This window comes from Mycobacterium colombiense (assembly GCF_001672755.1).
GTDB classification, from domain to species: domain Bacteria; phylum Actinomycetota; class Actinomycetes; order Mycobacteriales; family Mycobacteriaceae; genus Mycobacterium; species Mycobacterium colombiense_C.
Genome location: NZ_LZKI01000076.1, coordinates 1 through 55972, shown reverse-complemented (window position 1 = coordinate 55972; position 55972 = coordinate 1). Strand labels below are relative to the sequence as shown.

Below are 55972 nucleotides of genomic sequence, written 5' to 3'. Positions count from 1 at the left end.
GGTGTGGATCGGTGGCCAGTTGAACGGCACGATGCCGGCGATCACGCCGTAGGGCTCGAGCGTGGTCACGTCGAAAACCGGGCCGTAGTCGCGCGCCTGGCTCGGCAGCACCTCGACCATGCCGGCGAAGTATTCGAAGATTCCGATCGCGGCTTCGACGTCGAAGCCGCGCGCCTGGCTGATCGGCTTGCCCATCTCCCGCGACTCGAGGGCGGCGATCTCGTCGGCGTGCGCGCGAATGACGTCGGCGATCCGCCGCAGGTAGCGGCCGCGTTCGCGGGCCGGGCGCTGCTTCCAGGCCAGGTGGGCGGCGTGCGCCGCCCGCACGGCCTGGTCGACCTGCTCGGTACCGGCTCCTTGCACGACGGTGACGACCTGGCCGGTGGCGGGGTCTTCCACGACGAATCTGTCGTCGGCGGACGCCGACGACCAGCGGGTGCTGATCTCGGTGGGGGCGTGCTGGTCCATGGGCATTGTCACGGTATGCCCGGCGGTGTGATCAGCACCAACGATATCTTCTGATGGTTGCCATCATCTCCGGTGATAATCGCGGGTGTGGAGCTTCGCCATCTCGAGTACTTTCTGGCCGTCGCGGACAGCCGAAGCTTCACGGCGGCGGCCAAGCGCCTACATGTCGTGCAGTCCGGGGTGTCGGCCACCATCAAGGCGCTCGAACGCGAACTGGGCGCCGAGCTGTTCGTCCGGGGTGCGGCCGGCGTGGCACTGAGCCCCGCCGGCGAGGCGCTGCGACCCCACGCCCGGGCCACCCTCGACGCCGTCGGCGCGGCCAAGGACGCGGTCGGTGCCGCCCGGGGCACCGTGCGCGGCACCGTCACGGTCGGGACGCTGACGTCGGTCAGCGTCATCGACGTGCCGACCGTGCTCGCCGAGCTGCACGCCCGCCATCCCGACGTCGTGGTTCACCTGCGCGCGGCCAGCGCCGGGTCGGCCGGCCTGGCCGATCAGCTGCGCGACGGCGACCTCGACGTCGCCTTCCTGGTCTTCACCGGTCCGCCGCCGGCTGACCTGCGCGTCCGGCTCGTCGCCTCGGTGCCCCTGCTGCTGGTCGTGCCCGCCGAACACCCACTGGCCCGGCGCAAGGCGGTTTCGCTGGCCGACCTGGCGGGCATGTCCTTCGTCGACGGGCCGCCGGGATACGGCAACCGCGCCGTGGTCGACAACGCGTTTGCGGCCGCGGGTGTCGAGCGGACCGTCGCGGTGGAGGTCGCCGACATCGGCACCGCGGCGACCTGCATTCGCAAGGGGCTGGGGATCGGTTTTCTGAGCTGGTCCATCCTGGAGGGCATCGACAGCTCGGGCCTGGTCAGCGTCCGGATCACCGGTCCTGACCTGCAGTGGCGGCTTTACGTCGCGACCTCGGCGACCCGGCAGGCCAGCGCGGCCACCCGGGCGCTGCTCGCGCTGATCGAGGAAGTTGCCGGCGAGGCCCGAGTATTTAGCCACCCCCGGGAACAAGGCGGGACCAACCGCCGTTAACATGATCGACAAGTTGAGCGAACCACACTCAATACTGGGTTGACAGCCCACCGGCCCTAGGGGCAGGCTTGAGCCTGGTTCACTCAGCATAGTGGCACCAAACAAGCTCTACACATTCAGGAGGAATCACTATGGCTCGTGCGGTCGGTATCGACCTCGGGACCACCAACTCCGTCGTCGCAGTCCTCGAGGGCGGTGACCCGGTCGTCGTCGCCAACTCCGAGGGTTCGCGGACCACGCCGTCCATCGTCGCGTTCGCGCGCAACGGCGAGGTGCTCGTCGGCCAGCCCGCCAAGAACCAGGCGGTCACCAACGTCGACCGCACCATCCGTTCGGTCAAGCGGCACATGGGCAGCGACTGGTCCATCGAGATCGACGACAAGAAATACACCGCTCAGGAGATCAGCGCCCGCGTGCTGATGAAGCTGAAGCGCGACGCCGAGGCGTATCTGGGTGAGGACGTCACCGACGCGGTCGTCACCGTGCCGGCGTACTTCAACGACGCCCAGCGCCAGGCGACCAAGGAAGCCGGGCAGATCGCCGGGCTGAACGTGCTGCGCATCGTCAACGAGCCGACCGCGGCCGCGCTGGCGTACGGCCTGGACAAGGGCGAGAAGGAACAGACCATCCTGGTCTTCGACCTCGGTGGCGGTACGTTCGACGTGTCGCTGCTCGAGATCGGCGAGGGTGTGGTCGAGGTCCGCGCCACCAGTGGCGACAACCACCTCGGTGGGGACGACTGGGATGACCGCGTTGTCGAGTGGCTGGTCGATAAGTTCAAGGGCACCAGCGGAATTGACCTGACCAAGGACAAGATGGCGATGCAGCGGCTGCGTGAGGCCGCCGAGAAGGCCAAGATCGAGCTCTCGAGTTCGCAGAGCACCTCGATCAACCTGCCCTACATCACCGTCGACGCGGACAAGAACCCGCTGTTCCTCGACGAGCAGCTGACCCGCGCCGAATTCCAGCGCATCACACAGGATCTGCTGGACCGCACCCGCAAGCCCTTCCAGTCCGTGATCAAGGACGCCGGTATCTCGGTCTCCGAAATCGACCACGTGGTTCTGGTGGGTGGTTCCACCCGCATGCCCGCGGTGTCGGAACTGGTCAAGGAGATGACCGGTGGCAAGGAGCCCAACAAGGGCGTCAACCCCGATGAAGTCGTAGCGGTCGGAGCGGCTCTTCAGGCTGGAGTGTTGAAGGGCGAGGTGAAAGACGTTCTGCTGCTTGACGTTACGCCGCTGAGCCTGGGTATCGAGACCAAGGGTGGCGTGATGACCAAGCTCATCGAGCGCAACACCACCATCCCCACCAAGCGGTCGGAGACCTTCACCACGGCCGACGACAACCAGCCGTCGGTACAGATCCAGGTGTTCCAGGGTGAGCGCGAAATCGCTTCGCACAACAAGCTGCTCGGCTCCTTCGAGCTGACCGGCATCCCGCCGGCTCCGCGCGGCGTCCCGCAGATCGAGGTCACGTTCGACATCGACGCCAACGGCATCGTGCACGTCACGGCCAAGGACAAGGGCACCGGCAAGGAGAACACGATCAAAATCCAGGAGGGCTCCGGCCTGTCCAAGGAGGAGATCGACCGGATGATCAAGGACGCCGAGGCGCACGCCGAGGAGGACCGTCAGCGTCGTGAAGAGGCCGACGTCCGCAACCAGGCCGAATCGCTGGTCTACCAGACGGAGAAGTTCGTCAAGGATCAGCGCGAGGCCGAGGGCGGCTCGAAGGTCCCCGAGGACACGCTGTCCAAGGTCGACGCCGCGATCGCCGAGGCCAAGACGGCCCTGGGCGGCACCGACATCACCGCCATCAAGGCGGCGATGGAGAAGCTGGGCCAGGAGTCCCAGGCGCTCGGACAGGCGATCTACGAGGCCACCCAGGCTGCCGGTGAGCAGGCCGGTGGCGGCGCGGCCGGCGGCCCGGCTGGGTCCGCTGACGACGTCGTGGACGCGGAGGTGGTCGACGATGACCGGGAGTCCAAGTGACGGAAAGCAACCCACAGGAACAGGTGACGGTCACCGACAAGCGGCGAATCGATCCTGAGACCGGTGAAGTACGGCAGGTCCCCCCTCCCGGCGATACGCCGGGAGGGGCGCCGGCCGGCGAGACGGCGGCCCAACCCGAGGGCAAAGTCGCCGAGCTCACCGCCGATCTGCAACGGGTGCAGGCCGACTTCGCCAACTACCGCAAGCGGGCGCTCCGCGACCAGCAGGCCGCGGCGGACCGGGCGAAGGCCGCCGTCGTCAACCAATTGCTGGGCGTGCTCGACGATCTCGACCGGGCACGCAAGCACGGTGATCTGGAATCCGGACCGCTGAAGTCGGTCGCCGACAAGCTGGAGACCGCGCTGACCGGCCTCGGCCTGACGGCGTTCGGCGAGGAAGGCGAGGACTTCGACCCGGTGCTGCACGAAGCCGTTCAGCACGAAGGCGATGGCTCCCGACCGGTGATCGGCACCGTCATGCGACAGGGCTACAAACTGGGTGAGCAGGTGCTGCGCCACGCTCTGGTCGGCGTCGTCGACACGGTCGACGACGACGGCGACGCGGCGACAGTCGACGGTGAGTCCGCCGCGGCGGCCGGGGAAACCGAGCCGGCCGAATCGGACGATAACGCCGGCACACCCGGTGACTAGCCCACACAATCAGCACATTGGAAGAGAGACCAGAAGGAAGTGGTGAGGGGGTGACGCGACATGGCCCAGCGTGAATGGGTCGAAAAGGACTTCTATAAGGAGCTGGGCGTCTCCTCTGACGCCAGTCCCGAAGAGATCAAACGCGCCTACCGCAAGTTGGCGCGCGATCTGCACCCGGACGCCAACCCCGACAACCCCGCCGCCGGCGAACGTTTCAAAGCGGTCTCCGAGGCGCACAACGTCTTGTCGGATCCGGCCAAGCGCAAGGAATACGACGAAACCCGAAGGCTGTTCGCCGGCGGTGGTTTTGGCGGGCGCCGGTTCGACAGCGGCGGGTTCGGGGGCTTCAACGTCGGCGGTGACGGCGCTGAGTTCAACCTCAACGATTTGTTCGATGCCGCCGGCCGAAGCGGCGGCACCAACATCGGTGACCTGTTCGGCGGCTTGTTCGGGCGCGGTTCAGGCGCCCGGCCCAGCCGGCCGCGCCGCGGCAACGACCTCGAGACCGAAACCCAGCTGGATTTCGTCGAGGCCGCCAAGGGCGTGGCGATGCCGCTGCGGCTGACCAGCCCGGCGCCGTGCACCAACTGCCATGGCAGTGGCGCGCGGCCGGGCACCAGCCCAAAGGTGTGTCCCACCTGCAACGGTTCCGGCGTGATCAACCGCAACCAGGGCGCGTTCGGCTTCTCCGAACCGTGCACCGATTGCCGGGGCAGCGGCTCGATCATCGAGCACCCCTGCGACGAGTGCAAGGGCACCGGCGTCACCACCCGCACCCGCACCATCAACGTGCGGATCCCACCGGGCGTCGAGGACGGACAGCGCATCCGGCTGCCCGGCCAGGGCGAGGCGGGGTTGCGCGGGGCGCCGTCGGGTGACCTGTACGTCACGGTGCATGTGCGCCCGGACAACGTGTTCGGACGCGACGGCGACGACCTCACGGTGACGGTTCCCGTCAGCTTCACCGAGTTGGCTTTGGGCTCAACCATTTCGGTGCCCACGCTGGACGGCAAGGTCGGCGTCCGGGTGCCCAAGGGCACCGCCGACGGCCGCATCCTGCGGGTGCGCGGGCGTGGCGTGCCCAAGCGCAGCGGCGGCAACGGTGACCTGCTGGTGACCGTAAAGGTCGCCGTGCCACCCAATTTGGAGGGCGCGGCCCAGGAGGCGCTGGAGGCGTACGCCGCCGCCGAGCGTTCCAGCGGCTTCGACCCGCGGGCGGGATGGGCGGGTAATCGCTGATGGCCAAGAACCGCAAAGAGGATGCCCGGACCTTCCTGATCTCGGTGGCCGCCGAGCTGGCCGGCATGCACGCCCAGACGCTGCGCACCTACGACCGCCTCGGCCTGGTCAGCCCCCGCCGGACTTCCGGTGGGGGACGGCGTTATTCGGAGCACGACGTCGACCTGCTGCGGGAGGTGCAACGGCTCTCGCAGGACGAGGGTGTCAACCTCGCCGGCATCAAGCGCATCATCGAGTTGACCAATCAGGTCGAGGCGCTGCAGGCCCGGGTCAAGGAGTTGACCGAGGAGCTGGCGCAGACCCGGGCCAGCCAGCGCCGCGATGTGGCGGTGGTGCCCAAGAGCACCGCGCTGGTGGTGTGGCAGCCCCGCCGGGGACGCTGATTCTCGCTCGGATTCACTTTCGCCCCAAGGGTTCCGGTCTCCGAAGACATACAAAGTTCGCCGAAAAAGCTAGCGCATGTGCTAGCGCTTTTCGCATTCACCTGGTGACCACCAGGCAGCGACTGCAGGGATACAAGTGGTCAGTGTGATCACACCCGGATCGAAAACTGCGTGACGGCCGGCTCGCCCGGCCGCGCGCAGCGGTAGCCGCCCCGGCGCAGCGCATCGGTCGGTGCGGTCATGGGCTCGAAGCACACGATGGCCTTCGCGGGGTCGTCGACCGGCGGCGCGAAGATCTGCGCCGCCGGATAGCCGTGTTCGAAGTGCACCTCGATGCGGCGCCCGCCGCCGGACACCGCGAACACCGACCCCTCGGCCACCTGGTCGTAGGCGTCGTCGAAAGCCTGGTCGCGCAACGCCTTTTCGCGCGCCGGCTGCGGCTCGGAATCGCCCGTCGGCAGCCCCTTGTCGTCGAGGCTCAGATGCCGCAACGGCGGCGTCTCGATGATCCAGTCGGCCCGTGGCGCATCGGGCAGCTGCAGATAGGGATGGAACCCGAAGCACAGCGGCACCGCCCGGTCGCCGATCGCGGTGACCGTGGTCCGGACCGTCAGCCTCCGGTCGGCCAGCTCGGCCGTCACCGTCAGCACATGCGCATACGGGAAGCCGGCCAGCAATCGGGGATCGGCTCCGAAATCCAGTTCGGCGGTCAGCTCGTTGGCCTTCTCGGCCGTCACCCGCCACCCGGGGTAGGCGGCCAGGACGCCGTGGATGGGCAGCCCGTTGGGGTCGGCGCGCACACCGTTTTCTCCCGGCATCAGGGTCACGGTGACGTCCTGCGCGGTATAGGTGTTCTCGCCCAATCGATTCGCCCACGGATACAGAATCGGGATGCCCATCGTCTTGCCGTCCGAGATGTACGCGTCCAGGCCGCGGCGCTGGCCCAGCAGCTCGACACCGGCGTCGCGCAGCGACGTGCCGATCATTCCCGCCTCGGGGACGAACTGCGCGATCACCGGCGACGAGGGATCGTGCAGGGTGACGACGTGCATGGCTACCTCCATAGCGGGTCATGCTGAATGTGTTCGGGCGGAGCCCCTTTGGCGATCAGGGCGGCCTTGGTGGCGCTGACCATCGCCGGACCGCCGCAGACCAGGATCTGCCGATCGCCCCAGCCGCCGTACTTGGTCACCACGTCGGGCAGGCGCCCGATCTGGTGCACGTGCAGGCCCCGCGGCGGGGTGACGTCGGGATAGTCTGCGGCCCAAGAGGGGTCGCTGTTGTATTCCGAGACGGGCGAGACGGACAGCCATGGATTGTGGGAGGCGACCTGCCACAGGGTCGGCAGATCGTAGAGTTCGCACCGGTAGCGGGCGCCGAAGAAGAGATGTATCCGCGGGTTCACCGCGAACCGCGCCAGGTCCATGATCAGCGCCCGCAGCGGCGCGAGGCCGGTGCTGCCGGCGACCATCAGCACGTCGCCGCCCTCGCGGTCGACCCGCAGGCCGCCGTGCGGGCTGGACAGCCGCCACCGGTCGCCGGTGCGGGTTTCGTTGACGATCGCGGGGCTGACCAGGCCGCCGGGAACCAGGCGGACGTGGAACTCGATGCCGCCGCCGGGGTCGGGCGGAATCGCGGGGCTCAAATAGCGCCAGCGGTGCGGGCATTGGGGTACGTGGACGTTGACGTACTGGCCGGGGTGGTAGTCCATCGGCTGATCGAGCTGCAGCCGGACCACCACCAGATCCCGCGACACCCGGAGGTGCTCGATGACGGTGCCGTCCCACCAGGCGGGCCCTTCTTCGGCGTCCGCGGCGCCGCTCATCACCCCGGTGATCAGGTTCAGCGACTGCCTGGCCGCCTCGTCGACGGCATCGGTCCAGGCCGCGCCCAAGTGAGTACGCAGCGTCGCCAGCAGCGCGCGCCGCAGGGTGTCGTAATGCGGCGGCAGCACACCGTATTTGCGGTGATCGCGGCCGAGCTGGGCGAGGAACGCCACCGGCTCCTGGGCGCGGCGCGCGACCAGCTCGCCGTACACCCAGTGCAGCGCGTGGCCGAAAGCGAGCCGCTGGGCGGCCATTTCGGGCGGGAACAGGTCGCGCACCGAGCCGTCGAGGGCGAACCAATGGGTGTAGAAGCGGTGGACGAGCTCACCGGGATCGCCGACCGACGCCGGTTCGCTTGGTGCGAAGGCATCGCGCAGCACGCGTAGTGCGTCGACGTCCTCCAGGCTCACGGGCCCCGATTCTAGGCTCGGCCGGCGGTGATTCAGCCCTGTCGGACGATGTTGGCGGTCCCGACGTTGTCGACCTTGGGCGAACCCCAGTGATAGAGAACGACGTTGCCGGTCCCCGACGCGCTGACGGCATCGGTGCTGTCGACCGCGACATGGTTGCCGCTGCCGGACACGCTGACGCTGGTGCAGTGCCCGGTGAGGGTGATGGTGTTCTTCTGCCCGCTCACCGACAGGTAGCCGGCGTGACAGGGGATCGTCTTCGTCATGCCGGAGCCGCTGACCTGCAGTGTGCCGGCCTCCGGGACCGTCGTCGCGGGAGTGCCACCGGCCAGATCGGTGTGCAACCCGACCGCGACGAGCCCGGCGAGCGCCAGCCCGGCGGCCAGGGCGAGCAAGAAGGTCAGGGGAACGCGGCGCGGGGTTCTGACGAGCTCGGCGCCGGCCCGGTGGGGATGCTGCGTCGTCTGTGTCATCGGTACGGGGGTACCCCGTCGGTGGTATCCCCCAAAACTCGATAGAGTTGAGCGGAACAGACTCAACCTTGACGGCGTTGAACAAGCGGACAAGCATTTTTGCAAACCTTTTTGTACCTGAACGGAGCTCGTCGTGGACTCTTTCAACCCGACCACCAAGACCCAAGCGGCGCTGACCTCGGCGCTGCAGGCGGCCTCGGCCGCCGGTAACCCCGAGATCCGGCCCGCGCACCTACTGATGGCGCTGCTGACGCAGGCGGACGGCATCGCCGCGCCGCTGCTCGAGGCCGTGGGCGTCGACCCGGCCGCCATTCGCGCCGAGACCGAGCGGGTGCTGGAGCGGCTGCCGCAGGCCAGCGGCGCCAGCTCGCAACCGCAGCTGTCCCGCGAATCGCTGGCCGCCGTCACCACCGCGCAGCAGTTGGCCACGGAGATGAACGACGAGTACGTCTCCACCGAGCATCTGATGGTGGGGCTGGCCACCGGCGACTCCGACGTCGCCAAGCTGCTGACCGGCCACGGCGCCTCGCCCCAGGCGTTGCGCGACGGGTTCGTCAAGGTGCGCGGCAGCGGGCGGGTCACCAGCCCGGAGCCGGAGGCGACCTATCAGGCGCTGGAGAAGTACTCGACCGACCTGACCGAGCGGGCCCGCGAAGGCAAACTCGACCCGGTCATCGGGCGGGACAACGAGATTCGCCGCGTCGTGCAGGTCCTGTCCCGGCGCACCAAGAACAACCCGGTGCTGATCGGCGAGCCCGGCGTCGGCAAGACCGCGATCGTGGAGGGCCTGGCCCAGCGCATCGTGGCGGGCGACGTGCCCGAGAGCCTGCGCGACAAGACGGTCATCAGCCTGGACCTGGGCTCGATGGTGGCCGGCGCGAAGTACCGCGGCGAGTTCGAGGAGCGCCTCAAGGCCGTGCTCGACGACATCAAGAACTCCGCCGGACAGATCATCACCTTCATCGACGAGTTGCACACCATCGTCGGGGCCGGCGCGACCGGTGAGGGCGCGATGGACGCCGGCAACATGATCAAGCCGATGCTGGCCCGCGGCGAGCTGCGGCTGGTCGGCGCCACCACGCTCGACGAGTACCGCAAGTACATCGAGAAGGACGCCGCGCTGGAGCGCCGCTTCCAGCAGGTGCTGGTGGGTGAGCCGTCGGTGGAGGACACCGTCGGCATCCTGCGCGGGCTGAAGGACCGCTACGAGGTGCACCACGGGGTGCGCATCACAGACTCGGCCCTGGTGGCCGCGGCGACGCTGTCCGACCGCTACATCACCGCACGCTTCCTGCCGGACAAGGCCATCGACCTGGTCGACGAGGCCGCCAGCCGGCTGAAGATGGAGATCGACTCGCGGCCCGTCGAGATCGACGAGGTCGAGCGGCTGGTGCGCCGCCTCGAGATCGAAGAGATGGCGCTGGCCAAGGAAGAGGACGACGCGTCCAAGGAGCGCCTCGAAAAGCTGCGCTCCGAGCTGGCCGACCAGAAGGAGAAGCTGTCCGAGCTCACCACCCGCTGGCAGAACGAGAAGAACGCCATCGACGTCGTGCGCGAGCTCAAGGAGCAACTGGACACGCTGCGCGGGGAGTCCGAGCGCGCCGAGCGCGACGGCGACCTGGCCAAGGCCGCCGAGCTGCGCTACGGGCGCATCCCCGAGGTGGAGAAGAAACTCGACGCCGCGCTGCCGCAGGCCGAGGCCCGCGAGAACGTGATGCTCAAGGAGGAGGTCGGTCCCGACGACATCGCCGAGGTGGTCTCGGCGTGGACCGGAATCCCGGCCGGGCGGATGCTCGAGGGCGAGACCGCCAAGCTGCTGCGCATGGAAGACGAGCTGGGTCAGCGCGTCATCGGCCAGCGCAAGGCGGTGACGGCGGTCTCGGACGCCGTGCGGCGTTCCCGCGCCGGCGTCGCCGACCCCAACCGACCCACCGGATCGTTCATGTTCCTCGGGCCGACCGGCGTCGGGAAGACCGAGCTGGCCAAGGCGCTGGCGGAATTCCTGTTCGACGACGAACGCGCGATGGTCCGCATCGACATGAGCGAATACGGCGAGAAGCACTCGGTGGCCCGGCTGGTCGGCGCCCCGCCCGGATACATCGGCTACGACCAGGGCGGTCAGCTGACCGAGGCGGTGCGGCGGCGGCCGTACACGGTGATCCTGTTCGACGAGATCGAAAAGGCGCACCCGGACGTGTTCGACGTGCTGCTGCAGGTGCTCGACGAGGGCCGGCTGACCGACGGGCAGGGCCGCACCGTCGACTTCCGCAACACGATCCTGATCCTGACGTCCAACCTGGGATCGGGGGGCAGCGAGGAGCAGGTGATGGCCGCGGTGCGCTCGGCGTTCAAGCCGGAGTTCATCAACCGGCTCGACGACGTGATCATCTTCCACGGCCTGGAGCCCGGTGAGCTGGTGCAGATCGTGGACATCCAGCTGGCTCAGCTGCAGAAGCGGCTGGCCCAGCGCCGCCTCACGCTGGAGGTGTCGCTGCCGGCCAAGCAGTGGCTGGCGCAGCGCGGGTTCGACCCGGTCTACGGCGCGCGGCCGTTGCGCCGCCTGGTGCAGCAGGCCATCGGCGACCAGCTGGCGAAGATGTTGCTGGCCGGCGACGTGCACGACGGCGACACGGTTCCGGTGAACGTCAGCCCGGACGGCGACTCGCTGATCCTGGGCTGACCGCTGGAGGGGGACCATCGGCGGTCCGGCGACACGCAGCTGTTGCCAGCTGTGATTGGGTTGTGACCTGGTCGCCTTCTGTGTTCCGGGCCAATAGCAGATACCCTGTTTTGGATGGTCCCCCTCTGGTTCACGCTCTCCGCGCTGTGCTTTGTCGGCGCGGGGGTGCTGCTGTACGTCGACATCGATCGGCGACGCGGGCGCAGCAGGCGCCGTAAGTCGTGGGCGCGATCGCACGGGTTCGACTACGAGAGTGAATCGGCCGACATCCTCAAGCGCTGGAAGCGCGGGGTGATGTCGACCGTGGGAGACGTCGCCGCCCAGAACGTGGTGCTGGGTCAGATCCGCGGCGAGGCCGTCTACATCTTCGACCTGGAAGAGGTCGCCACCGTCATCGCGCTGCACCGCAAGGTGGGCACCAACGTCGTCGTCGACCTGCGGCTCAAGGGACTGAAAGAGCCACGGGAGAGCGACATTTGGTTGTTGGGTGCCATCGGGCCGCGGATGGTCTACTCCACCAATCTGGACGCCGCCCGGCGGGCCTGCGACCGCCGCATGGTCACCTTCGCGCACACCGCACCGGACAGCGCCGAGATCATGTGGAACGAGCAGAACTGGACGCTGGTCGCCCTGCCGATCACCAGCACCCGCAACGAGTGGGACGAGGGGCTGCGCACCGTGCGCCAGTTCAACGACCTGTTGCGGGTGCTGCCGCCGCTGCCCGAAGAGACCCCACAGGAGACCGGCGCGCCCTCGGGTCTGCGCAACGCCTCACCCAGCCGGCCGCTGGCCCCGGCGGGCCGCGCCGAGCTGCCGCCCCGGCGCGCGCAGCAGGACGTGGCGGGGCTGCTCGGCCCGGATCTTGCGCCCGGTCGTCGCGCCGCCGAGCCGCTGCGCCGCGACCAGCCTCGACCCGATGGGCGTTCGGAGACCATCCGCCGCCCACCCCCCTCCGGGCGCAACGGCCACCAGGCCAGCAACTATCAGCGCTGACGGCGGGCCCCGGGTACCTCAGGGCCCGGTGGTGCCGCCGTCATTAGGATGTCGCTCATGCCCCGCCCCGTAGCCCTGATCACCGGGCCTACGTCCGGAATCGGCGCCGGGTTCGCGCGACGCTACGCCGGCGACGGCTACGACGTGGTCTTGGTCGCCCGCGACGTCGGCCGGTTGACCAGGCTGTCGGACGAACTGCAGGAGCACTCCGGCAGTGTCGAGATCCTGCCCGCCGACCTCGCCGATGCCGCTGGCCGGCAACGGGTCTGCGACCGGCTCGCGGCCGGGGGAGTGCGCGTCCTGGTGAACAACGCCGGCTTCGGCACCTCCGGCGACTTCTGGTCCGCCGATCCCGCGCTGCTGCAGTCCCAGCTCGACGTCAACGTCACCGCGGTCATGCACCTGACCCGCGCCGCGCTGCCGGCCATGCTGGAGGCCGGCGCCGGCACCGTCATCAACATCGCCAGCGTCGCCGGGCTGGTGCCCGGGCGCGGGTCGACGTACTCGGCGTCGAAGGCGTGGGTGATCTCGTTCAGCGAGGGCCTGTCCGTCGGCCTGCAGGGCACCGGCGTTTCGGTGCACGCCGTGTGCCCGGGCTACGTGCACACCGAATTTCACGACCGTGCCGGGATAGACATGGCCAAGTCGCCGTCGTTCATGTGGCTCGAGGTCGACGATGTGGTCAACCAGAGCCTGGCCGATATCGCCCGCGGCAAGGTGATCAGCATTCCCGGCCTGCAGTACAAGGCGATCATCGCCGCCGAGCGCCTGATGCCGCGCACCCTGATGCGCGCGGTCACCAAACGAATCGGGAGTGGGCGTGGCCGGACCTGACCTCAAGGAGTTGGCGGAGCTGGTGTCGCGCCTGTCGGTGGTGCACGGGCGGGTCACGCTGTCCTCCGGCAAGGAGGCCGACTACTACGTCGACCTGCGCCGGGCCACGCTGCACCATCGCGCCTCGGCGTTGATCGGCACGCTGATGCGCGAACTGACCAGCGACTGGGACTACGACGTGGTCGGCGGCCTGACCCTGGGCGCCGACCCGGTGGCCACCGCCGTCATGCACGCATCGGGCCGCCCGATCGACGCCTTCGTCGTGCGCAAGTCAGCGAAAACCCATGGGCTGCAACGCCTTATCGAAGGCTCCGAGGTTTCCGGCAAGCGGGTGCTTGTCGTCGAGGACACCAGCACCACCGGCAACTCGGCGCTCACCGCGGTGCGCGCCGTCCGGGAGGCCGGCGGCGAAGTGGTGGGGGTGGCCACCGTGGTGGACCGCGCCACCGGAGCCGCCGAGGCCATCGAGGCCGAGGGGTTGCCGTACCGAAGCGTGCTGGGCCTCGCCGATCTGGGGCTGAGCTAGGCCGGCTTCACCGTGCGCACATTCCTTGCGATAGCGGCCTGCCTGGCGCTGTGTCTGGCCGGCTGCTCGTCCTCCGGCCAGCCCGTGCGCCCCTACGGCGCCCAGGGCGCGCGGCTCGGGGAATCGCTGGCCCTGCTCGGCTGGAACATGTCGGTGTCGAATCTGCGCTGGGACGGCGACTACGTGCTGGTCGATGTCGACGCGAGCCCCACCTCGGCCAAGGATCCGCACGCCAAGCCCGAGGACGTCCGGTTCGGGCTGTACGGCGCCCTGGCCCATCCCATGGAGGTCGCCGGCCTGGGCAGCTGCGACACCGCGAAGACCGGCGTGCGTGACATTCCCTCGCCGCTCTCGGCGCCGCACGACCGGCTCACCGGCACGGTTTGCCTTGGGCCGCTGAAGGATCGAAGCCAGGTGCGCGGTGTCTACGGCTATTCGCCGCGCGACCGGATCCCGGACAGCTCGTCGGCCTATCCGGTCGCGTTTCCGGTCGGGCTGCTGCCGACGAACGCCAACGACAGCGGCGGCCTGGCGGTCAAGACGGCCAGCCTGTCGGCATGGCGGGCCGACGGCACCCCGGTCACCAAGATGCAGCTGGGCGACCCGGGGGCGTTCACCGGCAACGGTTACATGCTGCTGGGGCTGGAGGCGACGGCCATCGCGGCGCGCTATCGCGACGAGTCCGCCAAGCGCGGCGGCCCGATGATGCTCCTGGCATCGCCGACCCTGCCCGCACCGGGACTGAATCCGGCCTGCGCGACGTACGGCTCCTCGGTGCTGATCCTGCCCGACGCCTCATTGGACGCGGTGCACGTCAACGCGTCGCTGTGCACGCAGGGCGAGATCAACGACGCGCTGCTCTACGCCACCCTGGCCATCGACGGCACGCACGCCGGTGTGTGGACGCAGCGATGAGCGAACCACCCGGGCCCACCGAATGGGCGGTGACCCCGCCCGCCGGCGTCGGGCCGTGGCCGGGCGAGCCGCCCGACGACCCGCGGTATGACCCGGTCCTGTTGCGCGAGGGCGACACTCGCAACGTCGTCGACGCCTACCGGTACTGGTCCCGGGAAGCGATCATCGCCGACATCGACCGGCGCCGGCACCCGCTGCACGTGGCGATCGAGAACTTCGGCCATGACGCCAACATCGGTTCGGTGGTGCGCACCGCCAACGCCTTCGCGGTGCACACCGTGCACATCGTGGGGCGGCGACGGTGGAATCGCCGCGGCGCCATGGTGACCGATCGCTATCAGCGGCTGTGCCACCACGACAGCGCCGCCGAGCTGCTGGCCTTCGCGGCCGACGCCGGGCTGAGCGTGGTCGCGGTGGACAACGTGCCGGGCGCGGCGCGGCTGGAGGAGGCCGCGCTGCCGCGCGAGTGCCTGCTGGTGTTCGGGCAGGAGGGGCCGGGGATCACCGACGACACCCGCACGGGCGCGGAGCTGACGGTGTCGATCGCGCAGTTCGGCTCGACGCGCAGCATCAACGCCGGTGTCGCCGCCGGGATCGCCATGCACACCTGGGTCGAGCAGCACGCCGACCTGACCCGCGCCTGGTGATTGAGTGTGAGCCCACGGCTTTGACCGTGCACCGACGGCGGTCTCGCACGGTGTGTCGCCACCCTGAGTGCACACTCGCAGGCATCGAGGCCATCCGTGTGGGGCAGGATCGACAGGTATGGATCAGCTCTGGGCCAACCGCGCGGCCAGCAGCGAAGCCGCTGTCACCCGACGACACCTGAAACGCCTGTGGGGGCTGCCCGCCACCCAGCTGGGGGTGGTGGCCTGGCCGGCGACGCGGCGCGACCGCTGGTTCGGCACCTGGCACTACTGGTGGCAGGCGCATCTGCTGGATTGCCTGGTCGACGCCCAGGCGCGCGATCCGCAGCCCCACCGGCACACCGAGATCAACCGGCAGGTGCGCTCGCACCGGCTGCGCAACAACTTCTCGTGGACCAACAGCTACTACGACGACATGGCCTGGCTGGCGCTGGCGCTCGAGCGCGCCGCCCGGATCGCCGGTGTCGAGCGCAGCCGCGCACTGCCCAAGCTTGCCGCCCAATTCCTCAAGGCCTGGGTGCCCGAGGACGGCGGTGGCATCCCGTGGCGCAAGCAGGACCAGTTCTTCAACGCCCCGGCCAACGGCCCCGCGGGAATCTTCCTCGCGCGCTACGGGGGAAATCTGAAACGTGCTGAGCAGATGGGCAATTGGATTGACCAGACGCTGATCGACCCGGAGACGCACCTGGTGTTCGACGGCATCAAGGCCGGCTCGCTGGTGCGCGCGCAGTACACCTACTGCCAGGGCGTGGTGCTGGGGCTGGAGACCGAGCTGGCCGCCCGCACCGCCGTCGAGATCAGACAGCGCCACGCCGCCCGGGTGCACCGGCTGGTCGCGGCCGTGCACGAACACATGGCGCCGGCGGGGGTGCTGGCCGGCGCCGGCGGCGGCGACGGCGGCCTGTTCGCCGGGGTGACCGCCCGATACCTGGCGCTGGTGGCCACCGAGCTGCCGGGGGAGGCGGCCGACGACGTGCTGGCCCGCGACACCGCCCGGCAGATCGTGCTGGCCAGCGCGAAGTCGGCCTGGGACAACCGGCAGACGGTGGACGGACTGCCGGTGTTCGGCCCGTTCTGGGACCGCGACGCCCAGCTGCCCACGGCAGGCGGCAGAGAGGCGGAGTTCGTCGAGGGCGCGGTGATGGCGTCCGAGGTGGCCGAGCGGGACCTGTCGGTGCAGCTGTCGGGGTGGATGCTCATGGAGGCCGCCTGTAACGTCTCCGCCGAGTCGAAGAACAGGAGCACCCTGTGAGAAATAAGGTCCATCACGACGCGGAGTCGGCGCTGCACGGCCTGCTGAAGGACGGCATCACCATCGCCGCGGGCGGTTTCGGCCTGTGCGGCATCCCCGAGAAGCTGATCCAGGCTCTGGTCGACAGCGGCATCAAGGACCTCACCATCGTCGGAAACAACGCCGGCGTAGACGATTTCGGCATGGGGCTGCTGCTCAAGGGCCGGCAGGTGAACAAGGTGATCGCCTCCTACGTCGGCGAGAACAAGGAATTCGAGCGCCAGGTGCTGGCCGGCGAGCTGGACCTGGTGCTGACGCCGCAGGGCACCCTCGCGGAGAAGCTGCGCGCCGGCGGTGCCGGCATCCCGGGCTTCTACACCCGCACGGCGTTCGGCACCAACCTCGCCGAGGGCAAGGACACCAGGGTCTTCGACGGCACCGAATACGTTCTGGAAGAAAGCATTCGGGCCGATGTGGCGATCGTCAAGGCGTGGAAGGGCGACACCGCCGGCAATCTCATCTATCGCAAGACGGCGCGCAACTTCAACCCGATGATCGCGACCTGCGGCGCAATCACCGTCGCCGAGGTGGAGGAGCTGGTCGAGGTCGGCGAGCTGGACCCCGACCTGATCCACACCCCGGGAATCTACGTGGACCGCATCATCGAGGGCACCGGCTACGAGAAGCGCATCGAGTTCCGCACCACGAGCGGCGGCGCCGCCCTGAAGAACGACAGCCCCGTGCGCGAGCGGATGGCCCAGCGCGCCGCCCGGGAATTGCGCGACGGCTTCTACGTGAACCTGGGCATCGGCATTCCGACGTTGGTGGCCAACTTCATTCCCGACGGCATCAAGGTCACGCTGCAGTCGGAGAACGGCCTGCTCGGCATCGGGGCCTACCCGAGCGAGGACACGGTCGACCCCGATCTGATCAACGCGGGCAAGCAGACCATCACCAGCCTGCCCGGGTCCAGCTTCTTCAGCAGCGCCGATTCCTTCGCGATGATCCGCGGCGGCCACATCGACCTGTCCATCCTGGGTGCCCTGGAGGTCGCGGAGAACGGCGACCTGGCCAACTGGATGGTGCCGGGCAAGATGGTCAAAGGGCCAGGCGGCGCAATGGATTTGGTGTCCGGCGTCAAGCGGGTGATCGTGCTGATGGATCACACCGCGAAAGACGGCAGCCCCAAGGTTCTCAGCCAGTGCTCGCTGCCGCTGACCGGCAAGAACGTCGTCGACATGATCATCACCAACCTGTGCGTCTTCGACGTCGAGCCGGGCCAGGGACTGGTGCTCACCGAGCTGCAGCCCGGCGTCACGGTCGAGGAAGTTCGCGCCAAGACGGGCTGCGACTTCAAAGTCGCGGTCTGAGCGCGCGGCCGGCTACTCGGCCGCCGGCAGCCGCTCGGATTCCCGGTCGTCTGTGCTCGGCGCGTGCTTGCGCCCCCGGTGGCTGCGCCAGGCGGCGATGAACGCGGGCATCAGCGACACGATCAGAATGGCCAGCAGGATCTTCTGCAGGTTGTGGTGCACGAACGGCACGTTGCCCATGAAGTAGCCCGCCAGCGTCACACCGCCGCCCCAGAGGATGCCGCCGACGATGTCGAAGCCCAGGAACACCGGGTAGCGCATGTAGGACACCCCGGCGACGGGCGGGACGAACGTCCGCACGAACGGCGCGAATCGGGCCAGGATGATCGCCCAGGGCCCGTACTTCTCGAAGAAGGCGTGTGACTCGGTCACGTAGTGCTTCTTGAAGAACCGGGAGTCTTCCTTCTTGAACAGCGCCGGGCCGATCCGCCGGCCGATCCAATACCCGGTCTGATCGCCCAGTATCGCCACGGTCGCGACGGCGGGGGCCAGCACCCAGATGCTGGCCGGTGGGTTCGGGTGCGCGGCCAGCAGGCCTCCGGTGAACAGCAGCGACTCGCCGGGCAGCAGCGGAAACAGCAGCCCGGTTTCGATGAAGACGATGACCAGGATCCCGGGCAGCACCGCGGACCCGAAGACGCCGTCGGCGCCCAACCAATACATCGGGTCGAAGATGTGGGGCAGGGCCGTCACGGCGGTGCTCATGATTCCTCAACATACCGGCGAAACGTCCCTGGCCCGCACAAAGGCCGGACTAACCCGCACGCCGGTCTGCCGGGTAGCCGCCGACCAGGCATCCGTGGTTGGGTAGGAGCAGCCGTCAGGAGGTGTCTGATGCCCATCGCCACGCCCGAGGTCTACGCCGAGATGCTGCGACGCGCCAAGGACGACTCGTATGCCTTCCCTGCGATCAACTGCACCTCGTCGGAGACCGTGAACGCGGCCATCAAAGGCTTCGCCGATGCGGGCAGCGACGGGATCATCCAGTTCTCCACCGGTGGTGCAGAATTCGCGTCCGGGCTGGGCGTCAAGGACATGGTCACCGGTGCGGTGGCACTGGCCGAGTTCACACGTTGCATTGCGGACAGATACCCGATCAACGTTGCGCTACACACCGACCACTGCCCCAAGGACAAGCTGGACGCCTATGTCCGCCCGCTGCTGGCGATTTCGGCCGAGCGGGTGGCGGCGGGTGAAGATCCGCTGTTCGGGTCGCACATGTGGGACGGCTCGGCCGTGCCCATCGACGAGAACCTGACGATCGCCCAGGAGCTCCTCAAGGAGGCGGCGGCCGCCAAGATCATCCTCGAGATCGAGATCGGCGTGGTCGGCGGCGAAGAGGACGGCGTCGCCCACGAGATCAACGACAAGCTGTACACCACGCCGGACGACTTCGAGAAGACCATCGACGCGCTGGGCCACGGCGAGCACGGCACGTACCTGCTCGCCGCCACCTTCGGCAACGTGCACGGCGTCTACAAGCCCGGCAACGTCAAGCTGCGGCCCGACATCCTGGCTCAGGGCCAACAGGTGGCGGCGGCCAAGCTGGGCCTGCCCGAGGGCGCCAAGCCGTTCGACTTCGTCTTTCACGGCGGTTCCGGTTCGCTGACGTCGGAGATCGAGGAGTCGCTGCGCTACGGCGTGGTGAAGATGAACGTGGACACCGACAGCCAGTACGCGTTCACCCGCCCGATCGCCGGGCACATGTTCGCCAACTACGACGGCGTGCTCAAGGTCGACGGCGAGGTCGGCGTCAAGAAGGTCTACGACCCGCGCAGCTACCTCAAGAAGGCCGAGGCGTCGATGTCCGAGCGGGTGGTCCAGGCCTGCACCGACCTGCACTGTGCCGGAAGGTCACTCGGCGCGGGCTAGCCGCTGTCGGACTGGCAGACCTTCCACTGGTCGTCGCGGTACTGCAGATCCATGCTGCGGGTGGACCGCAACTGCGGGTCGTAGGCCATGAACGTGGTGACGTTCGCCTCGGCGTGCTGGCCGTTGACCACTACCTGATCGATGCTGGCGATCACCGGATACTGCTTGGCCGCCGACACCCGCCGGTAGGTCTCGTCCCAGGCGTGCTCGTCGTAGTCGGCGTAGCCGTCGCGGGTGGTGCCGCAGGTGATGGTGCGCAGCGTGGTCAGATCACCGCGCTGGATCGCGACGTCGAAGTTCTGGATGGTGTGCCGAACCCGGTCTTCCTGCGACACGTTGGTGTGTTTGCCCCGGGTCAGCAGCACCGTGCCCAGGATCGCGATCGCCGCCAGCGCCAGCACGATCACGACGATCGCCAGGACCCAGCCCCAGTTGATCTGGCGGGAAGTGCGCAGCTTCCCGCCGAGCCGGGGCGGGATCGATTGCGGGACAGCGGGTTTCGGTGGGATCCCGAACTGCGCCGTGCCGTCCTGTCCGGGCGGCGACGCGAAGACCTCGGTGGCGGGCTCCGCCGTCGTGGAGATGATCGCGGTTTCCTTGGCGTCGAAGCCCGGCGCGGTGAAGCGGCGTTCGCGCTGCGGGCCGTCCGGTACTTCCTGCGGGCCGCTGTGCGGGTCGGGTCTGTTGATCACCACGGTCTCGGTCTCGGAGTCGCTCGGGACCATGGGGACGCTCTCGGTGGCGTCGTCTCCGGTTTCGAAGCCGGACTCGGCCCCCCACTCGTCGGCGGGTTCGTTGCGAGACTCGCGTGGGTCGAACCCGGGCCGTTGCGGCGTGCCGCCGCGGTCGGGTTCGGATGGGTTGGGCATGAGTACTACTGTCCTCCCGCTTCGTGGGGTAGTTGCAGAGCTTAGCGACCGAGTACCCGGCACGGGACGATGGCCGAGGTGCGTCACGCGGGCAAAAGGGGCGAGCTGCAGAATGGAGCCATGACGCCGATGGGAGATCTTCTCGGGCCCGACCCGATCCTGCTGCCCGGAGATGCCGATGCCGAGGCGGAACTGCTGGCCGGTGAGCAGCCCGGCATCGTCGCGGCCGCGCATCCGACGGCGTCCGTGGCCTGGGCGGAGCTGGCTGAGCAGGCCCTGGCCGACGACCAGGCCATCACCGCCTACGCCTACGCCCGCACCGGCTATCACCGCGGCCTGGACCAGCTGCGCCGCAACGGTTGGAAGGGCTTCGGACCGGTGCCGTATGCGCACGAACCCAACCGCGGCTTCCTCCGGTGTGTGGCGGCCCTGGCGCGCGCCGCCGACACGATCGGCGAAACCGACGAGTACTCGCGCTGCCTGGACCTGCTCGACGATTGCGACCCCGAGGCGCGCAAGGCGCTAGGGCTTTAAAAGCTGTCTGAGCAGTCGGTGTCATCGGGGCAGTCGATCTGAACGGTGGCGTGCTCCAGCCCGCGCGTCGATAACACCGCGCGCGCGTCGTGCAGCACCCGCGCGGAGTCGCCGGCGCTGATCAGGTGCGCGGTGCACATGTCCTTGCCGGGGGAGAGCGTCCACACGTGCAGGTCGTGCACGTCGATGACCCCGTCGACGGCGCCGAGCGCGGTGCGCAGTTCCTCGACGTCGATGTGGGTCGGCGACGATTCGGACAGGATCCGCAGCGCGTCGCGGGCGAGTGCGACGGCCCGCGGCAACACCCAGAGCGCGACCAGCACGGCCACCACCACGTCGGCGTAGGGCCAGTGCGTGGTCACGGTGACCACACCGGCGATCAGTACGCCCAGGCTGCCCACGGTGTCGGCGACGACCTCCATGTAGGCGCCCTTGACCGCCAGGCTGCCCGACGAGTGGGAACGCAATAGCAGCGCGACGACGAAGTTGGCGGCCAGCCCGGCCAGCGCGACCACGATCATCGGCACGCCGGGGACGGCGGGAGCCTCGCTGAGGCGCTGGACGGCCTCGTAGAGGATGAACGCCGCCACGCCGATCAGCAGCCCGGCGTTGGCGACGGCGGTGAACACCTCGGCGCGATGCCAGCCGTAGGTGCGGGCGGGCGACGCGCTGCCGCGGCGGGCCAGCGTGACGGCGGCCAGCCCCATGAAGACCGCGACCACGTCCGTCAGCATGTGGCCGGCGTCGGCCAGCAGGGCGATCGAGTTGATCAGCAACGAGGTGACCAGCTCCACCACGAAGAACGCCGCCAGAATCGCCGCGGCCATGATCATGCGCGGGATCAGCCGAGCGTCGTCAGTCACGGCGGGGGTGTGGTTGTGGCCTGCGCCCATGGCGCGAAATATATGCGCAATAGCGCATATATGGCAAGGGTCAGAACCAGCGGCTCCAGAAGCGGGTCAGCGCGTTGCCCCAACCCACCAGGACGTCGGGCACGCCGGACACGTCGAACAACGACAGCACGACCCCGAAGAACCATTGATTGAGCACGGGTGCCAGGAGCAAGAACAGCAGGATCACGAAGCCCCACTGCTTGGCCGGAGCCAGCGCGCGCTGGGTCTCGGGACTCAGATGCGGTTCCAGGGCGTCGTATCCGTCCAGGCCCGGGATGGGCAGCAGATTCAGCAACACCGCGGTGAGCTGAAGGAACGCGAGGAACGCCACCCCAGACCACAGCACCACGTGCGCCGGGTCGAAGAACAACCGCGTCACGGCCAGCAGCAGCGCCGCCAGCACCAGATTGGCCGCCGGGCCCGCCAGGCTGACCATGGTGCGCCGGGCGGGCGTCATGAACCAGGTGCGCACGTAGACCGCCGCGCCAGGCAGGCCGATTCCGCCCAGCAGGATGATCACCATCGGCAGCACCAGCGAGAGCGCCGGATGGGCGTAGCGGCGTGGGTCCAGCGTCAGATACCCGCGCACGGCGTCGTCGTGATCGCCGAACCGCCAGGCGGTCAACGCATGCCCGAATTCGTGCAGGCACAGCGACACCAGCCAGCCGGCGATCACGAAGACGAACACCCCGGCATAGGCCAGTGGCCGCGTGCTGATCCCGGCCGACCAGGCCAGCGCGGCGCCGACACCCGTGAGCGCGATCAGGCCCAGGAAGATCGGGCTGGGCCGTACCGACTCGTGCTGGGAGGAGGGGAAGCTCACCGATCGAAACTAGCCGACCAGCAGCCAGCCCTCGATGTTGCGGTAGAACGCCGAGCGGCGCGCGGCGCGCGGCGCGGCGACGCCGTCACGCACCACGGCGACGCCCGTGCTGCCCAGTTGGGCGGCGCGCCCGGTGACCCAGCGGGGCAACGGGCGGCCCGCGACCGCGGCCCGCAGGCCCGGCGCGGCGGGCAGCGGCTCGATCCACACGCGTTCGACGTCGCCGTCGAACAACGTCGTGTCGTCGACCACCGCCTCGCCGTGGATCGACCGCGCGTCATCCGCGGGCACCCAGCCGGCCCGCCCCACGACCACCGACCCGGTCTCGTCGCGGATCAGGGTCACCCGGCGCGCCGCACCGCGCCGGGCCCGCCGCGCCGCCCGGTACCCGGCCGGCAGGCGGTAGATCCGGGTGGCCCTGGTGCGGCGGCGCGGCACGTAGGCCACCTCGACGTCGAGCCGCTCGGCGCGCAGCAGCCGGGTGAGCACCGCGGCCAGGTCGGGGTCGCCGCCCAGCACTATCAGCCGCTGGTATGGACCGATCGCGGCATCGATGTCGGTTTCACCGGCGACGCGGTGGGTTTGGATGCCCCGCAACGGTCGGTAGGTGCGCCGTTGGCCGAACAGCAGGATCGCGGCGCCTCGATCTCCTTGCGTCACAGTCCATCCAATCAAGAAGCGGCCAATGCCGTTGTCGTCCAACATCTCTGGCGAGACATGACCCTCGATGTCGAAGGGCACTCGCCATAACGACACAGTCACAACATGGTGTCGGACTGCGAAAGTTGTTGCAACGCCGCCGGGAAACAAGCGGATACTTTACTCCTGCCACAGGGCTGACGTTGCGCGGAATCCCGCCACGAGTGGTTGAGGGAACGGAGAATTACCATTCGCCGACTTACCGCCATCTTGTCAACCGCGCGAACCGCATTGCTCGTGTCGGGTGCCGGCCCCGCGCGCGTCCGTTGCTGACGAAGCCGCTGTGCCCCGTTGGCGCCGTGCTGCTTTCGATTGTCCTGCTGTGCAGTGCATCTGCGACAGCCTCGGCGGACGAATCGATCGTGATCGACCTGGTGCGACACGGGCAGTCGACAGCCAACGCGGCGAGCCTGATCGACACGGCGCCGCCGGGCGCCTCGCTCACCGCGCTCGGTCAGCAACAGGCGCAGACCGTCGCCGGCGTTCTCGCGGCGAAGGGCCCCGTCGCCGCGATCTTCGCGTCGCAGCTGATCAGGACACAGCAGACCGCGGCGCCGTTGGCCTCCGCGTTGGGCATGAACGTGCAGGCACTGCCGGGGCTCAACGAGATCGACGCCGGCGCTTTCAACGGCCAGCCGCAGGTCAGCCTCGGAGGGCTCGCGTACCTGCTGGCCCCGGTCGCGTGGATGCTCGGGCTACGCATCGTGCCGATGCTGGCTCCCGGCTCCACCGATTCCAACGGGTTCGAGTTCCGCAGGCGTTTCGACGGCGCGCTCCAAACCGTGTACGGCAACGCCGCGACCAACGCCGGCCGGTTCAATGACGTGCTCCAGACGATGTATTCCAGTGCCCTCGCCAACCCGGTCCGCGCCGCGAACGGCAGGATCACCGAGGTGGCGTTCTCCAGCGAATTCGCCATCGGCGTCGGGACGATGATGAGCGTGAAGAACCCCGATCCGTTGCTCCTGCTCTTCGACCCGCTGCCCAATACGGGCATCGTCGTGATCCAGGGCAGCCCCCACGATGGCTGGACGTTGATCAGCTGGAACGGGAAGCCGGTGCATCCAAGCTGGTCGGGCCCGAAGAGCGGTCGTGGCGCCAACGGCCTGTGCCTCATGTTGGACGCGTCCACCCGGACCGGCGTATGCGCGGCCAAGCCGCCGGCGGCGGCCGGCGCTCCGGTCGCGGCACCGTACGGGTGAGCTCGCCGCACCCGATGGCCGCCTTTACCGGCTCTGTCACCCCGGTCTCGCCACGTCCTGGCTTAAGCTGATTTGCCCGGCTCCTCAGCTGGCCGTCGGCGGCCCGCACGGTCGCCAGGCTAGGGTGGGTCACCGGCTGGACCACAATACGCAGGCGAGATCAGTTTGGAGCGTGTCATGCCGGCAATCGTCCTCATCGGCGCCCAATGGGGCGACGAGGGCAAAGGTAAGGCCACCGATTTGCTCGGTGGGCGCGTTCAGTGGGTGGTGCGATACCAGGGCGGCAACAACGCGGGGCACACCGTCGTCTTGCCCACCGGGGAGAACTTCGCGCTGCACCTGATCCCGTCGGGGGTGCTCACGCCCGGTGTCACCAACGTCATCGGCAACGGTGTGGTGGTGGACCCCGGCGTACTGCTGGACGAGCTCAAGGGACTCGAAGACCGCGGCGTCGACACCTCCAAGCTGCTCATCTCCGCCGACGCGCACCTGCTGTTGCCCTATCACGTGGCCATCGACAAGGTCACCGAGCGCTACATGGGGAACAAGAAGATCGGCACCACCGGCCGCGGCATCGGCCCGTGCTACCAGGACAAGATCGCGCGCATCGGCATCCGGGTCGCCGACGTGCTGGATCGGGAAGTGTTGACGCACAAGGTCGAAGCCGCGCTGGAGCTGAAGAACCAGATCCTGGTCAAGATCTACAACCGCAAGGCGCTGGATCCCCACCAGGTGGTCGAGGCTTTGCTGGAGGAGGCCGAGGGCTTCAGGCACCGCATCGCCGACACCCGGCTGCTGCTCAACCAAGCGCTCGAGGCCGGCGAGACCGTGCTGCTGGAAGGCTCGCAGGGCACCCTGCTCGACGTCGACCACGGCACGTATCCCTATGTGACGTCGTCGAATCCGACGGCGGGCGGCGCGGCCGTGGGTTCGGGCATCGGCCCCACCCGGATCACCGCGGTGCTGGGAATCCTCAAGGCCTACACCACCCGCGTCGGCTCGGGCCCGTTCCCCACCGAGCTGTTCGACGAGAGCGGCGAATACCTGTCCAAGACGGGCGGCGAATTCGGCGTCACCACCGGCCGGCGCCGCCGCTGCGGCTGGTTCGACGCCGTCATCGCCCGCTACGCCACCCGGGTCAACGGCATCACCGATTTCTTCCTGACCAAGCTCGACGTGCTGTCCAGCCTGGAGACGGTTCCGGTATGCGTGGGCTACCGGATCGACGGGGCCCGCATCCACGAGATGCCGATGACGCAAAGCGATCTGGGGCGCGCCGAACCGATTTATGAGGAACTGCCCGGCTGGTGGGAGGACATCTCGCACGCCCGGGAGTTCGACGACCTGCCCGCCAAGGCGCGCGACTACGTGTTGCGGCTGGAAGAGCTTGCCGGAGCACATATTTCGTGCATCGGCGTGGGGCCCGGGCGCGAACAGACCATCGTGCGCCGCGACGTCCTGGCGGCCCGTCCGTGACGGATGCCGCCCAGGATCCCAAAGACCTCGACCCCGAATACGAACACCACGGCGGCTTTCCCGAATACGGGGTGGCCAACCCCGGGCCCGGCTTCGGGCGGTTCGTGGCGGCCATGCGCCGGCTGCAGGATCTCGCCGTGTCGGCCGACCCCGACGACGCCATGTGGGACGACGCGGCCGACCGCGTCGCGGCGCTGACGGAGCTGCTCGGCCCGTTTCAGGCCGCCGTGGAGGGCCGGGCCCCGGCCGGGCGGACGCCGGACCTGCCCGGCATGGGCAGTCTGCTGCTGCCGCCGTGGACGTTGACGCGCTATGAGCCCGACGGCTGCGAAATGCAGGGCCATTTCACCCGGTTTCACGTCGGCGGCAACTACGCGGTGCACGGCGGCGTGCTGCCGCTGCTGTTCGACCACATGTTCGGGATGGTGTCGCACGCCTCGAACCGGCCGATCAGCCGCACGGCGTTCCTGCACGTCGACTACCGCAAGATCACCCCGATCGACGCGCCGTTGGTGGTGCGCGGAAGGGTCACCAGCACCGAGGGGCGCAAAGCGTTCGTGTCCGCGGAACTGGTCGACGCCGACGGCGCGCTGCTGGCGGAGGCCAACGGCCTGATGGTGCAGTTACTCCCAGGCCAGCCCTAGCGCGACGGCGCACCGCGGGAACCGACCTATCCTTGAGCCGTGACTGACGGCGTGACGGACGGACGAGACGACGAAACCACGGCACTCGTGGTACCCCAGCAACCCGCCGCGCGCGCCGAAACCCAGCCGGACACCTCCGCCGACGGCAGGCCGACGGTGGTGCTGCTGGGTGCCGGCGAGATCAGCCGGGAGCTGGCGATCGACCTGGGGCGCCTCGGGGCCCGGGTGATCGCCGTCGACGCGCACCCGCACGCACCCGCGCACGGTGTGGCCGATCAGGCCCTGGTGCTCCCGCTGACCGACGCCGCGCAGCTGTCCGCAGCGCTGCAGCGGCTGCAACCCGACTTCGTGGTGACCGCGGCCGACAGCGTCGCCGCCGGGGCCCTCGACGCCCTGGCCAGCGGATCCGGCGCCAACCACACCGAGCTGGTGCCCAGCGCCCGCGCCGTGCGACTCACAGCGGACCGCGAGGGCCTGCGCCGGCTCGCCGCCGACGAGTTGGGTCTGCCCACCGCGCCGTTCTGGTTCGCCGGGTCGCTGGGCGAACTCGAGGCGGTGGGCGCGCACGCCGGATATCCGTTGTTGGTCAAGCCGGTGGCCGGGCCGCTCGGGCCGGGGCAGTCGGTGGCCGCGCGGCGCGAAGACCTCGGGCCGGCGTGGCAACGCGCGATCGGCGCCCACGCGGGCCCCGGGCAGCCGCGGGTGCTGGCCGAAACCGTGGTCGAGGTCGAGTTCCACGTGACGCTGCTGGCGGTACGCAGCGAAGGCCCGGCCGGTCCGGCGATCGAATTCTGTTCGCCCATCGGTCATCGCGGCTCCGCGGGACAGGTGCTGGAATCCTGGCAACCCCAGAAGATGAGCGCGGCGGCCACGGACGCCGCGAAGTCGATCGCCGCGCGGATCGTCAAGGCGCTGGGCGGGCGCGGCGTCTTCGCGGTCGAATTGATGGTCAACGGCGACGAAGTGTATTTCGCCGACGTGACGTCACGCCCGACCGACAGCGCCTGGGTGACGCTGCGCAGTCAGCGGCTCTCGGCGTTCGAATTGCAGGCCCGCACCATCCTCGGCCTGCCGGTGGACACCATGATGGTGTCGCCTGCCGCCGCCCGCGCCATCGACCCCGTCGACTCGCATGACCCCGCCGCGCTGACCGGCGCTCTGAGCATCCCCGAAAGTGACCTGCGGGTGCTCGGGCGGGGCTACCGGGCTTTGGCGACCGCGCCGGAGGTGGCGGCCGCCCGCGAGCGCGCCGGCCAGGTAGCTGCCGCGTTGGGAACCGCGCCATCGGCCTCGTAGTCAGGCCGCCGCGCCCACCGGGCCGGCGGGACTACTAGACATGAGTTTAGTTGCCGCACACGCGGGTATCTGAGGCACATCTCATATCACTGGTGGGAGGACGGCATGGCAATCCACGGTGTCATCAGCGCGATACTCATCGGACTGGTGATCGGCGCACCCGGACGGCTCGTCGTTCCAGGCAAGCAACACATCCCCATTTGGCTGACGATTCTCGTCGGCATTGGTGCCGCGTTCGTCGGCACGGCGCTGGCTCGCGCGATGGGTATTCCGACGGGCACCAATGGAATTGACTGGCTGGAGCTGCTGGTTCAGGTCATCGTTGCGGCGGTCGGTGTCGGCATCGTCGCCGCCAAGTTCGGACGAAGGCGGTCCGGCATCCTGAGACGTTGACGGTCGCCCTTCACGAGCCCGGCTGACGTGTCAGCCGGGCTCGCCTTTCAGTTGTTTCTGGGAAGCAGGGGGCCGAGTGGACCAAGGTCGATGTTGAGGTCCTCCGGTGCGAGACCGAAATGTTCGCGTAACTCGGTCATCTTCTCTTCCAGCAACATCAATGTCGTCCCGATGCGCTCGATCTGCTCGTCCGTCAAGCCGCCGCGGTCAACCCGCCGAATGGCCTGACGTTCCATGAGCTGACGAAGCAACTCCACGAGGGTGAGCACCAGGCTTACCAAACCGCGTTCCACCGATTCAGGATCGGAGTTTATGCGCTGGCGCGTTGCGTCGACGTCCGTGCGCCGCGCGGGGTACTTCGGTTCGTTCATCCGGCACCACCGTCAACCAATTCGTCCGTGGGCAGCAGCGAACCGATTGATGAGACCAGAGCGCGCAGCGAGATGACGACCAAGTCCACGTCTGCGATGGACAAGGTGATGTCGCCACCTATCACCACTCCGCCGGCGAGCACGCGGTCAAGCAGGTCGACCAGAGCGACCTCTCGGTTATTGTCAGCGGGCAGTGCCTCAGGCATAGCCGCCCACATCGCCGGCAAACGAATACGGCGGCCAGGGCCCGGTGATCTCCAGTTCGATGCCCGGGGTGTTCCGGTCCATCGCGGCGACCGCCGCTCTGAATGCGTCGACCTCACCTCTTTCAACCAGGTACGTACCGTTGAGCACCGTCCAGCCCTCTCTTCCAGAAAGGCGGTGATCGCTTGCAGGCCTGCGTTTTCCGTCGACTGCGTGCTTCAACAGCCCGGCATGAATGCGTCCGGCATGTTCGGCCGCCAGGCGAAACGCATCGTCCTGGGAGGCGAGTGCACGCCGCCGCCGCATCAAATACGCTGTGCCCGAGAGCTTTTCACCCGGACGATCACCCGGTTCGTTCTCGCCGGTGAGTACTTTGGCGTCGGCATACGCTTTGACACCGAGCTCTTCCCGTGAGGTGACCCGATCCAATCCGGCAACGAACTCGTCACGCCTGGCTTCCAGCAGCTCGCGAACCCGATTGTCGTCGAGGAACACCGTGGCCATCCGCATCGGAACAACCGGACCGCGTCGTGCGATCGCAGAGATGACAGCGTCGTGAGCACGTGCCGTTGCGGCCAACCAGTCCAAGTCCTCGAGATTCCGGCGCAACGGTTCCTCACCGAATTCACCAAGCCCGACGGTCCCCACGACGGCTGTTAGACCGGTACCTCGCACCGCCCGTACGGGTTCACCCGCGACGCCGTGAAAGCCGGCGAAGCCCTGCTCCGCCGTTTCGGCGCGGACGACCGCATATGCCCAGACACCTTCAGTCGACATCCCCGTACTCCGCGGCTCGGTCCGCCACCGCGCGCCGCCGGCCACTCCCGTTTTCGAGCTCTTCGATGCGTTCGCGCAGCCGTTCGTTCTCAAGCTCTAATTGCGATGACTTTCCCGTCAGCCAGGGATCGTTCTCCCACCAATTGATTCCGGCTTCCTTGGCCGTCTCCAGAGACGCCACCACAAGACGCAGCTTGATCGTCAGCAGCTCGATGTCGAGGAGATTGACCCGGATGTCGCCGGCGATGACGATGCCGGTGTCCAGCACCCGCTCCAAGATGTCGCCGAGGTTGGTCGACTGTGGATTGGACAGCGCCGAGCCCGACGTCTGCTGCACCGGCGAGAAATCGTTGCCAGGGGAGATCGTCACTCCGACGTACCTCCTCTGTCCGCCCGGCCGCGCATATAGCGTCGAGTTCTTTGATAGGCCAGCATTTCTCCGCTGGGATCGAGCTCGATTTCGTACAGCGCCAACATGTCCGCGGACGACGGAATGCGCCTGTCCTCGATGATTTCGACCTCGACGACCCAGCCGCCGTCGTCGGTGGGTGCGGCTGACGTGATTCTGATCGGCTCTCCGTCGGTGATTTCGGCGATGATCTCCCTAGCGAGGTCGACGGCGTCACGCGCCGTCAACGATGGCTCGTCGCCCTCGCGGTCGCGCGGTGATCGTGCCCGGGCGCGCTGCGTCATGGTTCTCAGTCCTCCTCAGGAGGTGGGGGCTCGGGGGTCCCCGGCTTGACTCTCGTCTGCAGGACCTGCTTTTGCAGCTTGGTTTCCTCGTCGGGCGAAATATCGCCACGCTCGCGCGCTTCTTGCAGTTCTTCCAGTTGCCGGCGCGTGCGCGCGGGGTTGTGCAGTTCCTGTTCCACCTGCCGCTGAATGACTTCGGCAACCTTCACCACCCCGCGGACCGGAGCCAGCGGCAGCAGCACGAGCCCGGTGAAGAGCCCCATCGCTCAGCCCGCCGCTTTGGCCGTGACGACGAAGTCGTAGGCCGCGACCGGACCGAGCAATCGCAACTTCATCAGCCCACCGCCATTCTCGTTCATCCGAGCTACGACGTCTTCCAGCTCGGCTTGGCGTTCGATTTCGCAGAGAACCGCGACCTGCGCCGCATCCCACTCGTGCGTAGGTTCGCGAGGGTTGACCTGGCTGGCGATTCCCTCGACCTCGTCGACCACCGTGTTGGTGTCCGCATTGCGCATCGCCTCAATGGCATTCGCGATGAGCTCGCCCAGCGCGATCCGTGAATTCCGGGACGCGTCTTCGGACTTGTCGCGTATGTCGTCGGCCAGCTGCCGCGCCTCGTCGCTCTCCGATAGCAGCCGGGTGAGAAACTCTCGTTCGTCGTAGCGGCCCTTGACGATGTATTCCGCCTGACCCTCAAGGGCTTCGAGCGCTTGCGCGAATTCGTCATGATGTTCGCGCAGGAGCTCTTCTGCGACCGCGTCCTGGTCCGTCATCACCGCACCGAACCGCAGCGGCAGGACGGGCGCGACGCCCGCCGTGTCGTCCAGCAGCTTTGCGTGGGCTTGCAGATCTTCGGGGGTGCCAAGCGCGCAATCGGTGGGAATGACGCTGACAAGAGCCGCGATATCGCCTTCGTGGACGACCTCGACCGGCGCAGGCGGATCACAGACGCCCTGAGCCGATTTCTCGACTTCGACGTCGCCCGGCACGATCCCGTACACGTATACCGCACTGTCGGCTTGTGAGGTGGTCATCGGTCCTCCCGCTGGCTACGGACCCGAGTCGCTTTCTGCCGCTGCGGCTTGTCTTGGTTGAGCAGACCCCCGAGCTTTTCGCTCGCGGCCTCGAGCACACCTTCTGTCTTGCTCTTGGTGGCTCCAGACGTGACATCGTCCACCAGTTCGGGCAGGCCCGCTTTGGGATCGTCTTGGGCGATGTCGAGCCGGTTGACCGCCTCGGCGAACCGCAGATAGGTGTCCACGCTCGCGACGACGACGCGTGCGTCGATGGTCAGCAACTCGATACCCACGAGTGAGACGCGGACGTAGGCGTCGATGACCAGACCCTTATCGAGAATGGTGTCCATCACGTCGGCCAGGCTGCTTGAACTCGGTCCACCGGCGCCGTTGCCGCCGCCGGCGGGCTGGATCGCGGTAGTCATGCTCGTCTCCCCCCTTTGGCCGCGACGCGACGGCGGCCGGAGCTCGTCGCCCCGCTCGCACGACCGGTGCTCGTGCGTTTCGATGTGCGACTCTGGTCGGTCGCTCGCTGTTGCTTCGGGCGCGAAGCGGCTCTGGTTTGCCCGTCTTCGTCCCGTCGTCCGTCGTCAACGACTTCACCGTCGCGGATTTCGCCGTGCCATCCTTCGACTTCGTCGGGGTGGAGCACCGCGTGCATCATCACTTCGCGCTGGAAGTTCTTCAGCTCCAGTCGGATTCGCCGGCCTTGCGCCCGCCATATATTGCCCGTCTTCTCGAAGAACCCTTGCGGGTGGTATTCGAGGACAACGACCACGCGGGTAAGATTTCGCGCGAGTTCGTGGAATGTGACCGCGCCATCGAGGTAGCCCTTGTCGCCTTTCGACCGCCACACGATGCGCTCGTTGGGGACCTGCTCGGTGATCGTGGACTCCCAGCTGCGGTGCGACCAAAAGACTTGCGCCTTCCACCGCAGCTTCTCGTCGGATTTTTGTTCGACTTGTTCCAGTTTCTTCATGTACTTCGGAAAGTCGGCGAACTGGGTCCACTGATCGTATACCAGGTCAACGGGGGCACCGACGTCGATGTGCTCGACGATATTGGTGATCTTGGACTTCTTGCCGCCCTTGCCTTTTCCTCCGAACAGTGACCCGGCAGCGTTCTTGACAGTGTCGGTGACTTTCCCGCCGGCACTGCTCAATCCTGCTTTGACCGCCGTCTTGACCGGGGATGTGAGGTCATCGACACCCGTTACGGCGGAGAGCAATCCACTTCCGCCGCCGTTCTGCGCATAATCGGTCAGGCGTTCCGTCGCGCCGCTCAGACGGCCCGATATCGAGGAAACCGCCCGATCCGTAAATGTGCCCGCAAGCTGTTGCAGCGCAGCCTGCAGTTGTCCCGATGCCGGCTTCGATTCAGCCGTTTGCTTACCGCGGCCCGGCCGCCGTGTCGCTCCCTTAGCAGTGTGCGTCATTGGTTTTCACCGTCCTCGTCGCACGGTTGAACGTTTCGTCGCTGTTGGCGTACGTCGGCGACTCGCCACCCTGACGGACGGTTCCTCGGGTGACGTCGCTCGTGCCGAGCGCCGTACCGAGGATCGCGGTGCGGAGGCCCGACGAGTCGCTCGACGCCGGGTTACCGGTGGCGGGAGCTCTTCCTCCTCCTCCGCGTCCTCATCGATGTCGGTCGCGTTGAGGTCGTCGTCCTCATCGAGGTCGTCGTCCACTTCGTCGACATCGAGCGGTTCTTCGTCCCCGCCGTCCTCCGGTTCGTCGTAGGCCCCATCCTCATCGAGGTCCTCGTCGAGATACTCATCGTCGTCAGACGAAGTCCGGCGCGGTCGACCACCCAGATTCAGGGTGTCGCCGACAGTGCCGCCGACACCGTCGAGCACCTCGTCCGCACCAACCGCGGAGGTGACCCCTTGCAGTCGATCATTGAGCGAATCGACCTGATGGGTCACGGCCGTGAGCGCGGCCGACCGGGCGGCTCCCAACACGTCACCGCGCAGTTGCTCTCCCAACTGACCCAACTCGGCCGACCCGCCCAGAGACTTGAGCCCGTGCGCCACGAGGTCGCTCGGTCGAGCAGGAAATTTGCCCGTTATCCCCGCAGCCGCGAGCATCAGGGCGAGTCGACCCTTGCGGGTTCTTCCCAAGAGGTATCCGGCTCCGACCGCCAGCGCGACCTTCACTCCGTTCGCCATGTCGTTCTCTCCTTGCGCCGGTTCATTTGTTGACTGCATCCGGCTTGAAATTGTGGGGAGCACCCCCGAACCCTTCCGAGGTTTTCCGCCGATGCTTACCGGCGTCTACCCGACCGTGGAGGCGTTAATCGCAATGCCTGGATTTTGCCGATGTTTTTTCCGGTCCCGCTCGAGCTGGTGGCCAGCAACCCCTCCAGCCGTCCAGACAGCCCATATACGGTTGCCGGACAGCGTATTCAGCCGTAGTATGACCTCACTCAGCTATTGCAGCACGAGGGGTTGGCACACATCCGGGAGCGTAGCTAATAACCTTACATAACTAAATTTGTGCTTTTTGTGATAGTGCTATTAAATGTCCGTCTAATTGAAGTTTTGATTACTTATTCGAACTTGGCCGCACTTCGACAAATTTCTCCCATTGACAGCCAGGGTCGCGCCGCGCGCAATTGAAAGGTGGCGCAGTGAGGTTGCCGATGGCAACGGAGGTCCGTCGGAGCATAGGGCCGCCGCGACCCGCATCGGCGGCTCTGCGTACCGGTCTCCCCGGTCGCCTGAAGGCCGCGACGCACCACCAACAGCGAATGGCGAGCTATTATGCTTGCGTTTAATTAAGCGCAGCCGATCGAATAGCTCCAGTTCCTTTGCTAATTCCGCGCTGCGGCGCCCAAACATGTTCGGCCGCAGGGTATCTCGCGAGACGCTGTACCGATCGTAAGCACTGAACCATTCCAGCACTAAGACCGCTCCCGCTCATTACCGGGCGGAGGACCTGCGGCAGGCAAAAACGTCAGCCGTGTCACTAATGTCTCAAATTTGACTTGCGCCAGAGTTTTTCGCGTAGCGAATGCTGGTGACGCCCCGGCCGGGCGGGGGCCTATTTGCGGGCGGCTTGCAACAGACGACACCGCTGCCGTTCTGATTTCTCTCTTAGCTACTTCGAGCCGGCGCCGGCTATGGAAGTGGCAATCGCGTTGAATCGGCCTGCCGCACAACCTTAAACATTTCGGGGAGAGCCGATTGACCCGCGATCAGCCGAGCTGACGAGCAAACGCATTCGGGGCTAGATGCCCCGCACCGGACAGTTGCCTTCCAATCGGCTGGAGGGTCGGGGCGGGGGACCGCAGGGGAGCCGGCCGCCCCGCTGGCTAGCCGGTCGGGCGGCAGGGGCGAGGCGGAACTGCGTCGCAGAATCGGATGCGCGCGCGTGCTAACGACGCAAACGCGTTCCCGTGCGCGATATTACGGGGTATGCATCAGATTACCGGCGAGGGCAAAGAGGCGGCCGCCGAGCTTCATGACCGGTATCCCGAGCGGAATCAGAAGGACTGTCACGCACAGCACCAGGCCGACCAGCCAGACTACCGCCGCGAGGATCCCTAACACCACACCGAGCACAGCCGTGAGGATGCCTAACACCGTCCCCAGTAATCCATTCAACACTCGCATGTTGACTCTCCTTACCTGGGAACGGGTACCCGCCGCGAGCGCTATTTAACAACTGTCTACCAGGCAATCGACCCCAATCTGGATTCGGCCCGCAGCCCCAACGAGCGGCTCATAGTTGGTGCAAGCGTTGGGTTCTCGGGTATCCAACTGCGAAAGGGGGGCGGGGACGGCGAAGGATGAACGATGGGCGATACCGCAACAAATCCGGCCGAGCGGATCGTTCGTGGGTTTGACAACTGGCAGCAGCGGCACAACGTCGCCGGGTTCCCGATCGCGGTGATCAAGAAATTCGGCGACGACGAAGCCGGGAATCTCGTTTCCCTGCTGGCTTACAACTCCTTCCTTGCGACGTTTCCGCTTCTGTTGGCGTTCAGCGCTGTGCTCGGAGTGGCGCTACGCAGCCACCCCGGGTTACATCAGAAGGCCGTGAGTTCGGCGCTCGCCGAATTTCCCATCATCGGCGGCCAGATCCACGATCAGCTCGGAGTCGAACATCTCAGCGGCACATTGCCGTCCTTGGTTATCGGGATCGGGGGGGCCCTGATTGGAGGCCGGGGGTTCGCCCACGCCTTGCAGAAGACGCTCAACACCGTGTGGGCCGTGCCCAAAGCCGACCGGCCCGGCTTCTTCCCTCGCTATGCGAGGACCGTCGGGCTGCTGTTGCTGCTGGGTCTCATCGTCGGAGTCACCGGTGCTGCCAGCACCGCCGCGGGGATCGCAGCGTCGCTGGGTTTTGGTGGCCTACCGGCGCGAATCGTCAGCATCGGCGTCGGGACGGCCCTGGGGTTCGGCTTCTTCCTCATCCTCTTCCGAGTTGCGGCGGCCGAACAGGTGTCGACCCGCTCAATGATGTTGGGCGCTCTGATCAGTGCATTGGGATGGCAGGTCCTACTGACCGCGGCCGGGATCATCGTCACCCACCAACTTCGTCACGCTCAGGCCGTCGCCGGGATGTTCGGCGTTGTGTTGGGGCTCCTGGCCTGGCTCGCGCTTCAGGCAACCGTCATCGTTTACGCGATGGAGATCGATGCGGTTCGCGCGCGACGCCTGTGGCCCCGAAGCATCGTCCAGCCTCCCCTCACCGAGGCCGATAAGACCTACTACACAGACGCCCTGCGGGCTGAAACCCAGCGACCCGAACAACGGCTACGGATCGCGTACAAGACAAAGTCGGATGCCAGGCAGCAATGAGTCACTCAATACTCTTTGAAGGCCAGGTGATTTCGGCATCAGCCCGTCTCGCGCGCGAGTGGCTCTGCCGAGCCCGCCCGGCCAGGAAATCACGGCGGAGTGCGCAGCGGTTGACGGGGTATACATGCTGGATGACGTTCCACGCCTTCGTGCTCGGCGGGGGCGGCATGCTTGGCGCCGCCGAAGTCGGCATGGCGCGCGCGCTACTGGAGGCGGGAGTGCAGCCAGAGTTGGTGTGCGGCACATCCGTTGGCGCGATCAACGGTGCGGCCATCGCCGCTGACCCAACCCCTGAGGGTGTCCAACGGTTGTTGGAGATGTGGGAGGCGCTGGGCCGCACCGACATGTTCGGCGGTTCGCTGGTGGGTCGGCTTGCCGGCCTGGTAAGCCGCAGAACGGCGCTGCATGGCAATGGCGCCCTACGCCGGATGCTGGAGGAACGCCTCCCGGCGCGGACATTCGAGGATCTCGCCGTGCCGTTCGAGTGCGTGGCGGCCAGTGTCGAGCGTGCCCGTGAGCACTGGTTCGACAGCGGGGAATTGGTCGAGCCGGTGCTCGCGTCGTGCGCGCTGCCCGGCGTCTTCCCCCCGGTCCGCATCGGCGACGAGCACTTTCTCGACGGCGGTCTGGTGAACAGCATCCCGCTGGGTAGGGCGGTCGCTCGCGGCGCTGACACCGTGTGGGTACTGCACGTGGGGCGCTTGGAGGAGGATCTCGCCGCACCGCGGTTCTTGTGGGAGGTCGCTTTCGTCGCCTTCGAGATCTCACGGCGTCATCGCTTTCTGAGCGATCTCGAACGGGTAGGTTCGGAAGTGACGGTCCACGTGCTCCCGACCGGCTTGCCGCAGCGGCCCCCCGCGACGTGGTCGAACCTGCGCTACCGCGACACCCGCCGGATCGAGGGACGCGCCGAACTCGCCTATGACGCAACGCGCGAATACCTGAAGACGCACCGATGAACATGCTGCGTCGCGCTTTCACGGTGCCGTTGATGACCATCTTGATGGTTGCCGTCTTGATCTCGGGGCCGCTGCTGCTGGTTGCCGCAGGCATTACGGGCCTTCTTACCCGGTCGAGTCGACTCCCGCGCACGGTCGGTGTGCTGCTGGCGTACGCAGTCATCGAACTACGCACGCTCGCAAGGCTTTTGGGAGGAAATCGTGACTGTGACCAACTGATGGAGGACATTCTCACGTTCGTCTATGCCGCAGCGCGCAAAATACTCGATGTAGAGGTCGTCCTCGATCCGGCCTCGACGACCCCGGATGCGATCCCGCGCGGTCAGCCGCTGATCGTGCTGTCACGCCACTGCGGTCCGGGAGACAGCGTGCTGGTGGCGTGGCTGCTCGTAATCGAATACCGGCTGCACCTGAGGATCGTGCTCAAAGCCGTCCTTCGGTGTGAGCCGGTGCTTGACTTCGCCGGCGAACTGGGAGGCCTCTGCTTCCTCGGTCGCGGCGACCGCGCGCGCCGACAAATCCGTGGTCTGGCCGAGTCGCTCGTCGGCGGTCAGGCGATGCTGCTTTTTCCCGAGGGTGCGAACTTCAGTTGGCCGCGATGGCGCCACGCGATCACCCAACTCCGCGCCACTCGCGGCTTCCGCGCTGCCCGACGTGCACTGCGGCAATCCCACACACTGCCGCCGCGCAGCGGCGGCGCCGCCGCCGCAGTGGCGGGCGCCCCGAACGCCAACATACTGGTGGTCACCCATAACGGATTCTGCGCCGACGGCCGGGCCCGACCCTGGTGGCAGCTGCCCATCCACCGGCAGTTGCTCGTCCGCACCGTCGTGTTACCGGCCTCCCGTATTCCACCGCCCGCTCGAATGGGCCCTTGGCTCGACCGAACTTGGACACAGGTCGACGCCTGGGTTGCCGCTCACGCCGAGCGCTCCTGACGCTGCATCAATCAAAGCCCCCCCGCAGGCGGAGGCACTCGGGCGCGGATAGTGTGGCTGACAACGAGCAACGAGGGAATACGAGCATGAGCACAGAACGCGCACACTCCTATGCCGGGGACATCTCCCCGCTGGAGGCATGGAAGCTGCTCAGCGACAACCCCAACGCCGTGCTGGTCGACGTGCGGACCGACGCCGAATGGCGCTTCGTCGGTGTGCCCGATCTGTCCAGCCTCGGCCGTGAGGTGTTGTTCCTGGAGTGGAATTCGTCCGACGGACGGCACAATGCGAATTTCGGCGACCAGCTGCGCGAGCAGGTGGCGCCGCCCGAAGCCGACGCGCAGCGGCCGGTGCTGTTCTTGTGTCGCTCCGGAAACCGTTCCATCGGCGCCGCCGAGGTCGCGACCGAGCTCGGCATCACGCCGGCCTACAACATCCTGGACGGTTTCGAGGGCCAGCTCGACGCCAACGGCCACCGGGGTGAGACCGGCTGGCGCGCCATCGGATTGCCCTGGAAACAGGGCTGAACCACCGATGACGCCGGCCGACGACTCCGTTCGCACGCCCGCGGCGCTGCCCGAGGGAGTCAGCCAGGCGACCGTCGGCGTGCGCGGCGGGCTGATGCGTTCGAGATTCGACGAGACCGCCGAGGCGATGTATCTGACGTCGGGCTTCGTCTACGAGTCGGCGGCGTATGCGGAGCAGTCGTTCACCGGCGAGGTGGATCACTTCGTCTACTCGCGCTATGGCAACCCGACCGTGACGATGTTCGAGGAGCGGCTGCGCCTGCTCGAGGGGGCGCCTGCGGCGTTCGCCACCGCGAGTGGCATGGCCGCGGTGTTCACCTCATTGGGCGCGTTGCTGGGCGCGGGGGACCGGCTGGTCGCCTCGCGCAGCCTGTTCGGCTCGTGCTTCGTGGTGTGCAACGAGATCCTGCCGCGCTGGGGTGTCGAAACCGTCTTCGTCGACGGCGACGACCCGGCCCAGTGGGAGCAGGCGCTGGCGGTGCCGACAACGGCGGTGTTCTTCGAGACGCCGTCGAATCCGATGCAGTCGCTGGTGGACATCGCCGCGGTGTGCGATCTTGCCCACGCCGCGGGCGCAAAAGTGGTGTTGGACAACGTTTTTGCCACGCCACTGCTGCAGCAGGGCCTTCCGCTCGGGGTCGACGTGGTGGTGTACTCCGGCACCAAGCACATCGACGGTCAGGGCCGGGTGCTCGGCGGGGCCATCCTGGGCGACAAGGAATACATCGACGGCCCCGTGCAGAAGCTGATGCGGCACACCGGCCCGGCGATGAGCGCATTCAATGCCTGGGTGCTGGTGAAAGGGCTTGAGACGCTGGCGGTCCGGGTGGAGCACAGCAATTCCTCGGCCTTCCGGATCGCCGAATTCCTGGAGAGCCATCCGGCGGTGAGCTGGGTCCGCTACCCGTACCTGTCCTCGCACCCGCAACACGACCTGGCCAAGCGCCAGATGTCCGGCGGTGGAACGGTGATCACCTTCGCGCTCGACTGCCCGGATAGCGCGGCCAAGGGGCGTGCCTTCGAGGTGCTGGACAAGCTGCAGTTGATCGACATCTCGAACAATCTCGGCGACGCCAAATCCCTTGTCACGCACCCCGCGACCACCACGCACCGGGCGATGGGGCCGGAGGGTCGCGCGGCGATCGGGCTCGGTGACGGCGTGGTGCGCATCTCGGTCGGGCTGGAAGGCACCGACGATCTGATCGCCGACATCGATCGGGCGCTGAGCTAGCCGGCCTGTTTCTCCGCCGAGTCCACATGCTCGGCCGCCGCCAGCGTGCCGTCCTGCGCCTGGCGCTCCAGCCAGTCCACCACCGGCCGGGCATAGATCATCTGGCTGGTGATGGCCATCTGGCCGCGGGTGCGGCCCAGGAACGAGATGCCCCAGGCGAACATGGCGGCGATGCGGTTGCGGTGGCCGATCAGGTAGTACAGGTGCAGCAGCAGCCACGCCAGCCATGCGACGAAGCCGGCGAACTCCACCTTGCCGACCTGCGCGACGGCGCTGTAGCGGGAGATCAGCGCCATGCTGCCCTTGTTGACGTACTTGAACGGCTTGCGTTCGGCCGGATTGTCGTGACCCTTGGCGGCCTGTTTGATGATGGTGGCCGCGTATTTGGCGCCCTGGATCGCGCCCTGCGCCATGCCGGGAACGCCGGGCACCGACATCAGGTCGCCCACCACGAAGACGTACGGGTGCCCCTTGACGGTCAGGTCGGGTTCGACGACCACCCTTCCGGCGCGATCGGTTTCGGTGCCGTCGGACTGCTCGGCGATGATCGCGCCCAGCGAACTGGCCTGCACGCCGGCCGCCCACACCTTGCACGCGCATTCGATGCGACGTTTGCCGCCGTCCTTCTCCTCGATCGTGATGCCCATGTAGTCGACCGCGGACACCATCGCGTTGAGCTGGACCTCGACGCCCATCTTCTCCAGCCGGCGTTGCGCCTTGAGGCCGAGCTTGGGACCCATCGGCGGTAGCACCGCGGGCGCCGCATCCAGCAGGATGACGCGGCATTCGCTGGGAGTGATCGTCCGGAATGCCCCGGCCAGGGTGCGCTCGGCCAGCTGGACGATCTCGCCCGCCAGTTCGACGCCGGTGGGCCCGGCCCCGACCACCACGAAGGTCAGCCGGCGTTTGCGCTCGGCCGGATCGGTGGCGACCTCGGCGGCCTCGAATGCGCCGAGGATGCGGCCACGCAACTCCAGGGCGTCGTCGATGCTCTTCATCCCGGGCGCGAAGGCGGCGTACTCGTCGTGGCCGAAGTAGGACTGCTGCGCGCCGGCGGCCACGATCAGGCTGTCGTACGGCGTCACCGTGTCCATGCCCATCAGGTGGGATTTGACCGTCTTCGCGGTGAGGTCGATGCCCGAGACTTCGCCCCACAGGACCCGCACGTTCTGCTGGCGGCGCAGGATGAGTCGAGTGGTCGGCGCGATGTCGCCCTCGGACAGGATTCCGGTGGCCACCTGATACAGCAGGGGCTGGAACACGTGCGTGGTCGTTTTCGAGATCACGGTGATGTCGACGTCGGCGCGCCGGAGCGCCTTGGCCGCGGACAGTCCGCCGAAGCCGCTTCCGATGATGACGACACGATGGCGCGACATGCCTGTCCCTTCTTCACGCGTGGGCCTGGGGAGCGATCTTCCCAGCGCATGTCCACCGTACGACGCCACCCGGCAGAAAGGCGAGGCAATCCTTCGAATACCGGAACGCCGCGCGACAACCGCAAGCGGCCGAAGGGACGCCACACGGCGAAAGCCGTTGCAAGGAATCGGATCTCGGCACTTCACTGGATGCGCGCGCCAAGGCGCTGCCGCCCATCGGCCTGCTCGCGGGCTTGGGCCGACGCCGCCCGAAATGACTTGTGTGGTGCAGGATCCCGGCCGGAGTCGCACTGAATCAGCGATCCTTGTCGCGGCTCCGGCCGGTCACCTCTTGGACTTCGCTATACGCGAAGGTATATCCGAACGAAAGGCCGCTAATTACTTTGCGGCCCGTTCGGTTACTGCACTGCTATCCGCCGGTGCAGGTCAAACCGGGTCCGCAATCGATAACGAGCGGAACCGTGCACGCCGAGGTCATTGGTGCTGCGAGAGCGATGACCAAGGCGAGGACAATTTTGCCGGTACGACGTGACATAAGAACCCCCTTCGTCTGGGAGACGATTGTCTGATGCCCGACGTCGGTTAGCTTACGTGCTCAACGACTCGTAGATAAGGGATTTCGCGAATATCGCCGCCCGCTTCGTCAATCGGATGAGTCGAGATCGCCGACCGGATGAGGCCGACTCGGCGCGAATGGAATTTCAGCAAAATCGCGAGCCGGGGAGAAATGGAAATATCCTGCGCGGCTAAGTCGGCGCGGCTATATTGGGACGCTAATTTCCCGCTGCTCGGCGGCGGGTGTGCGCCAGCCGGATATGAATTCAAATCGGCCACCAAATCGGCGCCTGCCAGGTCGCGGCGAAACCGTCAAGCGGGCAATCGGTTTCACCGGCCGCTCGGCGGCACTTCGCCTCGGCCTAGAACGGCCACGCGTTGGCGTTGCTCTTGTATTTGGCGTTGAGGTCGCTGCAGAAGTCGGCGGCGGTGCCGGCGAGCAGGATGTAATAGGTCTCGCCACGGCGGCTTTCGTAGGAGGTGGGGGTGGTCCAGCCGTTGTCGCACATCGCCGCTTCGCCGCCGGCCGCCGTCCTGCGCCAGTTGGTCTTGGCGCAGGCGACCAGGCTGTCGACGTTCGGGGTGGCGCTCTTGGCCGCGACCAACATCGCGCCGCCCCATTGCCCGTCGTTGCGCCGATAGGCGCGGGCGCCGAATCCGGCGTTGTTGGTCTGGCAGGTCAACGCCCGGCGCAGCAACGAGAAGGGACCCGCGAGCTGCTGGTTGGCCGCCCCGGCCGCGGCCGTGATGAATTGCGCCGCGTCCGAGCCGTCCACCTCCTGGACCGCACTGGGGTTGCCAAAGCTGAAGAGCTGCTGCGAGATTCCCTGCCCGGCGGTCGAACCACCGCCGATGATCGGGCCGGCGCCGCTGGACGTCATCGCGGGCAGCGAGGAATCGGCGCCCGCCGCGGGCATCCCGGCGGCGGCGCCCAGGACCAGCAGCGCGACCATGCTGCGAATCGGGCGGGCGGTGATTCTCATGACCTTATTTCAGCACGTGCGCGTAGTCGGCGCGGCGGTCGTCGGCAATCAACCCGGTCAGCACGTGGTAGGTCTGCAGCGCGATGTACCGATCTACGCTGTAGATCGGCCCGAAGTGCCAGTGCTTGAGCGCCCAGCCGTGGGCGAGCAGCATGATGTCGAACACGGTGAGATCGACGTCGACGCGGCGAAAGACGCCCTGGGCGATGCCGGCCTCGATGACCGCGCGCAGCGGTGCGGCGGTGGCGATTTCGAGGTCTTTGATCTGGGTGCGACCCGGGGCCCCGAGGGTGCGGCTCTCCCGGTAGGTCAGCACGACGCCGTCGAGGTTCTCGTCGACGATCTCGATGTACCGGCGCACACCCGCGGTCAACTGGTCGACGACGTCGTCGCCGGCGGCCGAGATGACCGGTGCCAGCTGATCGCGGAACGCGTCCTGGATCCGCACGATCGTCGCGAGCAGCAGGTCCTCCTTGCCGCCGAAGTACTTGTAGATCAGGCCGACGCTGACCTTGGCCTCGGTGGCCAGATCCTGCATGGACATCTGGTGAAAACCGTTGCGGCCCATCACCTTGACGGCGGCGTCGAGCACCTGACGGCGCCGCGAGCCCGCCCGGGCCGCGCGCACCGCCTCCTCGACGGGCAGCTCGCTGTAATCGGTGACCATCACACCCTCAGATGCCCAGGTCCTTGGCGATGATCGTCTTCATGATCTCGTTGGTGCCGCCGTAGATGGTCTGGATGCGGGCGTCGACGAAGGCCCGCGCCACGCTGTATTCGCGCATGTAGCCGTACCCGCCGTGCAGTTGCAGGCAGCGGTCGGCGGTGCGCACCTGCAGATCGGTGGTCCACCACTTCAGCCGGGCGGCGCGCGCGGCGGTCAGCTCATCCTCCAGATGCTCGGCAAGGCAGTCGTCGAGATAGGTACGGGCGATGTCGATTTCGGTCGCCAGCTCGGCGAGCACGAATTGGCTGTTCTGGAAGCTGGCGATCGGTGCGCCGAACGCCGTGCGGTCACGCACGTAGTCGAGGGTGTCGGCCAGGATACCTTCGGCGGCGGCCACCGCCCCCACCCCGAGCGCGAGCCGCTCCTGGGGCAGGTTTTTCATCAGCTGATAGAAGCCCTTGCCCTCTTCCTCGAGCAGATTGGCCTTCGGCACCCGCATATCGGTGAAGGTGAGCTCGCTGGTGTCCTGGGCGTGCAGTCCGATCTTCTCCAGGTTGCGGCCGCGGGAGAAGCCGGGCGTGGCGGGGTCGACGACCAGCAGCGACAGCCCGTGGTGGCGGTCCGGCGAGGTGCGCACCGCGACGACGAAGAGGTCGCCGATCTGTCCGTTGGAGATGAACGTCTTGGCGCCGTTGACGACGTAGTCGTCACCGTCTGGCACCGCCGTCGTGCGGATTCCGGCGAGATCGCTGCCGGTGCCGGGCTCGGTCATCGCGATGGCGAGCACGGTCTCGCCGGTGACCACGCCGGGCAGCCAGCGCTGTTGCTGCTCCGGTGTGGTCAGATCGGTGAGATAGGGCAGCACCACGTCGTTTTGCAGCGTGAAGGCGATGGCCTCGGCGGCCGCACCCGCGCGCTGCAGCTCGTCGATCACGATCGCGTTGTAGCGGAAGTCGCACACGCCGGGGCCGCCGAGATGCTCGGGTACCGGGAAGCCCAGCAGTCCGAGTTTGCCCGCCTCGACGAACAGCGAGCGATCCCACTGGCCGTCCCGCTCCCACTTCTCGTGATTGGGCACGACCGTGTGTTGCACGAAATCGCGTACCAGGTCCCGGAACTGGTGATGCTCGGACGTGTACTGCAAGCGTGCTGCCATCGGTGCTCCTGTCAGCGGAAGGCGTCGCTGCCGGTGAACGCCTGGCCGAGGACGAGCTGATGCATCTCCGGCGTGCCCTCGTACGTCAGCACCGATTCCAGGTTGACCATGTGCCGGATGACGGGATACTCCAGGGATATTCCGTTGCCGCCCAGTATGGTTCGCGCGGTCCGGCAAATCTTGATCGCCTCGCGGGTGTTGTTGAGCTTGCCGAAGCTGACCTGCTCGGGACGCAGCCCGACGCTGTCCTTGAGGCGGCCCAGGTGCAGCGACAGCAGTTGACCCTTATGCAGCTCGACGGCCATGTCGACGAGCTTGGCCTGGGTCAGCTGGAAGCCGGCGATCGGGCGGCCGAACTGGGTGCGTTGTGTGGAGTAATCCAGCGCGGCCTGCCAGGCCGACCGGGCCGCCCCCATGGAGCCCCAGATGATCCCGTAGCGGGCCTCGGACAAACACGACAGCGGCCCGCGCAGTCCCTTGGCGTCGGGCAGCATCGCGTCGGCGGGCACCCGCACGTCGTCGAGCACCAGCTCACTGGTGATCGAGGCCCGCAGCGACAGCTTGTGGTGAATCGTGTTGGCGGAAAAACCCGGTGTCTTGGTGGGCACGATGAAACCGCGGATCCCGTCGTCGGTGGCGGCCCATACCACCGCGATGTCGGCGACCGAGCCGTTGGTGATCCACAACTTGCGACCGTTGAGCACCCAGTCCGAACCATCTTGGCGCGCACGAGTTTTCATCGCGGCCGGATCGGAGCCGACGTCGGGTTCGGTCAGCCCGAAACAGCCGAGCAGCTCACCGGTGGCCATGCCGGGCAGCCATTCCTGCTTCTGCTCCTCGGACCCGAAGTTCCAGATCGCGAACATGGCCAGCGAGCCCTGCACCGAGACCATCGACCGAATACCGGAGTCGGCGGCCTCGAGCTCGGTACAGGCCAGGCCGTAGTGCACCGACGACGCCCCTCCGCAGCCGTACCCGTCCAGGTGCATGCCCAGCAGGCCGAGTTGGCCGAATCCCTTGGCCAGTTCGCGAACCGGCAGGTCGCCGATCTCGAACCACTCCGCGACGTGCGGCAGGACGTGCTCGGCGCAGAATTCCCGCACGGTGTCGCGCACCGCGAGCTCGTCGCTGGATAGCGAGGCGTCGAGGCCGAGCGGGTCGTCGCGGTCGAAGGCGGGTGGCGTCTGTGTACTCATGGGATCAGCCTGCCATCGTCGGGCCGCCGGTCACCACCGCCAGGCCGACCTGTGAATGAGGATTCATTTTCGACGAATCTAAGTTCACCGCAGCTGCGTGGTCAAGGATCGCGCCGTGTCCCGGTAGTCTGCCTGCATGCTTAGGCTCCAGCGGCCGGCCTGGTTCGCGGTAGACGTCATCGGCGTGCTGGTGTTCTGCGCCGTGGGGCGCCGCAGCCACGACGAAGGCCTCAATGTCCCGGGCATCGCCGTGACGGCGTGGCCGTTTCTCACCGGCACCGCGGTGGGCTGGCTGATCTCCCGCGGGTGGCGGCGGCCGACCGCGGTGGTGCCAACCGGCGTCGTCGTGTGGTTGTCCACCGTGGTCGTCGGCATGCTGTTGCGCAAGGCGAGCTCCGCGGGCGTGGCGGCGAGCTTCGTGGTGGTGGCGACGACGGTCACCGCGCTGTTGTTGCTGGGCTGGCGGGTGGCCGCCGGGCTGGCCCTGCGGCGTCGCTCCGGTGTCTGAGCGACCGTGACGCAGACGGCCGACGTGGCGGTGACCGCAACCTTCGGAGCGGCCGCGCGGGCGGTGGCCACCAACAAGGGCCTACTGAGCGATCCGTTCGCCGAGCCGCTGCTGTGCGCCGTGGGGATCGACTACCTCACCCGGGCGATCAAGGACCACGTGTTCGCCGAAGACGACGGTGACGACCCGGCGATGACGGCGTTGATGGACGCGCTGGCGGCGCACACCCGGTTCGTCGACGAATTCCTGGCCGACGCCGGCCGGGCGGGCATCCGGCAGGTGGTGATCCTGGCGTCGGGTCTGGACACCCGGCCGTACCGGCTGTGGTGGCCGTCGGGGACCACGGTCTACGAGGTCGATCAACCGCAGGTGCTCGACTTCAAATCCGAAGTCTTGCGCGGGCTGGACGCCCAATTGGCCACCCACCGGTGTGCGATCGGCGTTGACCTGCACCAGGATTGGCCCGCGGCGCTGCGCCGAGTCGGGTTCGACGCGGCCCAGCCCACGGCCTGGGTCGCCGAGCAGCTGCTCGTCGGGTATCTACCGCCCGCCGAGCACAATCGGTTGTTGGACGCCGTCACCGCCTCGAGCGCGACGGGCAGCCGGTTCACCGCCGATCACATGCCGACCTGGAATCCGTTGCAGCTCGGGGCCGAGCGCGCCTTCGTCGACGGCTGGCGGCAGCGCGGCCTGGACGTCGACCTGGCCAGCCTGACCTATCCCGGTGAATATCATTACGTGCCAGAGTATTTGGCGTCCAATGGTTGGGAGACGGACGGGCGCAGCATCACCGAACTGCTCGGCGCGATCGGGCTGGGCCGACGGCGACGGACCGGGCCCGGCGACTCGGAGTTCATCCCGGAATACGTCACCGCGACGCGCGTTTGAGTGGTGGTGATGCCGGAATCAAGCCCGCCGCACGGCCAACTGCGGTTCGTGTCGGCGACTCACGACGACCCGCTGGCCCAACCGCTGCTGGCCGAACTGGCCGTCGAGTATGCGCAGCGCTACGGCGGCACGCCGAGCACCCACCTGACCTGGCTGCCCGTGCCCGAGGCCGAGTTGGCGCCGCCGGACGGCGGCCTGCTGATCGGCGTCGTCGACGGCGTGCCGGTGACCGGCGGCGCGTTTCGCCGCTACGACGCCGAGACCGCGGAGCTCAAGCGGATCTGGACCGACGGCGCTCACCGGCGCCGCGGCTACGCCAGGGCGCTGCTGGCGGCGCTGGAGGCCGAGACCCTGACGCGCGGGTATCGGCGGCTCTACCTGATCACCGGCAATCGGCAGCCCGAGGCCGAGGCGCTCTATGACGCGACGGGGTATACCCGGATAGCGCCGGACCCGTTGCCCTCGTGGGGCCCGTTCCTGCCGATCGCATTCGAGAAGTGGCTGATCTGACACGGGCGCCGTCACAACGAGTTTCAAGGACCAAGGCACATCCGGTGTCAGGATGCGCCAGCACGTTGAAGAGTTACGTCACCCAGCCAGCGAGATAGCGCGTGCGGTCGCTTCCCGAATGGGGCCCCGCCACACGTCGCCGTGCCCGGGCAATAAGACCTCGGTGTCCAGCAGGGCCAGCGCGTCGAGGCTGCGCAGCGAATTCTGCTGGCTGTGGCTGAACACCGCGGGCAGCAGCTGCGGCCCGCCGCGGCGCAGCAGCGGGTGGCCGGTGATCAGCGCGTCGCCGCTGACCAGCACGCCGTCCACCACGTACGAGCAGTGCCCGCTGGTGTGCCCCGGGGTGAATACCGCGCTGGGGTGGCCCGGCAGGCCGGCGGCCACCTCGGGGGTCAGCGGCCGGGTGGACGGGATGCCGTCGCGGATCAGGCCGCCGCTGCGCAGCACGTGCAGACCCCAGGCCGCCCAGCGCGGCCGCCAAATGCGCAGGGCGACATCGAAAACCGACGCCTGTTCCAGGTACTCCCGCTTGGCGTGGCCCACCTCATCGGCATGGCAGTACACGTCGGTGCCGTATTCGCCGGCGAGCCAGATCGCCGAGCCCAGGTGGTCGATATGGGCGTGGGTGAGTAGGACGGCGCGCACGTCACCGGGCCCGTAGCTCAGCTCGCGCAGCGACGACAGCACGTCCTCGCGGTCGCCGGGATATCCGGCGTCGATCAGCAGCACGCCGGTGCCGTCGACGACCAGGGTCCAGTTAACGGCCTCGCCCTGGGCGAGGTAGACCGTGTCGGTCACTTGAACGAGAGTCGGCGCCATGCCCGCGAGTGTAGGAGCGACCGCAAGCGCGGCTCAGCCGCGCCCGCGATCCGCGCGAGGAGTAGAAAGAACGGGTGGCTGAACTGAAACTCGGATACAAAGCGTCCGCTGAACAATTTGCACCGCGCGAGCTAGTCGAACTCGCCGTCGCCGCCGAAGGGCACGGCATGGACAGCGCCACCGTCAGTGACCACTTCCAGCCGTGGCGGCACGAGGGCGGACACGCCCCGTTCTCGCTCGCCTGGATGACCGCCGTCGGCGAGCGCACCAAGAGGCTGGTGCTGGGCACCTCGGTGCTCACCCCGACCTTCCGCTACAACCCCGCCGTCATCGCACAGGCATTCGCCACGATGGGCTGCCTGTACCCGGACCGCATCTTCCTCGGCGTGGGCACCGGCGAGTCGCTCAACGAGATAGCCACCGGATACGAGGGAGAGTGGCCGGAGTTCAAGGAGCGCTATGCCCGGCTGCGCGAATCGGTGCGGCTGATGCGCGAACTGTGGCTCGGCGACCGCGTCGACTTCGAGGGCGAGTACTACCACACCAAAGGCGCCTCCATCTACGACGTTCCGGAGGGCGGCATCCCGATCTACATCGCCGCGGGTGGCCCGCAGGTGGCCAAGTACGCGGGTCGGGCCGGCGACGGCTTCATCTGCACCTCCGGCAAGGGCGAGGAGCTGTACAAGGACAAGCTGATGCCCGCCATGAAGGAGGGCGCCGAGGCCGCCGGAAAGAATCCCGACGACATCGACCGGATGATCGAAATCAAGATCTCCTACGACACCGACCCGGACAAGGCGCTGGAGAACACCCGGTTCTGGGCGCCGCTGTCGCTGACGGCCGAACAGAAGACCAGCATCCACGACCCGCTGGAGATGGAGAAGGCCGCCGACGAGCTGCCCATCGAGCAGGTGGCCAAGCGCTGGATCGTGGCGTCCGATCCCGACGAGGCGGTCGAAAAGGTGGGCCAGTACGTGAAGTGGGGCCTCAACCACCTGGTGTTCCACGCGCCCGGCCACGACCAACGCCGGTTCCTGGAGCTTTTCGAGAAGGACCTGGCGCCGCGGCTGCGGCGGCTGGCCTGAGGGACGGGCGAATGGTCTCCGGCGCCCTGTCAGTTCAGTGACAGCGATCTACGTCGCCGCCCCGGAGCCGGAGACCGGCAAGTCGACCATCGCGCTCGGACTGCTGCACCGATTGACTGCGACGGTCGCGAAAGTCGGTGTGTTCCGGCCCATTACGCGCTCAGACGGCGACGAGCGCGACTACATCCTGGAACTGCTCCTGACGCGGACCACCGCGGGCCTGTCGTACGAGCAGTGCGTCGGCGTCACCTATCAGGAGCTGCACGCCGACGGTGACGCCGCCCTGGCCGGCATCGTCGACGCCTATCACGCGGTGGCCGATGCGTGCGACGTCGTGGTGATCGTCGGCAGCGACTACACCGACGTGGCACGGCCCGCGGAACTTTCCACCAACGCGCGCATCGCGGTCAACCTCGGCGCGCCTTTGCTGCTGACGGTCAGCGGCAAGGGGCGCACGGCCGCCGAGATCGCCAGCGTCATCGACGTCTGCCTGGCCGAGCTGGACGCCCAGCACGCCCACACCGCGGCGGTGGTGGCCAACCGCTGTGATCCGGCCGGGCTGACCGACATCGCTGCGGCCCTGCGCAGATTCGCCCAGCGCAGCTACGTGCTGCCCGAGGAGCCGCTGCTGTCGGCGCCGACGGTGGCCGAACTGGAAAAGGCGGTCGGTGGAACCCCGGTCAGCGGCGAGGAGTCGCTGCGCGAACGTGAGGTCACCGGAGTGCTGGTCGCCGGGATGACGGCCGACCATGTCCTGGAGCGGCTGCGCGACGGCATCGCCGTCATCACCCCCGGAGACCGCTCGGACGTGGTGCTCGCCGTCGCCAGTGCCCATGCCGCGGAAGGCTTTCCGTCGCTGTCGTGCATCGTGCTCAACGGCGGCTTCGCGCTGCATCCGTCCATCGCCGCCCTGGTCGCCGGACTGCGGCTGCGGCTACCGATCGTCGCCACCGCACTGGGCACCTACGACACCGCCAGCGCGGCGGCGTCGGCGCGGGGTAGGGTCACGGCGACCTCGCTGCGCAAGATCGACACCGCGCTGGAGTTGATGGACAGACACGTCGACATCACCGATCTGCTTGCGCAGCTTGCCATTCCGATCCCCACCGTCACCACGCCGCAGATGTTCATTCACCGGCTGACGCTGCAGGCACGTGCGGATCGCAAGCACATCGTGCTCCCCGAAGGCGACGACGACCGGATCCTGAGCTCCGCCGGACGGGTGCTGCAGCGGCGCGTCGCCGACCTGACCATCCTGGGCGACGAGGCCCGAATCCGCCAGCGTGCGGGAGAACTCGGCGTCGACCTGGGTGATGCCACGGTGATCGATCCGCGCGACAGCCGGCTGCGTTACGAGTTCGCGGAGCAGTACGCCGAGCTACGCAAGGCCAAGGGCGTCACCGTCGAGCAGGCCCGCGAGGTCATGCGCGACAGCACCTATTTCGGCACCATGCTCGTGCACAACTCCCACGTCGACGGCATGGTGTCCGGTGCCGCGCACACCACCGCCCACACCGTTCGGCCGGCGTTCGAGATCATCAAGACGGTCCCGGATGTCTCGACGGTGTCCAGCATCTTCCTCATGTGCCTGCCCGATCGGGTGCTGGCGTACGGCGACTGCGCGATCATCCCGAACCCGACGCCCGAGCAGCTGGCCGACATCGCGATCTCGTCGGCGCGCACCGCCGCGCAGTTCGGCATCGAACCGCGGGTGGCGATGCTGTCATACTCGACAGGCGACTCGGGTACCGGGGCGGACGTCGACAAGGTAAGGACGGCAACCGAATTGGTGCGGAAACGCAACCCCGACCTGCCGGTCGAGGGACCCATCCAGTACGACGCGGCGATCGAACCGTCGGTCGCGGCGACCAAATTGCGCGACTCGCCGGTGGCCGGCCGCGCCACCGTGCTGATCTTCCCCGACCTCAACACCGGCAACAACACCTACAAGGCGGTGCAGCGCAGCGCCGGCGCGCTTGCCATCGGGCCCGTGCTGCAGGGCCTGCGCAAGCCGGTGAACGACCTGTCCAGGGGTGCGCTGGTCGAAGACATCGTCAACACGGTGGCGATCACCGCGATCCAGGCGCAGGGGTAGCCGTGGCGGACAGCAGCGACACGCGCCTGGTGCTGGTGATCAACTCCGGCTCGTCATCCCTGAAATACCAAGTGGTCGACCCGGATTCGGGCGCCGCGCGGGCGACGGGCCTCGTCGAGCGGATCGGAGAGGAGTCCTCGTCGGTTCCCGATCACGACGCCGCGCTGCGCCGCGCGTTCGACACGCTGGCCGACGACGGCATCGACCTGCAGGGGAGCGGCATCGTCGCAGTGGGCCATCGGGTGGTGCACGGCGGCAACACCTTCCATCAACCCACCCTGCTGGACGACGCGGTGATCGGCAAGCTCGACGAACTGTCGGAGCTGGCCCCGCTGCACAATCCGCCCGCCCTCAAGGGCATCGAGGTCGCGCGCAAACTGCTGCCCGACATCGCCCACATCGCGGTGTTCGACACCAGCTTCTTTCACGACCTGCCGCCCGCGGCGGCCACCTACGCCATCGATCGCGACCTGGCGCAGCGGTATCAGATCCGCCGGTACGGGTTTCACGGGACGTCGCACCGCTATGTCAGCGAGCAGGCCGCGGCATTCCTGGACCGATCTGTCAAAGACCTGAAACAGATTGTGCTGCATCTGGGTAACGGCTGTTCCGCCTCGGCCATCGCCGGTACCCGGCCGCTGGACACCTCGATGGGCTTGACGCCGCTGGAGGGTCTGGTGATGGGCACGCGCAGCGGCGACATCGACCCGAGCATCGTCGCCTACCTCTCGCACACGGCCAAGATGGGAGTCGACGACGTCGAGTCGATGCTCAACCAGCGCTCCGGGGTGTTGGGCCTGTCCGGCGAGCGCGACTTCCGCCGGCTGCGGACCCTGATCGAATCCGGCGACGAGGCAGCGCAATTGGCGTACAGCGTCTTCACGCATCGGCTGCGCAAGTACGTCGGCGCCTACCTGGCGGTGCTGGGGCACACCGATGTCATCAGCTTCACCGCGGGCATCGGCGAGAACGACCCGGCGGTGCGCCGCGACGCGATCGCCGGCATGGAGGAGCTGGGCATCGTGCTCGACGAGCGCCGTAACCTGGCCGACGGCAAGGGCGCCCGCCAGATCTCCGCCGACGATTCGCCGGTCGCCGTGCTGGTGGTCCCGACGAACGAGGAGCTGGCCATCGCCCGTGACTGCGTGAACGTGCTAGGCGGATAGGAAGCCGAGGCTGTTTCGTCCGGTGCCGACCGAGGGCGTGGGATCGGCCCCGACCGTTCGTGCCAGCACCTCGGCGTAGATGTCACGAAAATCTGTGGTGTACTTCAGATCTCCGTTGTCGAGGTCGGTGAGGCTGGGCTGCTCGCCGTAGAAGCCGCCGTTGACCGGCGCGCCCGCGACGAAGACGGGACCGGCCGTGCCGTGATCGGTGCCCTGCGAGGCGTTGGCCCGAACCCGGCGCCCGAATTCCGAGTACGCCAGCAGCACTACGTCGCGGCCGTCCATCTCCTGGACGAACGCGGTCACAGCCTCGTCGAATGTCTGCAGGAGACGCTGCTGGGTTCCGCGCTCGCCGGCGTGGGTGTCGAAGCCGCCCAATTGCACCGTGTAGACCCGCGTGGGGACGCGGGCCTTGATGGCCTGGGCAACCATGGCCAGCTGGGCGGACAGTGAATTATGCTCCTTGGCAGCGGGTTTCATCGAAACAAAGGTGGCGTCCGCCGTGCGCGCGGAGCGATAGGCCTTGCACACCGCGGCCATCGCCGGCGTGTCTTCGGGGTCGTCGTTGCCCAGCGCGGCCATCACCGCGTCGAACTTCTCCGCCTTGCCCTGCCCGCCGCCCGGCGCGAGCGCCGCGGCCGTGCACTTGGCGCCGACGGTCAGCGGGGGCAGCACCGCCCCGATGTTGACCGCCCGCAGCGGATCGTCGCCGGTGGCGTCGAGCCAGCGGCCGATCCAGCCCGTCGACACCGGCTCGGCCGGCGACGCCGTCTGCCAGATGTCCATCGACCGGAAGTGGCTGTGGTCGGGCTTCGGGTAGCCCGCGCCGCGCACGATGGCGAGCCGCCGCTGGTTCCACAGCCCCGCCAGCCCCTTCATCGCCGGGTTGAGACCGAATTGCTGATCGAGGTGCAGGACATCGCCCGGGGCGTAGGCGAGTTCGGGCCGGGCGTCGTGATAGGCGTTGTCCGCGTAAGGGATCACGGTGTTGATCCCGTCATTGCCGCCGTAGAGCGTGGCGATCACCAGGACGCCGGCGCCGTCGGCCAGCGGCCGGTCCCGTGCCGCGCGCATCAGGTCCGGCCAGCTGACCGCCACGGTTGCGGACAGCAGGCCGGCTGCGCCGGCGCCCGCGCTGGCGATCAGGAATCGGCGACGGTTCATCTCGGGCATGGCTGGTCTCGCTAGGACGTCAGGTATTCGGGGGTGTTGACGGCGGCCGCGACCAACTGCGCCGGTTGGCGCACCAGCGGGCGCAGCGCGCGGGCGGTGCGGTCCGACCAGGAGCCGACGCCGATCAGATAGCCGACCGCGTCGACGCGGTCACCGGCGGCGGTGCTCTCGACGCCGGAAAGGTCACCGGCGTGCGCCAGTTCGGTCGCCGCGCGCAGGCGCGCCCCGGCGCTGGCGGTCGACAGCCACACCTGGCCGGTGGGCCAGCCGCCGACGCTGGGCGGATAGAACGGGCGCTGACCCAGTGTGCGCAAGGTCGCGTCGATCATCTTCAGGCGCTTGGGGTCGTTGACCGGCACCCGCAGGGCCCGGACGACGCCGACGAGCCATTCGGCCGGGGTGTTGATTTTGCTGTTTGGCGCGGCCCGCCCCGCGGTGAACTCGTCATCGGTGAGGATCGCCCGGGTCAGCGCGCGCAGGTCGCGGTTGGGGCCGTACGCGGCGACCAGCCGGTCGAGCACCGGTGGCGACGCCGGATCGTCGGACGCCAATTGCCGCCACAGCCGTCCGGCGACGTATTCGGCCGATTTGGGTTGCGCCAGCACGGTGTCGCAGAAGCCGGCGGCGTCGAAGTCGCGGCTCTGCCCGAACAGCGTCTTGGGGCCTGCGTCATGGCGTTTGGGGGCCATCGAGGTCCTGCCGCCGGCGCCGATCACCCATCCCGTCAGGGCCCGCGCCCCGTTGCGCACGTCGCTCTCGGAGTAGCCGTTGCCATGTCCCAACGCGAACAGCTCCATGAACTCGCGGGCCAGGTTTTCGTTGGGCGCCTTGGCGGTGCTGCTCTGCGCGTCCAGCCAGCGCAGCATCGCGGCGTCGGTCAGCATCGCGTAGGCCAGGGCGCGAAAATCACCCAGCGAGCCCGCGCGCAGTTTCTGGTTCTGTGCGGCCATGTAGGCGGCGACCCGTACCTTCTGCGCCGACGTGGCGAAGTGGTTGTGCCACAACAGGGTCAGCTTTTCGTGTACCGGCTGCCGCACGTCGACCATGCGACGTATCCACCAATCCGACAGCACGCCCAACTGTTCGGTGACCTGCTGGTTGTACTGCTTGCGCGCGGCGGGCGTGGCGCGCTTGCCCGGCGGGCTCGGCCCGGCCAGTGCGGGCATCGGCGTCGCGACCGCGCCCGGGTCGGCGTCGGGATCGGTGGCCAGCATCGCGTCCACGTGGCCGGGCCAGTCCCGGCCGACGGCGGCGTCGACCTCGGGTCCGCTCACCCCGAACCCGGCCCGGCGCAGCATGCGGGCCGTGCTGACCCACGCGGTGGACTGGCCTGCCATGCGATAACTGTGCCCGGTCTTCCTTGCGATTTCCTTGTGACTCCTGTGCGGGCCGTTGAGCGTGCACTGGCGGCGGAATTCTCGCGTAATCTCCGCCCTGGAAGCACGCTCGAAGCCCTGGATGCACACCGAAGCCCTGGCCCGCCCGACCCTGTGCATCGCCGAACTCGCCGCCGCGGTCGATCTGCGATCGTTCGCAGCATGCGGGCTATGAGAGAACCGTTCATCGGCAGCGAAGCACTGGCATCTCGGGCGTTGAGCAGGCATCAGTTACGCGCCCGCTACCGTGCGGTGTTTCCCGACGTCTACCTCTCGAACGACGTTCCGCTTTCCCTCGAACTGCGCATCAGCGCCGCATGGCTATGGTCCGGACGCAGCGGGATCATCGCCGGAGCGGCCGCCGCGGCGCTGCACGGCGGGTCAGGATGCCGTCGGGTGGACGGGGATTGGCATACATCAGCTCAACCGGGACGTCATCGGGAATCCACTCGGCGCCGTGCAGCGCCGCGGCGGCCGCTCCGGCGATGATCCCGCTGCGTCCGGACCATAGCCATGCGGCGCTGATGCGC

The 55972-nt window shown here is 67.7% G+C and carries 59 protein-coding genes and 2 pseudogenes (1 of these 61 cut by a window edge); 32 read left to right on the top strand and 29 right to left on the bottom strand.

Annotation, left to right across the window (positions count from 1 at the left end; all coding sequences use genetic code 11):
- Positions 1-468, bottom strand: the 5' end (the start) of a protein-coding gene (locus tag A5708_RS11920) for an aldehyde dehydrogenase family protein (protein ID WP_065028827.1). 1017 nt of this gene lie to the left of the window's left edge; only the first 468 of its 1485 coding nucleotides appear in the window; its start codon is at positions 466-468; its stop codon lies off the left edge, out of view.
- Positions 469-555: 87 nt separating this feature from the next.
- On the opposite strand from A5708_RS11920, the gene A5708_RS11915 reads away from it, so the two are divergent.
- From A5708_RS11915 to A5708_RS11895, 5 genes are all read left to right on the top strand, one after another.
- Positions 556-1497, top strand: coding sequence for a LysR family transcriptional regulator (locus A5708_RS11915; protein WP_065028826.1), 942 nt, complete (start codon positions 556-558; stop codon positions 1495-1497).
- Between the two features lie 131 nt (positions 1498-1628).
- A complete protein-coding gene (dnaK, locus tag A5708_RS11910) occupies positions 1629-3491 on the top strand; it encodes a molecular chaperone DnaK (protein ID WP_065028825.1) in 1863 nt (620 codons plus the stop codon).
- A complete protein-coding gene (grpE, locus tag A5708_RS11905; RefSeq protein ID WP_065028824.1) occupies positions 3488-4141 on the top strand; it encodes a nucleotide exchange factor GrpE in 654 nt (217 codons plus the stop codon). The genes dnaK and grpE overlap by 4 nt, the downstream gene beginning before the upstream one ends.
- Before the next feature lie 60 nt (positions 4142-4201).
- Positions 4202-5380 (top strand): molecular chaperone DnaJ, encoded by a 1179-nt coding sequence (gene dnaJ, locus A5708_RS11900; RefSeq protein WP_065028823.1) that lies wholly within the window; start codon positions 4202-4204, stop codon positions 5378-5380.
- Entirely contained in the window at positions 5380-5763 is a 384-nt protein-coding gene (locus tag A5708_RS11895; protein WP_065028822.1) for a heat shock protein transcriptional repressor HspR, read from the top strand. The genes dnaJ and A5708_RS11895 overlap by 1 nt, the downstream gene beginning before the upstream one ends.
- 149 nt (positions 5764-5912) lie before the next feature.
- Here the strand turns inward: A5708_RS11895 and A5708_RS11890 are convergent, their stop codons facing one another.
- The 3 genes from A5708_RS11890 to A5708_RS11880 are packed head-to-tail and all read right to left on the bottom strand — an operon-like array spanning position 5913 to position 8472.
- Entirely contained in the window at positions 5913-6815 is a 903-nt protein-coding gene (locus tag A5708_RS11890) for an aldose 1-epimerase (RefSeq protein ID WP_065028821.1), read from the bottom strand.
- Positions 6816-6817: 2 nt separating this feature from the next.
- Entirely contained in the window at positions 6818-7999 is a 1182-nt protein-coding gene (locus A5708_RS11885) for an FAD-binding oxidoreductase (RefSeq protein ID WP_065028820.1), read from the bottom strand.
- A gap of 32 nt (positions 8000-8031) precedes the next feature.
- Positions 8032-8472, bottom strand: coding sequence for a DUF3060 domain-containing protein (locus A5708_RS11880; RefSeq protein ID WP_065028819.1), 441 nt, complete (start codon positions 8470-8472; stop codon positions 8032-8034).
- A 133-nt stretch (positions 8473-8605) separates the two neighbouring features.
- Here A5708_RS11880 and clpB point away from each other — a divergent pair, with 133 nt between their 5' ends.
- The 8 genes from clpB to A5708_RS27795 all read left to right on the top strand — a co-directional run bounded on the left by clpB (position 8606) and on the right by A5708_RS27795 (position 17668).
- On the top strand, positions 8606-11152 hold the full coding sequence (gene clpB / locus A5708_RS11875; protein ID WP_065028818.1) for an ATP-dependent chaperone ClpB: 2547 nt from the start codon (positions 8606-8608) through the stop codon (positions 11150-11152).
- A 114-nt stretch (positions 11153-11266) separates the two neighbouring features.
- The gene (ttfA, locus tag A5708_RS11870) at positions 11267-12145 is read left to right on the top strand and encodes a trehalose monomycolate transport factor TtfA (RefSeq protein ID WP_065028817.1); all 879 of its coding nucleotides are present in this window, start codon (positions 11267-11269) and stop codon (positions 12143-12145) included.
- Positions 12146-12202: 57 nt separating this feature from the next.
- Positions 12203-12979 (top strand): SDR family NAD(P)-dependent oxidoreductase, encoded by a 777-nt coding sequence (locus A5708_RS11865; RefSeq protein WP_065028816.1) that lies wholly within the window; start codon positions 12203-12205, stop codon positions 12977-12979.
- Positions 12966-13505 (top strand): orotate phosphoribosyltransferase, encoded by a 540-nt coding sequence (gene pyrE, locus A5708_RS11860; protein WP_065028846.1) that lies wholly within the window; start codon positions 12966-12968, stop codon positions 13503-13505. The genes A5708_RS11865 and pyrE overlap by 14 nt, the downstream gene beginning before the upstream one ends.
- Positions 13506-13517: 12 nt before the next feature.
- Positions 13518-14420 carry a hypothetical protein gene (locus A5708_RS11855; RefSeq protein ID WP_065028815.1) on the top strand — a complete coding sequence of 301 codons (903 nt, stop codon included), beginning with the start codon at positions 13518-13520 and terminating at the stop codon, positions 14418-14420.
- On the top strand, positions 14417-15067 hold the full coding sequence (locus A5708_RS11850) for a TrmH family RNA methyltransferase (RefSeq protein WP_065028814.1): 651 nt from the start codon (positions 14417-14419) through the stop codon (positions 15065-15067). Before A5708_RS11855 ends, A5708_RS11850 begins: the two co-directional genes overlap by 4 nt.
- 118 nt (positions 15068-15185) lie before the next feature.
- Complete coding sequence (locus tag A5708_RS11845; RefSeq protein ID WP_065028813.1) at positions 15186-16319, top strand: glycoside hydrolase family 76 protein; 1134 nt, start codon at positions 15186-15188, stop codon at positions 16317-16319.
- Positions 16316-17668: a 3-oxoacid CoA-transferase gene (locus tag A5708_RS27795; protein WP_065028812.1), complete on the top strand. Its 1353-nt coding sequence runs from the start codon at positions 16316-16318 to the stop codon at positions 17666-17668. The genes A5708_RS11845 and A5708_RS27795 overlap by 4 nt, the downstream gene beginning before the upstream one ends.
- Before the next feature lie 12 nt (positions 17669-17680).
- Here A5708_RS27795 and A5708_RS11835 read toward each other — a convergent pair whose 3' ends face one another.
- The gene (locus A5708_RS11835; protein ID WP_065028811.1) at positions 17681-18373 is read right to left on the bottom strand and encodes a DedA family protein; all 693 of its coding nucleotides are present in this window, start codon (positions 18371-18373) and stop codon (positions 17681-17683) included.
- A gap of 129 nt (positions 18374-18502) precedes the next feature.
- Here A5708_RS11835 and fbaA point away from each other — a divergent pair, with 129 nt between their 5' ends.
- Positions 18503-19540 (top strand): class II fructose-bisphosphate aldolase, encoded by a 1038-nt coding sequence (gene fbaA, locus A5708_RS11830; RefSeq protein WP_065028810.1) that lies wholly within the window; start codon positions 18503-18505, stop codon positions 19538-19540.
- Here the strand turns inward: fbaA and A5708_RS11825 are convergent.
- On the bottom strand, positions 19537-20409 hold the full coding sequence (locus tag A5708_RS11825) for a hypothetical protein (RefSeq protein ID WP_065028809.1): 873 nt from the start codon (positions 20407-20409) through the stop codon (positions 19537-19539). The two genes, fbaA and A5708_RS11825, sit on opposite strands and share 4 nt — an antisense overlap.
- 120 nt (positions 20410-20529) lie before the next feature.
- Between A5708_RS11825 and A5708_RS11820 the strand changes: the two genes are divergently transcribed.
- Positions 20530-20943, top strand: coding sequence for a DUF3151 domain-containing protein (locus A5708_RS11820; RefSeq protein ID WP_065028845.1), 414 nt, complete (start codon positions 20530-20532; stop codon positions 20941-20943).
- Here the strand turns inward: A5708_RS11820 and A5708_RS11815 are convergent.
- From A5708_RS11815 to A5708_RS11805, 3 genes are read right to left on the bottom strand one after another with little or no spacing between them, the layout of a single operon-like run.
- Positions 20940-21836: a cation diffusion facilitator family transporter gene (locus A5708_RS11815; protein WP_065028808.1), complete on the bottom strand. Its 897-nt coding sequence runs from the start codon at positions 21834-21836 to the stop codon at positions 20940-20942. The genes A5708_RS11820 and A5708_RS11815 overlap by 4 nt on opposite strands.
- 40 nt (positions 21837-21876) lie before the next feature.
- Positions 21877-22659: a site-2 protease family protein gene (locus tag A5708_RS11810; RefSeq protein ID WP_065028807.1), complete on the bottom strand. Its 783-nt coding sequence runs from the start codon at positions 22657-22659 to the stop codon at positions 21877-21879.
- A 9-nt stretch (positions 22660-22668) separates the two neighbouring features.
- Positions 22669-23319, bottom strand: a complete 651-nt coding sequence (locus A5708_RS11805) for a peptidase M50 (protein WP_065028844.1) — start codon at positions 23317-23319, stop codon at positions 22669-22671.
- A gap of 305 nt (positions 23320-23624) precedes the next feature.
- Here A5708_RS11805 and A5708_RS11800 point away from each other — a divergent pair, with 305 nt between their 5' ends.
- From A5708_RS11800 to A5708_RS11780, 5 genes are all read left to right on the top strand, one after another.
- On the top strand, positions 23625-24560 hold the full coding sequence (locus A5708_RS11800) for a histidine phosphatase family protein (RefSeq protein ID WP_065028806.1): 936 nt from the start codon (positions 23625-23627) through the stop codon (positions 24558-24560).
- 177 nt (positions 24561-24737) lie between these two features.
- On the top strand, positions 24738-26036 hold the full coding sequence (locus tag A5708_RS11795; RefSeq protein WP_065028805.1) for an adenylosuccinate synthase: 1299 nt from the start codon (positions 24738-24740) through the stop codon (positions 26034-26036).
- On the top strand, positions 26033-26680 hold the full coding sequence (locus A5708_RS11790) for a PaaI family thioesterase (protein WP_065028804.1): 648 nt from the start codon (positions 26033-26035) through the stop codon (positions 26678-26680). Before A5708_RS11795 ends, A5708_RS11790 begins: the two co-directional genes overlap by 4 nt.
- A gap of 39 nt (positions 26681-26719) precedes the next feature.
- On the top strand, positions 26720-27976 hold the full coding sequence (gene purT / locus A5708_RS11785; RefSeq protein WP_065028803.1) for a formate-dependent phosphoribosylglycinamide formyltransferase: 1257 nt from the start codon (positions 26720-26722) through the stop codon (positions 27974-27976).
- A 105-nt stretch (positions 27977-28081) separates the two neighbouring features.
- On the top strand, positions 28082-28369 hold the full coding sequence (locus A5708_RS11780) for a GlsB/YeaQ/YmgE family stress response membrane protein (RefSeq protein WP_065028802.1): 288 nt from the start codon (positions 28082-28084) through the stop codon (positions 28367-28369).
- A gap of 47 nt (positions 28370-28416) precedes the next feature.
- Here A5708_RS11780 and A5708_RS11775 read toward each other — a convergent pair whose 3' ends face one another.
- The 11 genes from A5708_RS11775 to A5708_RS11725 all read right to left on the bottom strand — a co-directional run bounded on the left by A5708_RS11775 (position 28417) and on the right by A5708_RS11725 (position 35043).
- Positions 28417-28740 (bottom strand): gas vesicle protein K, encoded by a 324-nt coding sequence (locus A5708_RS11775; protein WP_065028801.1) that lies wholly within the window; start codon positions 28738-28740, stop codon positions 28417-28419.
- Positions 28737-28946: a gas vesicle protein gene (locus A5708_RS11770; RefSeq protein ID WP_065028800.1), complete on the bottom strand. Its 210-nt coding sequence runs from the start codon at positions 28944-28946 to the stop codon at positions 28737-28739. Before A5708_RS11770 ends, A5708_RS11775 begins: the two co-directional genes overlap by 4 nt.
- Positions 28939-29721: a GvpL/GvpF family gas vesicle protein gene (locus A5708_RS11765; protein WP_065028843.1), complete on the bottom strand. Its 783-nt coding sequence runs from the start codon at positions 29719-29721 to the stop codon at positions 28939-28941. Before A5708_RS11765 ends, A5708_RS11770 begins: the two co-directional genes overlap by 8 nt.
- Entirely contained in the window at positions 29711-30091 is a 381-nt protein-coding gene (locus A5708_RS11760; protein ID WP_065028799.1) for a gas vesicle protein, read from the bottom strand. Before A5708_RS11760 ends, A5708_RS11765 begins: the two co-directional genes overlap by 11 nt.
- Positions 30088-30414, bottom strand: a complete 327-nt coding sequence (gene gvpO / locus A5708_RS11755) for a gas vesicle protein GvpO (protein WP_065028798.1) — start codon at positions 30412-30414, stop codon at positions 30088-30090. Before gvpO ends, A5708_RS11760 begins: the two co-directional genes overlap by 4 nt.
- 5 nt (positions 30415-30419) lie before the next feature.
- On the bottom strand, positions 30420-30677 hold the full coding sequence (locus A5708_RS11750; RefSeq protein ID WP_065028797.1) for a gas vesicle protein GvpG: 258 nt from the start codon (positions 30675-30677) through the stop codon (positions 30420-30422).
- 3 nt (positions 30678-30680) lie between these two features.
- Complete coding sequence (locus A5708_RS11745) at positions 30681-31448, bottom strand: GvpL/GvpF family gas vesicle protein (protein ID WP_065028796.1); 768 nt, start codon at positions 31446-31448, stop codon at positions 30681-30683.
- On the bottom strand, positions 31445-31855 hold the full coding sequence (gvpJ, locus tag A5708_RS11740; protein ID WP_065028795.1) for a gas vesicle protein GvpJ: 411 nt from the start codon (positions 31853-31855) through the stop codon (positions 31445-31447). The genes A5708_RS11745 and gvpJ overlap by 4 nt, the downstream gene beginning before the upstream one ends.
- On the bottom strand, positions 31852-32865 hold the full coding sequence (locus A5708_RS11735) for an SRPBCC family protein (protein WP_081292917.1): 1014 nt from the start codon (positions 32863-32865) through the stop codon (positions 31852-31854). Before A5708_RS11735 ends, gvpJ begins: the two co-directional genes overlap by 4 nt.
- Positions 32866-32871: 6 nt before the next feature.
- Complete coding sequence (locus A5708_RS26765) at positions 32872-33585, bottom strand: hypothetical protein (RefSeq protein WP_155765981.1); 714 nt, start codon at positions 33583-33585, stop codon at positions 32872-32874.
- Positions 33586-34836: 1251 nt separating this feature from the next.
- Positions 34837-35043, bottom strand: a complete 207-nt coding sequence (locus tag A5708_RS11725; protein WP_064954635.1) for a hypothetical protein — start codon at positions 35041-35043, stop codon at positions 34837-34839.
- Positions 35044-35226: 183 nt separating this feature from the next.
- Here A5708_RS11725 and A5708_RS11720 point away from each other — a divergent pair, with 183 nt between their 5' ends.
- The 5 genes from A5708_RS11720 (at position 35227) to A5708_RS11700 (ending at position 39889) form a co-directional block, all read left to right on the top strand.
- Positions 35227-36234 (top strand): YhjD/YihY/BrkB family envelope integrity protein, encoded by a 1008-nt coding sequence (locus A5708_RS11720; protein ID WP_065028793.1) that lies wholly within the window; start codon positions 35227-35229, stop codon positions 36232-36234.
- 131 nt (positions 36235-36365) lie between these two features.
- The gene (locus A5708_RS11715) at positions 36366-37193 is read left to right on the top strand and encodes a patatin-like phospholipase family protein (protein ID WP_065028792.1); all 828 of its coding nucleotides are present in this window, start codon (positions 36366-36368) and stop codon (positions 37191-37193) included.
- A complete protein-coding gene (locus A5708_RS11710) occupies positions 37190-38131 on the top strand; it encodes a 1-acyl-sn-glycerol-3-phosphate acyltransferase (RefSeq protein ID WP_065028791.1) in 942 nt (313 codons plus the stop codon). The genes A5708_RS11715 and A5708_RS11710 overlap by 4 nt, the downstream gene beginning before the upstream one ends.
- An 86-nt stretch (positions 38132-38217) precedes the next feature.
- Positions 38218-38658, top strand: coding sequence for a rhodanese-like domain-containing protein (locus tag A5708_RS11705; RefSeq protein ID WP_065028790.1), 441 nt, complete (start codon positions 38218-38220; stop codon positions 38656-38658).
- Between the two features lie 7 nt (positions 38659-38665).
- The gene (locus A5708_RS11700; protein ID WP_065028789.1) at positions 38666-39889 is read left to right on the top strand and encodes an O-succinylhomoserine sulfhydrylase; all 1224 of its coding nucleotides are present in this window, start codon (positions 38666-38668) and stop codon (positions 39887-39889) included.
- Here the strand turns inward: A5708_RS11700 and A5708_RS11695 are convergent.
- The 5 genes from A5708_RS11695 to A5708_RS11675 all read right to left on the bottom strand — a co-directional run bounded on the left by A5708_RS11695 (position 39886) and on the right by A5708_RS11675 (position 45822).
- Complete coding sequence (locus tag A5708_RS11695) at positions 39886-41265, bottom strand: NAD(P)/FAD-dependent oxidoreductase (protein ID WP_065028788.1); 1380 nt, start codon at positions 41263-41265, stop codon at positions 39886-39888. The genes A5708_RS11700 and A5708_RS11695 overlap by 4 nt on opposite strands.
- Before the next feature lie 917 nt (positions 41266-42182).
- A complete protein-coding gene (locus tag A5708_RS11690; protein ID WP_065028787.1) occupies positions 42183-42803 on the bottom strand; it encodes a hypothetical protein in 621 nt (206 codons plus the stop codon).
- A gap of 4 nt (positions 42804-42807) precedes the next feature.
- The gene (locus A5708_RS11685; RefSeq protein ID WP_065028786.1) at positions 42808-43470 is read right to left on the bottom strand and encodes a TetR/AcrR family transcriptional regulator; all 663 of its coding nucleotides are present in this window, start codon (positions 43468-43470) and stop codon (positions 42808-42810) included.
- A gap of 7 nt (positions 43471-43477) precedes the next feature.
- Positions 43478-44626, bottom strand: coding sequence for an acyl-CoA dehydrogenase family protein (locus tag A5708_RS11680; RefSeq protein WP_065028785.1), 1149 nt, complete (start codon positions 44624-44626; stop codon positions 43478-43480).
- An 11-nt stretch (positions 44627-44637) separates the two neighbouring features.
- Positions 44638-45822, bottom strand: a complete 1185-nt coding sequence (locus A5708_RS11675; protein ID WP_065028784.1) for an acyl-CoA dehydrogenase — start codon at positions 45820-45822, stop codon at positions 44638-44640.
- A 136-nt stretch (positions 45823-45958) separates the two neighbouring features.
- Between A5708_RS11675 and A5708_RS11670 the strand changes: the two genes are divergently transcribed.
- From A5708_RS11670 to A5708_RS11660, 3 genes are read left to right on the top strand one after another with little or no spacing between them, the layout of a single operon-like run.
- The gene (locus A5708_RS11670) at positions 45959-46330 is read left to right on the top strand and encodes a DUF3054 domain-containing protein (protein ID WP_065028783.1); all 372 of its coding nucleotides are present in this window, start codon (positions 45959-45961) and stop codon (positions 46328-46330) included.
- Positions 46331-46336: 6 nt separating this feature from the next.
- Positions 46337-47218: an SAM-dependent methyltransferase gene (locus tag A5708_RS11665; protein WP_065028782.1), complete on the top strand. Its 882-nt coding sequence runs from the start codon at positions 46337-46339 to the stop codon at positions 47216-47218.
- A 6-nt stretch (positions 47219-47224) separates the two neighbouring features.
- Positions 47225-47728: a GNAT family N-acetyltransferase gene (locus tag A5708_RS11660; protein ID WP_065028842.1), complete on the top strand. Its 504-nt coding sequence runs from the start codon at positions 47225-47227 to the stop codon at positions 47726-47728.
- A 78-nt stretch (positions 47729-47806) separates the two neighbouring features.
- On the opposite strand, the gene A5708_RS11655 is transcribed toward A5708_RS11660, so the two are convergent.
- Entirely contained in the window at positions 47807-48547 is a 741-nt protein-coding gene (locus tag A5708_RS11655) for an MBL fold metallo-hydrolase (RefSeq protein ID WP_065028781.1), read from the bottom strand.
- A gap of 74 nt (positions 48548-48621) precedes the next feature.
- Here A5708_RS11655 and fgd point away from each other — a divergent pair, with 74 nt between their 5' ends.
- From fgd to A5708_RS11640, 3 genes are read left to right on the top strand one after another with little or no spacing between them, the layout of a single operon-like run.
- Positions 48622-49632: a glucose-6-phosphate dehydrogenase (coenzyme-F420) gene (gene fgd / locus A5708_RS11650; protein WP_007768513.1), complete on the top strand. Its 1011-nt coding sequence runs from the start codon at positions 48622-48624 to the stop codon at positions 49630-49632.
- Between the two features lie 37 nt (positions 49633-49669).
- On the top strand, positions 49670-51727 hold the full coding sequence (gene pta, locus A5708_RS11645) for a phosphate acetyltransferase (RefSeq protein ID WP_065028780.1): 2058 nt from the start codon (positions 49670-49672) through the stop codon (positions 51725-51727).
- A 29-nt stretch (positions 51728-51756) separates the two neighbouring features.
- The gene (locus tag A5708_RS11640) at positions 51757-52893 is read left to right on the top strand and encodes an acetate kinase (RefSeq protein ID WP_065028841.1); all 1137 of its coding nucleotides are present in this window, start codon (positions 51757-51759) and stop codon (positions 52891-52893) included.
- Here the strand turns inward: A5708_RS11640 and A5708_RS11635 are convergent.
- Both A5708_RS11635 and A5708_RS11630 read right to left on the bottom strand, forming a co-directional pair.
- Positions 52882-54066, bottom strand: coding sequence for a DUF1501 domain-containing protein (locus A5708_RS11635; RefSeq protein WP_065028779.1), 1185 nt, complete (start codon positions 54064-54066; stop codon positions 52882-52884). The two genes, A5708_RS11640 and A5708_RS11635, sit on opposite strands and share 12 nt — an antisense overlap.
- An 11-nt stretch (positions 54067-54077) precedes the next feature.
- A complete protein-coding gene (locus A5708_RS11630) occupies positions 54078-55403 on the bottom strand; it encodes a DUF1800 domain-containing protein (RefSeq protein ID WP_065028778.1) in 1326 nt (441 codons plus the stop codon).
- Positions 55404-55613: 210 nt separating this feature from the next.
- Between A5708_RS11630 and A5708_RS27510 the strand changes: the two are divergent.
- Positions 55614-55820: pseudogene (locus A5708_RS27510) on the top strand (hypothetical protein); the annotation flags it as partial.
- On the opposite strand, the pseudogene A5708_RS27505 reads toward A5708_RS27510, so the two are convergent.
- Positions 55786-55972: pseudogene (locus A5708_RS27505) on the bottom strand (hypothetical protein); the annotation flags it as partial. The pseudogenes A5708_RS27510 and A5708_RS27505 overlap by 35 nt on opposite strands.

What these genes read in the sequence shown, in the direction of transcription:
- A5708_RS11670 (WP_065028783.1), top strand. Translation starts at nt 45,959, where the DNA reads ATGCTTAGGCTCCAGCGGCCGGCCTGGTTCGCGGTAGACGTCATCGGC.
- A5708_RS11700 (WP_065028789.1), top strand. Translation starts at nt 38,666, where the DNA reads ATGACGCCGGCCGACGACTCCGTTCGCACGCCCGCGGCGCTGCCCGAG.
- A5708_RS11655 (WP_065028781.1), bottom strand. Translation starts at nt 48,547, where the DNA reads ATGGCGCCGACTCTCGTTCAAGTGACCGACACGGTCTACCTCGCCCAG.
- A5708_RS11680 (WP_065028785.1), bottom strand. Translation starts at nt 44,626, where the DNA reads ATGGCAGCACGCTTGCAGTACACGTCCGAGCATCACCAGTTCCGGGAC.
- A5708_RS11835 (WP_065028811.1), bottom strand. Translation starts at nt 18,373, where the DNA reads ATGAGCACCGCCGTGACGGCCCTGCCCCACATCTTCGACCCGATGTAT.
- A5708_RS11765 (WP_065028843.1), bottom strand. Translation starts at nt 29,721, where the DNA reads ATGTCGACTGAAGGTGTCTGGGCATATGCGGTCGTCCGCGCCGAAACG.
- A5708_RS11880 (WP_065028819.1), bottom strand. Translation starts at nt 8,472, where the DNA reads ATGACACAGACGACGCAGCATCCCCACCGGGCCGGCGCCGAGCTCGTC.
- A5708_RS11890 (WP_065028821.1), bottom strand. Translation starts at nt 6,815, where the DNA reads ATGCACGTCGTCACCCTGCACGATCCCTCGTCGCCGGTGATCGCGCAG.
- A5708_RS11815 (WP_065028808.1), bottom strand. Translation starts at nt 21,836, where the DNA reads ATGGGCGCAGGCCACAACCACACCCCCGCCGTGACTGACGACGCTCGG.
- A5708_RS11825 (WP_065028809.1), bottom strand. Translation starts at nt 20,409, where the DNA reads ATGCCCAACCCATCCGAACCCGACCGCGGCGGCACGCCGCAACGGCCC.
- A5708_RS11775 (WP_065028801.1), bottom strand. Translation starts at nt 28,740, where the DNA reads ATGAACGAACCGAAGTACCCCGCGCGGCGCACGGACGTCGACGCAACG.
- A5708_RS11725 (WP_064954635.1), bottom strand. Translation starts at nt 35,043, where the DNA reads ATGCGAGTGTTGAATGGATTACTGGGGACGGTGTTAGGCATCCTCACG.
- A5708_RS11695 (WP_065028788.1), bottom strand. Translation starts at nt 41,265, where the DNA reads ATGTCGCGCCATCGTGTCGTCATCATCGGAAGCGGCTTCGGCGGACTG.
- A5708_RS11845 (WP_065028813.1), top strand. Translation starts at nt 15,186, where the DNA reads ATGGATCAGCTCTGGGCCAACCGCGCGGCCAGCAGCGAAGCCGCTGTC.
- A5708_RS11675 (WP_065028784.1), bottom strand. Translation starts at nt 45,822, where the DNA reads ATGAGTACACAGACGCCACCCGCCTTCGACCGCGACGACCCGCTCGGC.
- A5708_RS11865 (WP_065028816.1), top strand. Translation starts at nt 12,203, where the DNA reads ATGCCCCGCCCCGTAGCCCTGATCACCGGGCCTACGTCCGGAATCGGC.
- A5708_RS11780 (WP_065028802.1), top strand. Translation starts at nt 28,082, where the DNA reads ATGGCAATCCACGGTGTCATCAGCGCGATACTCATCGGACTGGTGATC.
- gvpJ (WP_065028795.1), bottom strand. Translation starts at nt 31,855, where the DNA reads ATGACTACCGCGATCCAGCCCGCCGGCGGCGGCAACGGCGCCGGTGGA.
- A5708_RS11630 (WP_065028778.1), bottom strand. Translation starts at nt 55,403, where the DNA reads ATGGCAGGCCAGTCCACCGCGTGGGTCAGCACGGCCCGCATGCTGCGC.
- A5708_RS11715 (WP_065028792.1), top strand. Translation starts at nt 36,366, where the DNA reads ATGACGTTCCACGCCTTCGTGCTCGGCGGGGGCGGCATGCTTGGCGCC.
- A5708_RS11750 (WP_065028797.1), bottom strand. Translation starts at nt 30,677, where the DNA reads ATGGGGCTCTTCACCGGGCTCGTGCTGCTGCCGCTGGCTCCGGTCCGC.
- A5708_RS11820 (WP_065028845.1), top strand. Translation starts at nt 20,530, where the DNA reads ATGACGCCGATGGGAGATCTTCTCGGGCCCGACCCGATCCTGCTGCCC.
- A5708_RS11895 (WP_065028822.1), top strand. Translation starts at nt 5,380, where the DNA reads ATGGCCAAGAACCGCAAAGAGGATGCCCGGACCTTCCTGATCTCGGTG.
- A5708_RS11720 (WP_065028793.1), top strand. Translation starts at nt 35,227, where the DNA reads ATGGGCGATACCGCAACAAATCCGGCCGAGCGGATCGTTCGTGGGTTT.
- A5708_RS11795 (WP_065028805.1), top strand. Translation starts at nt 24,738, where the DNA reads ATGCCGGCAATCGTCCTCATCGGCGCCCAATGGGGCGACGAGGGCAAA.
- fbaA (WP_065028810.1), top strand. Translation starts at nt 18,503, where the DNA reads ATGCCCATCGCCACGCCCGAGGTCTACGCCGAGATGCTGCGACGCGCC.
- A5708_RS11710 (WP_065028791.1), top strand. Translation starts at nt 37,190, where the DNA reads ATGAACATGCTGCGTCGCGCTTTCACGGTGCCGTTGATGACCATCTTG.
- A5708_RS11770 (WP_065028800.1), bottom strand. Translation starts at nt 28,946, where the DNA reads ATGCCTGAGGCACTGCCCGCTGACAATAACCGAGAGGTCGCTCTGGTC.
- A5708_RS11635 (WP_065028779.1), bottom strand. Translation starts at nt 54,066, where the DNA reads ATGCCCGAGATGAACCGTCGCCGATTCCTGATCGCCAGCGCGGGCGCC.
- A5708_RS11745 (WP_065028796.1), bottom strand. Translation starts at nt 31,448, where the DNA reads ATGACCACCTCACAAGCCGACAGTGCGGTATACGTGTACGGGATCGTG.
- A5708_RS11690 (WP_065028787.1), bottom strand. Translation starts at nt 42,803, where the DNA reads ATGAGAATCACCGCCCGCCCGATTCGCAGCATGGTCGCGCTGCTGGTC.
- A5708_RS11735 (WP_081292917.1), bottom strand. Translation starts at nt 32,865, where the DNA reads ATGACGCACACTGCTAAGGGAGCGACACGGCGGCCGGGCCGCGGTAAG.
- A5708_RS11705 (WP_065028790.1), top strand. Translation starts at nt 38,218, where the DNA reads ATGAGCACAGAACGCGCACACTCCTATGCCGGGGACATCTCCCCGCTG.
- dnaK (WP_065028825.1), top strand. Translation starts at nt 1,629, where the DNA reads ATGGCTCGTGCGGTCGGTATCGACCTCGGGACCACCAACTCCGTCGTC.
- gvpO (WP_065028798.1), bottom strand. Translation starts at nt 30,414, where the DNA reads ATGACGCAGCGCGCCCGGGCACGATCACCGCGCGACCGCGAGGGCGAC.
- ttfA (WP_065028817.1), top strand. Translation starts at nt 11,267, where the DNA reads ATGGTCCCCCTCTGGTTCACGCTCTCCGCGCTGTGCTTTGTCGGCGCG.
- A5708_RS11850 (WP_065028814.1), top strand. Translation starts at nt 14,417, where the DNA reads ATGAGCGAACCACCCGGGCCCACCGAATGGGCGGTGACCCCGCCCGCC.
- A5708_RS11685 (WP_065028786.1), bottom strand. Translation starts at nt 43,470, where the DNA reads ATGGTCACCGATTACAGCGAGCTGCCCGTCGAGGAGGCGGTGCGCGCG.
- dnaJ (WP_065028823.1), top strand. Translation starts at nt 4,202, where the DNA reads ATGGCCCAGCGTGAATGGGTCGAAAAGGACTTCTATAAGGAGCTGGGC.